Source organism: Pseudomonas sp. G1002, assembly GCF_013385455.1.
Classification (GTDB): Bacteria; Pseudomonadota; Gammaproteobacteria; order Pseudomonadales; family Pseudomonadaceae; genus Aquipseudomonas.
The window spans coordinates 1-56,248 of the sequence record NZ_JACAPY010000024.1; the positions used below are offsets into that span (position 1 = coordinate 1).

Sequence of the window (56,248 nt, forward strand, 5' to 3'; positions counted from 1 at the left end):
TGCTTTCGCTCTGGTTTTTGATGGGGCAGAGCGCTTTGGTTACTGTGCCGCTTTTGCAAAGTGACTCGCTGCAAGAGCGAAACCATAAGCCGCCGTTACCGAAGAAACCGATATACACACCAAAAGCGTCAGAGCTGAAACCGCCCCCGCTCATGCTCATACAACGGCCGCACCAGCGCGAATTCATGGTCAATCTCATCCACCAACTGCGCCAAATCCGCAACCACAGGCTTGGCGGACTTATCCTCGAGCAACTGACAAAGCTCAGCCAACCGCACCGCCCCAAGATTACCGCTACTCCCCTTGAAGCTATGCGCAATCCGCCCAAGCGCCTTGGCATCATCCCGAGCCCGGCGCAACGCCTCTACCCGCTTTTGCGAGTCATCGAGAAAAGTGTCGAGCAGCTTCGGATACTCGCCCTCCATGACCTCCTGCAAGCCAGTCAGCACATCGGGGTCCAGATGAATCTCTGCCACTTGTTCGCTCCTTGATCAAGAATCGGCGGATTATGCCAGAGCCTTCCATGAAAACTCCACGCACACACACCGCCCGCCGTCAGACCAGCCTACATCGCTGCTCAACTGGCGCACCAGGCTCAATCCCCTACCAGACAGACGGTCAACATCCAGCGGCCTGGCCAGCACCTTATCCACATCAAACCCAGCCCCACTGTCCTCGATCCGCAGCGTCAGACCCCCCCCCTCCCCGGTCGGCACCACATCCAGGTGCACCCGCACATACCCCCTATCCAACCGTGCCAGCCGCTCATTACGCTCGCGGTAATACGCAGCAAACCCCTGTGCATCCCGCTTGAGCCGCGAATCCAGCCCCAGCACACCATGTTCAAGCGCATTGGAATACAACTCTGCCATCACGCTGTACAACGCCCCGCTCTGCTCCCGCAGCCCATGAATCTCCAACAGCAACTGCAACAAATACGGCAAAGGGTTGTAGGACTTGAGCGTCTCGGCACGAAACTCAAAACTTACCGACCAATCCAGCGGCGACGACTGCCCACTGTCGGAATACACCACCGACGACGAACGCAACGGCTCATCCGCCTGCAGGCTGATCTCCACCATGCTGATGTCATCGCGCACCTCACCGCGAAAACCCGCCAGGGCCTGTTCGATCTCCTCGAACAACCGGTCCGGCTCGCGATTGGCCGCAAACACCTGCTGCAACCGCTCGGCGCCAAACAACTGTTCATGGGCATCGGCGGTATCCAGCACACCATCCGACAGCAAAAACACTCGGTCACCCAGCGCCATCGGCCAGACTTCAGTGCGGTCATCAAACGCCTCGGCCGCCAGCACGCCCAATGGCAAATGCCGCGACACCAGCGGCGTACGCTTGCCGGTGGTGACGTCATGCACGTAGCCGTCGGGCATGCCGCCATTCCACACTTCCACCACCCGTCGCTGGGCGCTGAGGCACAGCAAGGTGGCACAACAGAACATGTCCACCGGCAGGATGCGCTTGAGCTTGGCGTTCATCTCCCGCAGGGTTTGCGCCAATCCGTAGCCCTTGGCAGTCATGCCGTAGAACACTTCCGCCAGGGGCATGGCGCCGACCGCCGCCGGTAAACCGTGGCCGGTAAAGTCCCCCAGCAGCACATGCATATCGCCCGACGGCGTGTACGCGGCCAGCAGCAAATCGCCGTTGAACAGCGCGTAGGGCGACTGCACATAACGAATATTCGGCGCGGCGTTGATGCAGCCCGAGTGGGCCACCTTGTCGAACACCGCCTTGGCCACTCGCTGCTCCTGCAGCAGGTAGTCGTGGTGCCGGGCGATCAGGTCGCGTTGCTGCAACACCGTGGCCTGCAAGCGACGCAGGCGATCCATGGCATTGATCTTTGCCGCCAGGATCACCTGGTTATAGGGTTTGGCCAGGAAGTCGTCACCCCCGGCATCCAGGCACTGGGCCAGGGCTTCGCTCTCGCGCAGGGAGGTGAGGAAGATGATCGGCACCAGCGCCTCCCCCGCCCGCTGCTTGATCTGGCGGGCCGCCTCGAAGCCGTCCATCACCGGCATCAGGGCGTCCATCAACACCAACTGCGGCCGTTCACGGGTAAACACATCGACCGCTTCCTGGCCGTTACTGGCGGTCAGCACCTGGTGGCCCTGGCGGCGCACGATGGTTGACAGCAACAACAGGTCGGCGGCGCTGTCTTCGGCGATCAACACCGTCAGCGCCTCGAGGACCGGGGCCAGGACGCTCAAGTGAGGTCGAACAGTTTGTCGAAGTTGGAAATGGCCAGGATCTTGCGCACATCGGAGTTGGCGTTGACCACCTGCACTTCGGCATTGTCGCCTCCGGCATGGTCACGCAACAGCAGGAGCATGCCCAGGGCCGAGCTGTCCATGTAGGTGGTTTCCTTCAAGTCCACCACGTAGATCTCGGGCACCTTGTAGAACCGCTCGTAGGCATCACGAAAGGCCTGGTGGCTACCGAAATCGAATCGCCCCCTGACGGTGATCGTCAACTTCGTCCCGTCCAGGGACACTTCTGATTCGACTGACATACGACTGCTTCCTTGTCATTGGCAATGTGCAACAAGGTGTAGCAGGTGATAGGGAAGTGGGCAAATCCATGTAGGAGCGAGGGCGTGGTTAATAGGGGTTTTGGCGGGGAAGACGCTGGGACAATTCATCCAGCAGTTTCTGCTCGCGCTTGTCTTCCAGTGCACGGGCTTCGTCGATGTAGCGCTGCACCAGTTTGCGCAGGCCTTCGACCCGGGCATAGGCCTGTTGCCAGCTGTCGCGGGCCTTGTCGACGTTGGCCTGGTGCCAGGCCAGGCTCTGGCGCTGCTGGCCGACGGCGGTTTCCAACTGGTTGAGAAAGCCCTGGTAGCCCATCAGCCACTGCCCGGAGACGCCCTTGCTGCCACGCTCGATCCACTGCTGCTGATACTCGCCGCGAAAGCGCTCCAGATCCCCCAGCTTGCTTTCCGCCAGGCGAACCTGGCCCTGGAAGTACCCCAGGCGCTGGACGGCGGTCTTTTCAGCTTTTTCGGCCATGTCCACTACCGGGGCAAGGCGCGCGGCGCGAGTGTTGGCCATGGTTTATCCGCCCGGCGCCGGCGCGAAGATGGTGCCCAGGTGTGCCTCGCTTTCACCCATGCTGATCTTGTCGTTAAGGCCCTGGCGCAGGTACGTCACCAGTTGCGGTTGCAGGGCAATCGCCAGGTCGGTCTCGCGATCGCCGCCGGCCACATAGGCGCCGACGCTGATCAGGTCGCGGCTCTGTTGATAACGCGACCACAGTTGCTTGAACTGCTGCGCGCGCATCATGTGCTCCGGGGTGACCACCGACGGCATCACCCGGCTGATGGAGGCTTCGATGTCGATGGCCGGGTAGTGCCCTTCTTCGGCCAGGCGCCGGGACAGCACGATGTGCCCGTCGAGCACACCCCGCGCCGAGTCGGCAATCGGGTCCTGCTGGTCATCGCCCTCGGAGAGTACGGTGTAGAACGCAGTGATCGAACCACCACCGGCTTCGGCGTTACCGGCACGCTCCACCAGCTTGGGCAGCTTGGCGAACACTGACGGCGGATAGCCCTTGGTGGCCGGCGGCTCGCCGATGGCCAGCGCAATTTCCCGCTGGGCCTGGGCGAAACGGGTCAGGGAGTCCATCAGCAACAGGACGTTCTTGCCCTTGTCGCGAAAATATTCGGCGATGCGCGTGCAGTACATCGCGGCGCGCAGGCGCATCAGCGGCGCGTCATCCGCCGGTGAGGCCACCACGACCGAACGCTTGAGGCCTTCTTCGCCGAGGCTGTGCTCGATGAATTCCTTCACCTCCCGGCCCCGCTCGCCGATCAGCCCGACCACGATGATGTCGGCCTCGGTAAAGCGCGTCATCATCCCCAGCAGCACCGACTTACCCACGCCGGTACCGGCGAAGAGGCCCAGGCGCTGGCCGCGGCCCACCGTCAATAAACCGTTGATGCTGCGAATGCCCACGTCCAGCGGCACGCTGATGGGGTTGCGCTTGAGCGGGTTGATGGTCGGGCCGTCCATCGGCACCCAGTCTTCGGCCTTCATCCCACCCTTGCCGTCGAGGGCGCGCCCGGCGCCATCCAGCACGCGGCCGAGCATGCTCATGCCCATCGGCAGGCGGCCGGTGTCGGCCAGCGGCACCACGCGAGCGCCGGGGGCAATGCCGGCAACGCTGCCGACGGGCATCAGGAATACTTTGCTGCCGGAGAACCCCATCACTTCGGCTTCGACCTGCACCGGGTGGTAGCTGTCGTCGTTGATCACCATGCAGCGGCTGCCCATGGCGGCGCGCAGGCCTTCGGCTTCCAGGGTCAGGCCGACCATGCGCAGCAGGCGGCCCTCCAGGATCGGCTGGCCGGGCAACTCGGTGACTTCGGCATAGCCACCCAGGCGCTTGGCGAAGCTGGTGCGGTCAAGGCGCATCGGGGGTGTCCAGCTCTACGCTCAAGTCCGGCTCTGCCGGGTGCAGCGCCTGCTCGTGCAACTGATCGAACAGCTTGGCCATGATCTGCGTGATGCGCGTCTCCACCGTGGCATCGATGCGGCTGTGCTCGGTCTCGACCCGGCAACCACCGGGCAGCAGCGCAGCGTCTTCGACGATGCGCCAGGTTTCTTCATGGCGCTCGCGCAGGGCTTTGACCTGTTCGAAATCCTGCGGGTTGATGTACAGCCGCACGTTGCCGACGCCCAGGGGCAGCAGCTTGAGGGCTTCGCGCATCACGCTTTCGATTTGCGTGGAGTCCAGGGCCAATTCGCGCTGAATCACCTGGCGGGTGATGTGCTCCACCAGCCCGACCATGGCTTTTTCAATCTGCGAGTCCTGCTCGGCGATGGGCTCGAACAGGCTGCCCATCAGGGTTTCCAGGCTGGCCAGCTTGACGCTCAGCGCGGCCTCGGCTTCCTGGCGGACCTTGAGAGTGGTGCTGCGAAAGCCGTCCTTCTCGCCGGTGGAGAAACCTTCGTTGTAGGCTTCCTGGCGAATGCTTTCGAGCTCTTCCAGGGTCAGTGGCTGGACTTCCTCCAGCGGCACTTCTTCCATCTCGGCCGGGGGTTCTTCTACCGGCTCCGGCTCCGGCTCCGGGCGATGCGGGTCGAAACTGGGCAGCGACCAGACGTCGAACCCTCCGACGTCCCGTGCGCGAATCAGATCGCTGGGCGTCTCATCTTTGTTCGACATGCGCGGCGCCTTAAATCATTTCTTCGCCGCCCTTCCCACCGAGAACGATTTCTCCGGCTTCGGCCATACGGCGGGCAATGGTGAGGATTTCCTTCTGTGCAGTTTCCACGTCGCTGACGCGCACCGGGCCCTTGGCCTCGAGGTCGTCGCGCAACAGTTCGGAAGCTCGCTTGGACATGTTCTTGAAGATCTTTTCCTTGACGCCTTCGTCGGAGCCCTTGAGCGCCAGCACCAGCACGTCGGAGGAGACTTCCCGCAGCAACGCCTGGATGCCACGGTCGTCGACGTCGGAGAGGTTGTTGAACACGAACATGAGGTCTTCGATCTGCACCGACAGGCTGTCGTCGATCTCGCGGATCGAGTCCATCAACTGGCCTTCCACCGAGCTGTCGAGGAAGTTCATGATGTCGGCCGCACGCTTGATGCCGCCCAGGGTGGTGCGCGAAGCGTTGGAATTGCCCGAGAACTGCTTCTCGAGAATCGTGTTCAGTTCTTTCAGGGCCGCTGGCTGCACGGTGTTCAACGACGAGACGCGCAGGATGATATCCAGGCGCACCTTATGGTCGAAGTGGCCGAGCACTTCACCGGCCTGGTCGGGGTCGAGATACGCCACCACGATCGCCTGGATTTGCGGGTGTTCGTAGCGGATCACATCGGCCACGGCCCGCGGTTCCATCCACTTCAGGCTGTCGAGGCCGCTGGTGTTGCCACCCAGCAGGATACGGTCGATCAGGCCGTTGGCCTTGTCTTCGCCCAGGGCCGAGGTGAGCATCTTGCGAATGTAGCTGTCGGAGCCGACGCCCAGGCTGGTCTGGTCGCCGACGATCTCGACGAACTCGCTCATCACCTGCTCGACTTGCTCGCGGTGCACATTGCGCATTTGCGCCATGGCCACGCCGACACGCTGAACCTCTTTGGGCCCCATGTGGCGCAGCACTTGGGCGGCGTCGGTTTCTCCGAGGGACAGCAACAGCACGGCGGCTTTGTCGACCCGGGAGAGTTTGGCTACTGCAGCTCGGCTATCACTCATCTGCGTTAATCCACTCTTTCACGACCTGGGCCACACGACCCGGGTCTTCGGCCACCAGGCTCTTGATTGCGTTCAACTGAGCGTCATAACCCTCGCTCGGGCTCGGCAACAGAATGCTTTGCGGGCCACCGAGGCTCACGCGGTCGTTGGCCAGTTCGCCATCGAGGCCGCCCATGCCACCCAGTTCGACGTCGCCGCCGGCCAGGGCCAGTTGCTTCTTGCCGTGGCCGGTGATGTTGTTGAGCACCGGGCGCAGTACGCCGAACACCAGCAACAGGATGAACAACACCCCGAGCACTTGCTTGACGATGTCCCAGAACCACGGCTGAGTATAGAACGCTGCCTCGGCGATGACTTCGCCACGCTCGGCGGAGAACGGCATGTTGATCACGCTGACGCTGTCGCCACGGCTGGCATCGAAGCCCACCGCGTCCTGCACCAGGCGAGTGAAGCGCGCCAATTCATCGGCGCTCCATGGGGCGCGGGTGATGGCGCCGTCTGCGGCATTGACCTTGACCTGGTCATCCACCACCACCGACACCGACAGGCGATTGATCCGGCCCTGTTGCTGCTTGGTGTGGCTGATGGAACGATCAAGCTCGAAGTTCTTGGTGGACTGGTTGCGCTTGTCGGCCGGGTACGGCGCGAGCATGGGCTGGCCGGTGGCCGGGTCCATGATCTGCTGGCCGTTGGCGTCCAGCAGCGGCTGGCCAGGCTGCACCGCGCCTGCGGTAGCGGCAGCGCCACCGGTGGTTTGCGGGGCAGTGGCCGGGGTTGGTGGCTGGTTGCTCAGGGCACCCGGCACGCCTTGCGGGCCATTGCTGGCGGTACGTTGTTCGGTGGTCGATTGCTCGCTGCGCAGGGCCGGCTGGTCCGGGTTGAACTGCTCGGAGGTCGATTCGACGGCGCTGAAGTCGACGTCGGCCGACACTTCAGCCTTGTAGCGATCATTGCCCAACACCGGTTGCAGGATGTTGTGCACCCGCTGGGTCAGCATGCTTTCCATGCGACGGCTGTAGTCGAACTGCTTGCCGGCCATGGTCAGCGAAGAGTTTTCCGCGAGGTCCGACAGCAGGTTGCCCTTCTGGTCGACTACGGTGATCTGCGACTTGCTCAATTCAGGAACGCTGGTGGCCACCAGGTTGATGATCGCCAATACCTGGCCAGGCTCAAGGGAGCGGCCGGCAAAGAGTTCGACCAGGACCGAGGCGCTGGGCTTGCGTTCATCGCGCACAAACACCGAGCTTTTCGGAATCGCCAGGTGCACGCGGGCGCCCTTGACGTTGTTCAGGGCAGAGATGGTGCGCGCCAGTTCGCCTTCCAGGCCGCGACGGTAGCGGGTGGCTTCCATGAACTGGCTGGTCCCCAGGCCCTGGTCCTTGTCGAGGATTTCAAAGCCGATATTCGCGTCGGACGGGGTTACGCCGGCAGCCGCCAGCTTCATCCGCGCACGGGCCACATCGTCGGCCTTGACCAACAGGGCGCCGGAATTCGGTTCGACGGTGTAGCTGATGTCTGCCGCCGCCAGGGTTTCCATGATCTGCTTGGAATCCATGCCGGCCAGGCTGCCGTACAACGGACGGTAATCCGGTTGCTGGGACCACAGCACCACGGCAAAACCAATCGCCACGCTGGCAGCCAGGCCGACCATCAGGCCCACCTGACGCAACATGGTCATCTCGGAGAGGTTTTCCAGGAACGACAGGCCAAACAGCGGCGGCTTGCCGTCTGCCTTGGCGGGTGCGTTATCCACGAGTGCTTCTGCCATGACTCAAATCGTCCTTAAACCGGCATCTGCATGATGTCTTGATAGGCTTGAACCAGTTTGTTGCGCACCTGGGTCAAGGCCTGGAATGAAACGCTGGCTTTTTGCGAGGCGACCATCACGTCGGTGAGGTCCACGCCGCTCTTGCCGATCTCGAAGGCGGTCGCCAACTGATTGGATGCCTGCTGGGTGTCGCTGACTTTGTTGATGGCCTGGCCGAGCATGTCGGCAAAGCTGCTCTGGCCCAATTCCGGTACGGCTTGCGCGGCGGATTTCGGTTGAGCCATGGCATCCATTTGCATGGACCGCATATCCAACATCAACCGATTGAACTCAACACCTTGGCTCATGAACTTTCTCTCCGACGACCCGCAATTTTTTGACACTACACAGCGATTACAGGGGTGGTAGCAACAAGGGTGCCAGCTCCGTGGCATTCTGTAAGAAAAGGCGACTGGCCCTGTCGGCTTTGAGAATTTTCAGGTGGCGTAGAGATAGGCTTCCACGTCCATCCCGGCGTCACGCATCTGCGCCAGCTTGTAGCGCAGGGTGCGCGGGCTGATGCCCAGGCGCTCGGCGGCTTCTTTGCGGCGCCCGCGCTCGGAGCGCAGGGTGTCGATGATCATCTGGAATTCCCGGCGACGCAGGTCGTCACCCAGGGCGCCGGCGGATTCGGCAGGCACGGCTTCGACCTGTGGCGCGGCAGCCAGGCTCGGCTGCGGCGCTGCGCCCGCGCCCATGGCCAGGCAGAAATCCTGGGGCTGGATCAGGCCGCCCTGCTGCAAAATCAACGCACGCTGGATCGCATTGTCCAGTTCCCGCACGTTGCCGGGCCACGGGTAACTGATCAGACAGGCCTGGGCCTCGGCCGACAAGCGCGCCTGGGCATGCTTCATTTTATTGACGTGCTTGCCCAGCAGGCGCTCGGCCAGCGGGATGATGTCGGCCGGGCGCTCGCGCAACGGGCGCCAGGCCAACGGGAACACCGAGAGCCGGTAGAACAGGTCCTCACGGAAGCGCCCCGCCGCCACTTCGCCCGCCAGGTCGCGGTTGGTGGTGGCGACCACACGGATGTCCAGCTGGATCGGCTTGCGTGCGCCCACCCGCTCCACTTCGCGCTCCTGCAACACCCGCAGCAACTTCGCTTGCAGGCCCAGGGGCATTTCGGAGATTTCGTCGAGCAGGATGGTGCCGCCGTCGGCCTGTTCGAACTTGCCGGCCTGCGCCGCGATGGCGCCGGTGAACGAGCCCTTCTCATGGCCGAACAAGGTGGCTTCGAGCATGTTGTCGGGAATGGCCGCGCAGTTGATCGCAATGAACGGCTGGCTGGCACGATGGGATTGCTGGTGGATGTAGCGCGCCAGTACTTCCTTGCCGGTACCGGACTCGCCGGAGATCAGCACGGTGGAATCGCTGCGGGCAACACGGGCCGCCAGTTCCAGCAATTGCGCGCTGGCCGGCTCGAAGGCAATCGGGCCTTCACCCTCGGCAGCGCCCAGGGTGCCAAGGGCATGCCGGGCGACCAGTTCGATCAAGGCTTTGGGTTCGAAGGGTTTCACCAGGTAATCCGCAGCGCCCTGACGCATGGCGTCGACGGCACGCTCGACGGCGCCGTGGGCGGTCATCAGCAGCACCGGCAGTTGCGGCTGGCGCGCACGCAACAGGCCGAGCAACTGGTGTCCGTCCATACCCGGCATGTTGACGTCGCTGACCACCAGGCTGAAGGACTCCTGCTCCACCGCGTCCAGGGCTTCTTCGGCAGAACCGACCGCCCGATAGTCATGGCCCGCCAGCAACAGCGTGTCAGCCAATGCTTCACGCAGGGCGCGATCGTCTTCAACCAATAAAACCTTGATAGCCATGACCTTTTACTCCGCGCTGACGGCGCATGAAAACAGCGGCAGCGTGATCAACGCGCACGTGCCACGACCCAACCGGGAATGCAGCTGCAATTCTCCCTGATGTGCACGGGCGACTGCCTTGACCACGGTCAGGCCCAGGCCGGTCCCGTTGGTCTTGGTGGTAAAAAAAGGCTCGCCGAGGCGCTGCAGCACCACCGGGTCAATCCCGCTGCCGCTGTCGCTGATGCTCAGGCGCAGGGTCTCGCCACGGTTGTACAGGTGCACCTTGAGCCGCGCCCCGGGGCCGCTGGCCTGGGTCGCGTTTTCGATCAGGTTGAGCAGCGCGCCCACCAGGGTGTCGCGGTTGCACAGCAACTCGCCGTAATGGCTGTCGCACTGCCAACGGACTGACGCTTCCTGAATATGAGTGGCGGCCGCCGCTTGCAGGGACTGCATCAAGGCGGCCGGGGTGACGCGGTCGGTCAGCGGCAATTCGCCGCGGGCAAACACCAGCATGTCGCGCACCTGATGCTCCAGTTCGTGCAGGCGCTCCTTGAGGCGGCCGGCAAAACGCTGGTGGGTGGCGGCGGGCAATTGCTCATCAGTCAAATGACTGGCGTAAATCAGCGCGGCCGACAATGGCGTACGAATCTGGTGGGCCAGGGAAGCGACCATTCGCCCCAAAGACGACAGGCGCTCATGGCGGGCCAACTGGTCTTGCAGGTGCCGGGTTTCAGTCAGGTCGTTGAGCAACACCAACTGGCCGGGCTCGGCATCCAGGGAACGCGTGGCGATGGACAGGCGGCGCCCATCCTTGAGGGAAATTTCGTGGCCGTCGTCTTCCCGCGGGGCAAAGCAGCGGGTGATGACCTCACGCCACAGCTCGCCCTCCAGCGGCAGGCCAAGCATGTTGCAGGCCGCCGGGTTGGCTTCGCGCACACGGCCCTGCTCGTCGATGACGATCACGCCACCGGGCAACAGGTCGAGGAGGTTTTGCAGACGGTTGGCCAGTCGCTCTTTCTCGGCCAGCTCTTCCATGCGCTGGGCACTGACCACGGCCAACTCGCCCTTAAGCTCGGAAACCCGGGCTTCCAGCAGGCTGTAGGAGTCAGTCAACTGGCTCGACATCTGGTTGAACAGGGAAAAAGCCTGTTCAAGCCCGAGGCGGCTGATCTGCTCTACGGAGGGGGCCGGCCCCTGAGTGTCAGGGACCGAAGATAGTTGGGCGGCGTGGGGCATCATGCTCTCTCGCTTGGCTGACCGTCAGTTAAACGGAACGTTGCGAGTGCTGTAGCAATACCCGTGCCTAAAAAAATAGGCTTAGTTTTCAGTCAGTTGAAAAACAGGCGTCAATCATCCGCCTGTTCATCACCTTCCTTGCGGCTCATGCCGTACTTGCGCATCTTCTCCACCAGGGTGGTACGTCGGATGCGCAGGCGCTCGGCGGCACGGGCGACGATACCGTTGGCGTCGTCGAGTGCCTGCTGGATCAGGCCCTGTTCGAGGCTGCCGAGGTAGTCCTTCAAGTCCAGGCCTTCCGGCGGCAGCATGGCGGTGGAGCCGAAGTCCGGCGTGTGGCCGTTGATGGCCACGCGCTCTTCCAGGTCGCTGCGCAGGCTGTCCACCAATTGCTCGTCTTCGTCGTCGACGTAGCGGAATTTCTTCGGCAGCTCGACCACGCCGATCACCCCGTACGGGTGCATGATCGCCATGCGCTCCACCAGGTTGGCCAGCTCGCGGACGTTGCCCGGCCAGCCGTGGCGACACAGGGACATGATCGCCGCCGAGTTGAAGCGAATCGAACCGCGCTTTTCGTGTTCCATGCGCGAGATCAGTTCGTTCATCAGCAGCGGGATGTCTTCGACGCGCTCGCGCAGGGGCGCCATTTCGATCGGGAATACGTTGAGGCGGTAGTACAGGTCTTCGCGGAAGCTGCCGACCTCGATCATGCTTTCGAGGTTCTTGTGGGTGGCCGCGATGATGCGTACGTCGACGCTCTGGGTCTTGTTGCTGCCCACGCGCTCGAAGGTGCGCTCCTGCAATACCCGCAGCAGCTTGACCTGCATCGGCAGCGGCATGTCGCCGATTTCGTCGAGGAACAGGGTGCCACCGTTGGCCAGTTCAAAACGCCCGGCACGGCTGGTGATCGCCCCGGTAAAGGCGCCCTTCTCGTGGCCGAACAGTTCGCTTTCCAGCAGTTCTGCCGGGATCGCCCCGCAGTTGACCGGCACGAACGGCCCGTCACGACGCTTGGAATGGTAGTGCAGGTTGCGTGCGACCACTTCCTTGCCGGTGCCCGACTCGCCAAGGATCAGCACACTGGCGTCGGTGTCGGCCACTTGCTGCATCATCTGGCGCACGTGCTGGATCGCACGACTGGTGCCGACGAGGCTGCGGAACAGGTTGGGTTCGCGGTGACGGCCGCGCTCGCGGGCCTGGTCGTACATCTCGCGGTAGACCTGGGCACGGTGCAGGGAGTCGAGCAATTTGCTGTAGCTGGGGGGCATTTCGAGGGTGGAAAGCACGCGGCGGCGCTGGTCTTCCGGAAGGTCCACGGAAGAAATATCGCCCATCAGCAACACCGGAAGGAACTCATCCCAGGTCGACAGTGTCTTTAACAAGCCCAGTACTGCACCAGGAGCGTTTACCGTCCCGATCAGCACACAAATGACTTCGCGGCTCGACGACAAAGAGCTGACCGCCTGCTGCCAGTCGTGGCTGCCACAGGGTAGATTTTCTTCGCCAAGAAAATTCAGGATCACCGCCAGATCGCGGCGCCGAACGCTATCGTCATCGATCAGCAGAATTTTGGTTTCACGCCACATGCAATAGCAACTTCCCTAGTAAAACTCTAATGCCCTCGAGTTGGGGCAATCTAGATTGCTGTAGGCATTTTCTGCGCTACGGCTTTCTGACGTCTGAAAATAGCACTAGTTAAGTCAAAAAATCGTGCACAGTCAAATTTATGACGCGCGGTGTTCGGATTAACTGAGCCTTCAGCCGAACATATGGTAAACCTTTGACGCATGTTTAGCTCGGTTGAACTGCGACATCTCTTCGAAAATAGCCTGTCGCTCCCCTGTCGTCGCCTCAAGCAACTGCTGGTAGACCGAAAGCAAGTCTTCCAGTTTTGCCCGAATGGCTGCCTCATCCGCCGATTCCTCGTTGAGCGCAGCATCGATCAACGCGCGGCAGCCCAAATCCAGTTCGCCGATCGCCCCCCAGTTGCGTTCAGCCAACGCCTCGGACAGCGCCTCACGGGTCTCGTCGATTTTTTGCAATGCTTGGCTCATGACATCGTCCTCAGGCCTTACGGCCTACTGTACCTCTGTGGCAATACCGTCCCAGCCTTCCTTGAGCGTAATCATCAGACCTGCGACCTCATCGATCATCGCAGCGTCATTCTGACGGTTGGCTTCCAGCAGGCGCATGGTCATGAAGGCATACAGGTTATCCAACTGCTGCAGTGCAATCGGGTCCGGGGTCTTCTCGGGGTTCAGGCCGTCACGCAACCCGACGAGGATGTCCACCGCCTTGCCCAGCATCAACCCCTTCTGCGCGATATCACCGCGAGCCATCGCACCCTTGGCCTGCGCCATACGATCCAGTGCGCCTTCCATCAGCAACTGCACCAGGCGGTGCGGGCTGGCTTCGGAGATCTGGGCGTGGGTGTTGACCTTCTGGTATTGGCGAAGGGCTCTCATGGGATTCATGTTTCTACCTCGTGACAGGCGACAGCTAAAAGGGTGGACGCTGATTATTATGTCGACGGCGTTACACAAAACTTTAGCCCGCCTGGCGCTTTGACTCAGCGCCTTCGGCGGGCTTTATCCATCCGCCAATCAGGTGGACTTCGGATTGTTCAGCGAGTTGAGTGTGGTCATGACGCTGTCGCCCTGAGCCTTGAGCTGCGCAACCAGGGAGTCCATGGCGTTGTATTTCAGGGTCAGGGACGCCGTCAGGGCATCAGAACGCGTGTTCAGGGCGGTCTGCTGGTTGGTCAGGTCCTTGAGGTTGTCCTGCAGGGTCGTGGACTTTTGGGCGAACACCCCGGTCTTGCTCAGCGCAAAGTTGGCGGTGGCATTCGTCAGGCTTGCCAACAGTCCGCTGGGCCCGGTGAAGATGCTGTTGATGTCGGAGCCATTAGTGAGGACCGCCTTGTCAAACGCCACATCACTGACGCTCAGGGTGCCCGCTGTCTGGTCCGTGGTCACGCCAAACTGCGCCAGGGATGAAAACGAGCCGCTACCGGTCACCGAGTTCATCACGTTGCGGATCGACGCCATCATGCTGCGCACCGAACTGTCCCCGGTCAACGGGCCTGGCGTGACGGAACCGTCGGCATTGGTGGTGACCTGAGTCTCGGCATTCACAGCCTTGACCAACGCACTGTAGGTATCTGTGAAGCCCTTGACTGCCGACTTCAGGGTTGCGCTGTTCGCAGACACTTTGATCGTCGAAGGGGCATCGGTCCCCGAAACCCCCGTCAAGGTAATGCTCACACCACTGATTGCGTCGGGCAGGGTATTACTCTTGGACTCTTGAGGGCTGCCATCAAGGTTATATATGGCGTTCTGCGGCGCCGAGCCCACAACCGTCGCACCCGTATCCAGGCCCGAGGAACCCTTGAAGGTGATGTCGCTACCGACACCGGTCGTCGACGATGTGACCACCAACCGCGAACCGTTGGAGTCAGTCAGGATGTTGGCACTCAAGCCCGCGTTGCCGTACTGCGAGTTGAGCGAATCGCGCACCTGCTGCAGGGTTCCGCCCGGTGGCACACTGACGCTGTAATTCTTGCCGGACTGGGAGACCGTAAACACCGTCGCCGAGACCCCGGAATTGACAACGGCCGTCGGCCCGCCAGGAATTACTGCCGTGGAGACCTTTGACGCCGTGGCCAATTGGGTGACACCCAGCGTAAAGTTGCCGGCGGCGGCACCTGGGCCCAACGTGACCGTCGCGAGCTTGTCGTTCGACAGCGTCGAACTCAAGCCGCTGAAGTTAACAGTCTTGGTCATGGTGTCCAACGCGCCCCGGAACGCGTCCAGAGCCGCCTGGATCTTGCCGATCGAAGTCAGTTGCGCAGTGGATGTTTTGGTCTGGCTGTCGATCTGCGCTTGCTTGGGTGCGGTTTGCGACCCCACCAACGACTTAACAAGACCTTGAACGTCGATGCCCGTACCCGGGCCGTTGACCGTTAGACCTGCTACGACTGTCATCGTCTTTCTCCTAATCCGGGGCTGATGCTTTATTGACGAATCACGCTCTAGGCAGTTTTCGCAACAAAGTTCATGCCAGTTTAGACCTTGGCGTCAAACAGCAAGCTGCTGGCGTCATGAAGGCTCTGGGCGAGTTTCAGTGCCAATTCCGAAGGAATCTGGCGAATGACCTCACCGCTTTCGGTCGCAATGACCTTGACCACAACCTGGTGGGTGGAGTCATCAATGGAAAAATCCAGTTTGCGCTGGGCAGCCTGGATGAATTCGTTTATGTCGTTGACCGCTTTTTTCAAGTCGGTGTGGCTCGATGGCTGCTGGGCATCTTTCGCGCCAGCAACGGCGTCCACCTTGGGCTTCTGCGGATCGGCACTGACAGGAGCAGGTGCATTCTGTGGCGCTGCCGCAGGGTAAGACAGGTTCAGTTTGACGCTCATGTCCATGACCAATCACCTCATTAGACAAAAGACAAAAGGGCACGTAAACGCGCCCTTCCGTCAGTTACCAAGCGCCGTTATTACTGAAGCAGCTTCAGTACAGCGGATGGCAGTTGGTTCGCCTGGGACAGGATCGCAGTCGAAGCCTGTTGCAGGGTTTGTTGCTTGGTCAGCTGAGCGGTTTCAGCAGCGAAGTCAACGTCCTGGATCACGCCACGGGCAGAAGTGGAGTTGTCCGAGATGCTCTGCAGGTTGGCGATGGTGTTGTCGAAACGGTTTTGTACAGCACCGAGGTCAGCACGCTGGGAGTCGATGGTGGACAGTGCCTGGGTCAGCACGTCAACAGCGCTCTGTGCGTTGGCAGCGGTGGTCACGTCGGTGTTGCTGACAACAACTTTCGCCGAGTTGACAGCGTTGACGCCAGTTGCACCGAACAAGCCAGCAACACCACCACCGGTACCAGTCAGCGAGTAGCTGGAGCTGGAGTTCAACGAGATAGCGCCGGTAGCAATCAGCGGACCTGCGACCAGAGGGGTTGCGGTGGCGTTAAACTTGCCGTCGCCGCCTTTGGTAGCGATGCTCATCAGCTGACCGCCGGCGTCAGCGTTATTAAAGGTGAAGTTCTCACCCGAGTCGGATTTGATCGACAGAGAGCCGGTCGACTGGTCGAAGTTAACGCTGATGCCCAGCTTGGCAGCGTTGGAGTTCAGTTGGTCGGCCAGGTCAGCAGCGCTGGTGATACCGGTGAACGAAACAGTAGTGGCGCTAGGACCGCTACCGACTGTCAGGTCGAACTTACCGTTTGGAGTAGCAGCCGGGAAGCTGGCAGGTACAGTGAACTTAAGTTCAGTGCTGGCGGAGGCCTGCAGGCCGCCGACTGCGCCGTTCAGTTGGGCAGCGATATCCTTGGCCGAAGCACCATCTGCGATGGCCAGCGAAGCAGAGGTCTGGCCGCCACCGGTCACACTGATGGTACCGGCTGCAATACCGGTAGCCGTAGGTGTTTGGGCAGAAGACAGCAGCTGCTGCGAACCAATGTTGTTAGCCGCTACGTTGCCCAGGCTCATGTTGATGGTCTGGTTGGCGTTGGCGCCCACTTGGAAAGCGGTAGTACCGAAAGAACCGTCCAGCAGGTTACGACCACCGAAAGTGGTGGTAGAAGCGATACGGGTCAATTCAGAAGTCAGAGCCGCGTACTGAGCCTGGTTCGACTTACGGTCGTCAGCGCTGAGGGAGCCGTTAGCGGACGACAGAGCCAGGGAACGCATGGTCTGCAGGATGTTGGTGGATTGCTGCATCGCGCCTTCAGCAGTTTGCGCGATGGAGTTACCGTCACCGGCGTTCTTGATGGCAACGCCCAGGCCGTTGATCTGGCTGGTCAGACGACCAGCGATTTGCAGGCCGGCCGCATCGTCTTTGGCGCTGTTGATACGCAGGCCGGAGGACAGGCGCTGCATGGAAGTTTGCAGGGCGCTGGAAGCCTTGTTCAGGTTGTTCTGAACGGTCAACGAAGCAAGGTTGGTGTTTACTGTTAATGCCATGACGAAATCCTCGTGGGTGGTGTACTGCGGCTTCCGGCCCTGGCAACCGCCGGGTGTGGCCTAGAGAACCTTCGTAATAGTTATCGTCGTGAAAGCAGGTTGCTTGAGGACTTTTTTGATTTTTTTTACTGGCGCCGTGCCACCCCTTTTAATTCAAGCATTTACGATAGCCCAAACCCCAGCAATTGTTGGCTTTCTGGCGCCAAATAAAAAACGCCCATAATCTTTCGATCATGGGCGTTTTTTTGTGCAGCGCCTTTAAGTCGTCAAGGGCGGTGCAAAATCGCCGAGCCCCAGGACAGCCCCACACCAAAACCACTGATGGCGACGCGCTTCCAGGTGGAGTCGAGCATGTGCTTTTCCAGCAGCAGCGGAATGCTCGAGGACACGGTGTTGCCGGTCTCGACCATGTCCTTGATGAACTTGTCCACCGGCGCGTCTTCGAAACGCCGGGCCACGGCGTCGACAATCGCCGCACTGCCCTGGTGGATGCAGAACGCATCGATCTCGTCAGCCTTGAGGTCCGATTCGTTGAGCAGCTCGTGCAAATGCGCCGGCACCTTGAGCAAGGCGAAGTTGAACACCTGGCGGCCGTTCATGAAGAACACGCCATCGCTGACCTTCAAGTGCGGCGCACCGGAGCCGTCAGTGCCGAACTTGGACTTGCCCAACTGCCACGGCGCGTCTTCACCCATCCAGGTGGCGGTAGCGGCATCGCCGAACAGCATGGTGGTGTTGCGGTCTTCCGGGTCGACGATCTTCGAGTACGGATCGGCGGTCACCAGCAGGCCGTTCTTCAGGCCGGTGGCTTCCATGAAGCCCTTCATCGCATAGATGCCGTAGACGTAGCCCGAGCAGCCCAGGGAAATATCGAAGGCCGCCACGTGCGTCGGCAGGCCCAGCTTGTCCTGGACGATGGCGGCGGTGTGAGGCAAGCCCTCTTCGTCACCATTCTGGGTAACGACGATCAGCGCATCGATGGACTCGCGCTTCAAATCGGGGTTGTTGGCAAACAAGGCGTTGACCGCCTCGACGCACAGATCGGAGGTTTCCTGCGCGGCATCCTTGCGCGGCAGGAACGCCGAACCGATCTTGCCAATGATGAATTCTTCATCCTTGGCGAATTTGGCACCCTGGGCGTAGTTATCAATCCCGTCTGCCGGCACGTAACTGGCGATGCTTTTTATGCCAATCATTGTGGCTTCCCAATACTAAATAGCTGGAGAACACCCCGCGAGACACGTCGCCGGGTGCTGACAATAATGGGGATGACCCCGCAAAAAACTCGCCGAAAACCGCCTTTGTACCCTGGCGGCAGGCCCTCGCAGAGACCTGGCGACGACCTATCCTTTTCACACGATACAGTGAAGATGCGCTTTATGACTCACAGGTCACTCAATTTTCTGCGCTTTGTGCGAAACACGGGGACATACAAACGCCAAAAACCACAACGGCCCACCCCGTTTCCAGGGTGAGCCGCCGGTTTGCAGCCGCGGACATCACATTTTGTTGAACAGGCTCAACTGAGAGATTTTCACAAAGGCCAACTGAGAGGCCTGCAGCATGGTTTGCTGAAGCTGCAGGTTGATCGCCGCCTGACCCATGTCGACGTTGCCCAAGGAACTCATGGTGTTGGTATTGGCAGTCCCCAGGCTGGTGTTTTCATCCGTTTGAAGATCCAGGGCATTCTGGCGAGCACCGATGGAGCCGCGCACCTGGTCAATCTGTGAACTGGCGTTGTTGAGGTTGCCGATGGTTTTGGCCACCACATCCTTGAGGTTGTTCTGCGCGACCAGGTTGCCGTCAGCCGGCGTTTCCAGGGCTTTGCGCAATTGGCTCAACGTGTCCAGGGCGTTTTCGTTCTTGTTGCTGACGGCGCTGACCGCAAACTGGTCGCCCGCCCCTGGCGCACCACTGATGTCGAACGTCACGCCGGCCGCGTTGATCGAGGTGGCACCGGCAGCCATGGTGCCGGTCGCGATGGTCTTGCTGTTCGGACTGTAGGGCTGCGCATACACCTCATACGTGGTGCCGCTGGTGAATTTGATCACCGCACCGGTATCAGGGAAGGTGCTGGCGTAGGCCGCCTGATCCGTCACCTGGCCACCGGTCACTTGTGCAGTCGACGCGTTGCCTGGGGAACGCGAAGCACTGAAGGTGTCCGGCTTGGATTGCAGGGTGAACGCCTTGCCCGCCACCAGTGCGTCGGAGTCAGCGCCGGGCGCAACGTCCGCGCCGAGCGTCAGGCTGATATCGAACTTGACGCCGCGCAGGTTGACGCTGGATGCGCCCTCTTTGGTCGCGTCGAAAGTGCCGTTGCCGGGAATCTCCGAGGTAACGTCGTTGCCGTCCTTGTCGGTCACGGAATACTGCGTGCTGCTGCTGAAGGTCAGCTTGTAGGGCTGGCCGTCGGTAAAACTCTTGGTGTAGGTGACACCGGAGGTCACCGTGCCCGCCGATACCGCGACCTTGCCGTCATTGACCGCAGGCGGCAACAACGTAGCCTGGGTGCGACCGGTGTTGGTCGAACTTTCCATCATCGACTTACCGGTGTCGCCCCCCGCCATCGACAGATTGTCCGAGATCTGCAAGCTCAGCGGCGTCTCGTCACCCTGATACGTGTAGGTGCCGTCGTTATTGCGGATGTAAGGCGGCGTGTCGGTTTTCGACCCGGAAAACATGTAGTTGCCGTTGGCATCCTTGGAGTTGAGCAAGCCCAGCACCTGGTCCTCAAGCGCGCCCACTTCGCTGGCGATGGATTTACGATCGTCATCGCTCAGGGACTGGTTGGCCGCACGCAGCGCCAGTTCATTACCGCGCTGCAAGGCGGTGTTGATGCTCTTTAACACCGATTCTTCGTTGGTCAGCGAGTTCTGCAGGGTGTTGATGTTGCCGTTGAACTGGCCAAGCATGTCTTTCTGTTGCTGCAATTGCAGCAAGCGCGCGGCGGCGACCGGGTCATCGGAGGCGGTTTGCACCCGGATACCGCTGCTCGCCTGGTCCTGGGCTTTCACCACACCGGAATAGTTCGTCTGGTACTTGCTGGCGCTGGTGTCGAAATACTGCTGTGTAGAAATACGCATCGTCCCAGACTCCTTTAAAGGGCATTAATCAGTGTGCTGAAAGTTTCTTGCGCAGCCTTGATGATCTGCGACGACGCGGTGTAGTACTGCTGGAACTTGATCATGTCACCCGCCTCTTCATCCAGGTTGACCTGGGACACCGAGTTGCTGGCCGCCTTGTTCGCTGCCAACAGCGCACCCGTCGCGGTGGAGTCGGTAGCGGCCTGGCTGGCTTTTGAGCCCACCTGCGACACGAGTCGGGCGTTGGCGCTGACCAGGCTCACACCCGGGCTGCCGTCGCTGGCGCCCACGGTGGCCTTGGTCTGCAAGTCCAGCAATTGCTGGGCGTTGCGGTTGTCGGAGGTGCCCGAAGCGTTGAACGAGAAAGTCGTGCTGTCACCATTGGCAGGCGAGCCGCCGACCGTGGTGTCGAAGTTGAAGCTTTTGCCCGGGATCAACGCACCGGAGGCATCGCGCATCGGTACGTTGATGCTGATCTTGTTGCCCTGGCCCGGGATGATGGTGCCACTGCCGATCGGATTGCCTTGCGCGTCGCTCACCGTATACGACTGGGTGCCGTCGGCGGCCGGCTTGCCAAAGAGCATTTTTACCGGCATGGAGTTTTCGATGCCGGCGCGCAACTGGGCGGTATCAGCGCCGCCATGAATATCCAGCGGCACAGTCAGCTGAGGCGGTGTGAACGTACCGGTGCCGGTGTTGGTCTTGCTTGCGTTCCCCGCCAAGGGGCCCGCGAAGGCGAGCTTGTTGACGTCCTTCAGGTCGACACCGATGCCCGTGGCCCCGTTGGCCGTGGGGCTGACCTTGAAGCTGTCACCGGCAGCCATGGGCCCTTTGCCGTCCAGTGCCAGGGTAAAGCCATCAATCACCGGCGGCGGCGTGGTGGTAGTGTCGAACGAACCCATGGCCTTGCCGTCGGAGCGGACGACGCTGTACTGGTTACCACTGGTAAACGTGACTTTGTAGTCGTAGGTCGTCAGCTGGCTGCTGTCCTTGATCGTGACATTCAGGTTGCCAGACCCCGCGCTGTTGCCGGCGGCCCCTTGGCTGCGCTGGGAAATCGCCGCCGCGCTGTTGATATCGGTGAACAGCGACGAACCGAATTCGCCGTTGAGGTCCAGGCCCTGGCCCAACTGGTTGTTGATCGTGTCTGCCGTGGCAATCGCGATGCGCCCCAGATCATTGATGGCCGGCATCAGCACGTCACTGCGATAGCGCAGCAAGCCACCGATACTGCCGCCGGTGACCACATTGCCAAGGTCAATGGACGAGTCGCCCATCGAGAGCTGGATGGTGTACTGGCTATTGTCGGTGCTACTCGGTACCGCAGAGATATTATTGGATATCCCGCCTTCCACCAGCGACTGCCCCGTACCGGTCGTAATACTGAACTGTCCGTTTTTTTCCGTGGCCGTAACGCCGATCAGCTCGTTGAGCGAGCGCACCGCTTCGTCACGCGAGTCCAGCAGGTTGGCCGGCGCACTGCTGGAAGTCCCCTGGGCCTGGGCAATCTGCTTGTTGAGCGAGGCGATCGAGGACGTCAGCTTGTTGACCTGATCCGTCATGGTGCTCAACTGACTGTTGATCGTTTGTTTCTGCTGGTTCAACTGGCCGGAAATGGAGTTGAAGCGGTTGCTCAGGGTCTGGGCGCTGGTCAGCAGCAATTGGCGCGCGGACACGTCGCCCGGGGTGGCAGAAGCCGTCTGCGCCGCCGCGAAGAAGGCACTGAGCACCGAAGACATGCCGGTGTTGGAATCCGACAAGGTCTTGTCGATGGCACTGGCCTGGTCCAGGTAGGCGTTGGCATCGCTGTCGAGTGCCGTGCTGTTCTGGTAAGCCGTGGTGAGAAACTGGTTGTACACCCGACGCACGTCCGCCAGGGTCGTACCGGTGCCGATAAATACGCCGCCGTAGGCGTTCGACGCATTCGCGGTCTGAGCGCTCTGTTGACGCGAGTATCCCGGGGTGTTGACGTTGGCGATGTTGTTACTTAAGACCGACAACGATCCCTGGGCGGCATTGAGCCCCGACATCCCGATATTGAGCAAACTCATGATTCAGACCTTATAAATGAGTGGAAGCGCCCGCGGCAGCGTAGTTCTGGTAGCTGTTCATCGTTTTTGCGATCTGCGAAATCTTGCTGGCGTAATCCGGGTCGGTTGCATATCCGGCTTTTTGCAACTCGCGCACAAACTGTTCCGGGTTGTCGGCTGATTTCACAACTTCTTTATAGCGATCATTGCTTTGCAGCAACGTCACCAGGTCATGGAAGCTGTCCTGGTAGGAATTGTAGGAACGAAACTGCGCCGTCTCCTTGACCATCGCGCCATTGCGAAACTCGCTGGTGATCGCCCGGGCCTGTTCGCCCTGCCAACTCTGGCCGGCCTTGATACCGAACAGGTTGTGGCTGCTGGTGCCATCCTCGGCACGCATCACCGATTTACCCCAACCGGTTTCCAGGGCGGCCTGGGCCACCAGGTAGCGTGGGTCGACGCCAATCCGCGCGGCGGCCTGCTTGGCCATCGGCAACATGGTGGCGACAAATTCATCCTGCGAGCTGAAGGCTTTCTTCGCCGGTGCCAGCGGTGGCTGGGCGACGGCGCGGCCGTAAACCTGCATCTGTCCGTGAGGCGGTATGGCGGCAAGGCTGCGGGCGGTGCTGTTGACCACGCCATCATCGGCAGCGCTGTTACGCAGCGGCGCGGCCTTGGCGGCAGTGGTAGCCTCGGCACCCGGCACGATGCCGGCCAGCAGGCGATCCGTCAGCTTGCTCGGCAACGAGATGCGTCGCTGGTTCATCAGCGCCATGTCGTTGGCGTGGGAGTTGGTGCCTTCAGGCACCGCCACGCGGTACGCCCACAATGGCCGCTGACCATTGCTGCGGCCCAGCGGGCCATCGGCCTTGGTACCGGCGGCAATTTCAGTCGGTACATCCACCTTCTTCGCGGGCGCAGCCGGGCCTTGCAAGGTGGCCGCCTGGGCGTCCACCGGTTTGTTCTTTTGCATCTGGCGCAGCAGCACGTCCGCCAGGCCGATACCGCCGCCCTCGCGGGACAGGGAAACCGCCAACTGCTGGTCGTACATTTCCTGGTACTGCTTGGCCGCCGGGGTATTCAGCGGGTTGTCCTTGCCCAGGGCTTCGGTAGCCGAACGCATGGACTTGAGCATCTCGCCGAGAAACAGCGACTCAAATTCCTGCGCGACCTTGCGCATGTTGCCGTCGCTGTTCTTGTCGCCGACCTTCAACTGGTTAAGCCGGTTGAGGTCGGAATAGGAACCCGAATCCGCCGTGCTGGTCAGGCCGCTCTTGCGCATGTCCATGGCCATGGCGTCAGATCACTATCAGGTCGGCTTGCAAGGCGCCGGCCTGTTTCAATGCTTCGAGGATCGCCATCAAGTCGCCGGGCGCTGCGCCCACCTGGTTCACCGCACGGACAATCTCGTCCAGGGTGGTGCCGGGGCCGAACTTGAACATCGGCTTGGCTTCTTGCTGGGCATTCACCCGCGAACGGGGTACCACGGCAGTCTGGCCGTTGGACAACGGGCCAGGCTGGCTGACGATCGGGTCTTCGGTGATGGTCACGGTCAGGCTGCCGTGGGTCACGGCCGCTGGCGAAACCTTGACGTTCTGGCCGATCACGATGGTGCCGGTCCGCGAGTTGATGATGACTTTCGCCACCGCCTGGCCTGGGTCAACCTCAAGGTTTTCCAGCAGAGACAGGTAGTCCACACGCTGGCTTGGGTCCAGCGGTGCCGTCACACGAACCGAGCCGCCATCGATGGCCTGGGCCACGCCCGGGCCGAGCAACTCATTGATCTTGTCGACCACGCGCTTGGCGGTGGTGAAGTCAGAGCGGTTGAGGTTCAGGGTCAGGCTGTTGCCCTGGTTGAAGCCGCTGGGCACGGTGCGCTCCACCGAGGCACCACCGGGAATCCGCCCGGCCGACGGCACGTTGACGGTGATCTTCGAACCGTCGCGGCCTTCGGCATCAAAGCCACCCACCACCAGGTTGCCCTGGGCAATGGCGTAGACGTTGCCGTCGATACCTTTTAGCGGCGTCATCAGCAAGGTGCCGCCGCGCAGGCTTTTCGAGTTACCCATGGACGAGACGGTGATATCGACCACCTGCCCCGGCTTGGCGAACGGCGGCAAGTCAGCGCTGATGGACACCGCCGCGACGTTCTTCAACTGCACGTTGCCCGAGCCCGGCGGTACCTTGATGCCGAACTGCGAGAGCATGTTGTTGAAGGTCTGCAGGGTGAACGGGGTCTGGGTGGTCTGGTCACCGGTGCCGTTAAGCCCCACCACCAGGCCGTAGCCGATCAGCTGGTTGGACCGCACGCCGGAAATGCTCGCGATGTCTTTCAAGCGCTCGGCCTGGGCGCCTGCGCTCAGGGCCAGCAGCAACATCGCAGCCATCAGCTGTTTGAAGTTCAAAGTGATCACCTAGAAAGGGAACAGCGGGCTAAGGAAGAAACGGTCAAACCAGCCCGGCTGACTGGCGTCAGCAAACGAACCCGTACCCGAGTAGGTGATGCGTGCATCGGCAATCCGTGTCGACGGCACGGTGTTGTCGGTGGAGATATCGTCGGCGCGAACCATGCCCGCAATGCGCACCAGTTCGTCACCGGTGTTGAGGGTCATCCACTTTTCGCCGCGTACGGCGATGATGCCGTTGGGCAGCACGTCGGCCACGGTCACGGTGATCGAACCGGTCAGGCTGTTGCCCTGCCCTGCCGCACTCTTGCCGTTGGTGGCGCGGTCGCCGCTGTAGCCGGCGTCCAGGCTCAGGTCACCGCTGCCCAGCGGGTTGTTGGTGTTCGGTACACCGCCAAACAATGAAGTCAGGCCGATGCTGGTCTTGCTGGTCTTGCCGATCTGCGAGTTGGCGTTCTTGCTCGCCTGGGTCTTCTCGTTCAGCGTGATGGTGATGATGTCACCGACCCGGAAGGCCTTGCGGTCGCTGTACAGGTTCTGTTCGAACCCGGCCTGGTAGATCGAGCCATTGTTGGCGGCCGCCGGCAACGGCGTGCGCGGCAACACCGGCGCATAGTACGGGTCATTGGGCTTAGGCGTCGGGGCGACACAGCCCGCGAGCACAGCAATCCCACTCAATGCCAGAACAGAAACATAGCGATTCATGACCCATACCTCACGGTGTTGCAGGCGCCTTCAAGGGCGCCCCATAGACTTGATTACAGATTCTGCGTTACGAACGAAAGCATCTGGTCGGCGGTGGAAATCACCTTGGAGTTCATCTCGTAGGCGCGCTGAGTGGTGATCATGTTGACCATCTCTTCAACGGTGCTGACGTTGGACGTTTCCAGGGTGCTTTGCAGGGTGGTACCAAAACCGTTGAGGCCCGGGGTGCCGATTTGCGGCGCGCCGCTGGACGCGGTTTCCAGGAACAGGTTGTTACCGATCGCCTGCAGGCCGGCCGGGTTGATGAAGTCGGCGGTTTGCAGGTTGCCGATCACCTGGGACGCCGGGTTGCCGGCCACGGTGATCGACACGGTGCCGTCGTTGCCGACGGTGAAGGTCTGGGCGTTGTTCGGCACGACAATCGCCGGCTCCAGCGCGAAGCCATTGGCGGTCACGACCTGGCCGTTGGAGTCCAGGTGGAACGTACCGTCACGGGTGTAGGTGGTGGTGCCGTCCGGCTGCAGGATCTGGAAGAAACCCTTGCCGTTGACTGCCAGGTCCAGCGGTTGGCCGGTCTGCTGCAGGTTACCGGCGCTGAAGTTCTTCTGGGTGCCAACGATTGCCACACCGGTACCCAGTTGCAGGCCCGACGGCAATTCGCTGTCCTGGGTCGACTGGGCGCCAGGCTGCTTCTTGATCTGATAGAGCAAGTCCTGGAACTCGGCGCGGTCACGTTTGAAACCCGTGGTCGACACGTTGGCCAGGTTGTTGGAAATGGTGGTCAGGTTGGTGTCCTGGGCGGACAGGCCTGTCTTGGCAACGTATAGAGCCGGAAGCATGTTCTTCTCCTTCGTGCGCCTGTTTTATGGCGCCGCGCTACAAAAATTAGTGTGTGGCTGCTATCAGCTCATCGCCAGGACGCGGGTCATGGCCTGGTCGTCTTCTTTGGCGCTGTTCATCATCTTGATGTGCAATTCGAACTGCTTGGACAGGGCCAGGACTGCCGTCATTTCTTCGACGGCGTTCACGTTGCTCGCCTGCAGGAAGCCCGACGTCAGCTTGACGTTGGCATCGGCCTGGGCCGGCTGGCCATCCTTGGTGTGGATGGTGCCGTCGAGGCCCTTGGTCATGTTCTTGAGGTCGGGCTGCACCAGCTTGATCCGGTCCACTTCAGCCATCACCCGCGGGCCTTCGCCCATGGCGCGGATGCTGATGGTGCCGTCCTGGCCGACTTCGATCTGCTGCTGGGGCGGCACGGCAATCGGGCCGCCGTTGCCCATGATCGGCATACCGTTGCCGGCCCGCAGCACGCCCAGCGCATCGACGTTCATGCTGGCGCTGCGCACGTAGGACTCGCCGCCATCCGGGTTTTGCACGGCCATCCAGCCGTCACCGCTGACGGCCACATCGAGGTCACGGCCGGTTTCAATCATCGCGCCAGGGGAAAAGTCCGTGCCTGGACGCTCGGTCAAGGCAAAGGCCCGCGCCGGAAAGCTGTCACCGAACACCGGCATCGAGCGCGCCTGTTCCAGGTCACGCTGGAAACCATTGGTGGAAACGTTCGCCAAGTTGTTGGCGTGGGCCTTCTGCGCCAGTGCATTCTGGCTGGCGCCGGTCATTGCCACGTAAAGGTACTTATCCACGCTCTTTCCTCTTTCTGACGGACGCTTGCCGCCCACCGCTGTACTGATGAGGCTTAAGCAATTTGCGAACCAACTTTTTGAAATGAGGAAAAGTCCAGGCGGGGCGGGGGTTTGCCGGCAGGTGGCAGCTGAGGGCAGCAGGAAGAGAGTCGAAAAAACGGCGGACTTATGCCGCTAACGGCAAGTGCAGGTATCAAGACCGACAAAGATCAACTGTAGGAGCTGGCTTGCCTGCGATGGCGGTGTATCAGCTACCACTTGTTTTGCTGACCCGCCGCTATCGCAGGCAAGCCAGCTCCCACAGGTTTAACCGCGTTCGGCTTTGACGACTTCGTAGTCGCGCAACTTGTTGGCAATAGTGGTGTGGGACACGCCCAGCCGCTTGCCCAACAGACGGCTGCTGGGATGTTCGGCATACAACTGCGCCAGCACGGCCTTTTCAAAGCGCCCGACGATCTCCTCCAACCCGCCTTCCAGGGAAAAATCCCCCAGCGGCTGGCGCACGCCATAGTCCGGCAGGCGAATGTGCTCGGCCTTGACGGTGCCGCCCTCACACAGCGAAACCGCCTGGAACAGCACGTTCTCCAACTGCCGCACATTCCCCGGCCAGTGGTAATGGCTGAGGCGTTCCATCGCCGCCGGTGCGAGCTTGGGCAGCGGGCAGCCGATCTGCCGGCTGGCCTGATCCAGGAAGTGCTCCACCAGCGGCGGCAAACCGTCGAGGCACTCGCGTAGCGGCGGGATATGCAGCGAGAGCACATTGAGACGATGGTAAAGGTCCTGGCGGAATTCGCCCCGGGCGCACAGTTCGGAAAGGTCCACCTGGGTCGCGCAGATCACCCGCACATCCAGGTACACCTCTTCATCACTGCCTACACGGCGAAAGCAGCCGTCCTGCAGAAAGCGCAGCAACTTCACCTGCAACCGCGCGCTCATTTCGCCGACGCCGTCGAGAAACAACGTACCGCCCGCCGTCAGCTCCAGCAGTCCCAACTTGCCCTCCGCCCTCGCCCCTTCAAAGGCGCCGGGACCATAGCCGAACAACTCGGTCTCGGCCATGGACTCGGGCAAACCGGCGCAGTTGAGCGCCATCAACGGCGACTGGCCGCGCGGGCTGGCCAGGTGACAAGCGCGGGCCAGCAACTCTTTGCCGGTGCCGGTTTCGCCTTCTATTAATAGAGGCGCATCCAACGGCGCCATGCGCCGAGCCTCACGCACCACGGCGGCCATGACCCTGGAGCTTTGGAAAATGCTGTCGAAGCCGCGCAGTTCCTGCTTGCGCACATTGTAGATACGCTCACCCACCCGGTCGGCGCGGTGCAGGGTCAGTACGGCGCCGGCCATGGCTTCGCTGTCGTCATGCTCGGAGGATTGCAGCGGCGCAATATCGGCCAGGAATACATCGCCCTTGACCTTGACCCGCAGGCCGTTGATTCGCGATTTGCTGGCCCGTACCAGTTCCGGCAAATCGAAATCTTCGGCGTAGCGCGACAACGGAATGCCCGGCACCTCATCCACCCGTACTCCGAGCAACTGCGCCGCCGCGCGGTTGGCCGCGACGATGGAGCCGCCCATGTCGATGGACAGCACCGGAAACTCCAGCGCCCCCAGCAGCGCGTTGAGCTCCATATGCCGACGCTCGCTGGGCATCAGCCCTACCCGCTTGACGCCAAATACCCCGGCAATCGCCTCGAACTGCGGGCGCAATGCCTGGAACTGCAGGTTCACCAGGTTCGGGCAATAGAGGTAGATGGCGTTGCCGTGCTCGCCACCGACCTCGCCCTTGGCAACGTTCACGCCGTACTCCACCAGCAGGTTGAGGATGTCCCGCAGGATGCCGATGCGGTTCTGGCAATGCACTTTGATACGCATGAGAAGGCCCGAAGAGGTGGAGTCGCTGCGTCTTTTTGCCGCCGGCCGCAGATAATCGTCAAGATTATGTGACAGCTGCGAGGCGATTCACACCCAAAATACGCCACAGGGAGAACGAATCGCCTCAGCCGTAACGAAAACTTTACGAATACCGGTAACTTTTCCTACAAAAGCGTGGCGCAGGAGGATGGCTTCCTGGCCCAGGCGGCGTATCAATAGGCTCATCCCAGGACATAACAAGAACGAATGCCTAGCAGGAGAGCAGTATGAAGCAGACGCAGTACGTGGCCCGCGAGCCCGACGCGAACGGTTTTATCGACTACCCGCCCGAAGAACACGCGGTGTGGAACACCCTGATCACGCGCCAACTGAAAGTGATCGAGGGCCGCGCCTGCCAGGAATACCTGGACGGCATCGACAAGCTCGGCCTGCCCCACTACCGCATTCCACAGCTGGCGGAAGTCAACAAAGTGCTGGCCGAGACCACGGGCTGGCAAGTCGCCCGGGTGCCGGCGCTGATCCCCTTCCAGACTTTTTTCGAATTGCTCGCCAACAAGCAGTTTCCGGTGGCGACGTTTATTCGTACCCGTGAAGAGCTGGATTACCTGCAGGAACCGGACATTTTTCACGAGATCTTCGGCCATTGCCCACTGCTGACCAACCCCTGGTTCGCGGAATTCACCCACACCTACGGCAAGCTCGGCCTGGCCGCCACCAAGGAACAGCGCGTGTACCTGGCGCGCCTGTACTGGATGACCATCGAGTTCGGCCTGGTGGACACGCCCGAAGGCCGGCGCATCTACGGTGGCGGCATCCTGTCTTCGCCCAAGGAGACCGTGTACTGCCTCTCGGACGTGCCCGAGCATCAAGCCTTCGACCCGCTCGAAGCGATGCGCACGCCGTATCGCATCGACATTCTGCAACCCGTGTACTTCGCCCTGCCCAACCTCAAGCGCCTGTTCGAAGTGGCGCAGGAAGACATCATGGGTATGGTCGAACGCGGGATGCAGCTGGGGCTGCACGCACCGAAGTTCCCGCCCAAGCCAAAAGCGGCTTGAACTGCGGCTTTTAGGGCCAGGTGAGTCTGTTCCCTGGCCCCGCGTTGCTTTAGGGTGACGCTACTGACGACCGTTTCCAAATACTCGATTTCAGGAATACCCACATGACCACGTTGAACCAAGCCCACTGCGAAGCCTGCCGCGCCGACGCCCCGCAAGTCAGCGACGAAGAGTTGCCGGTGCTGATCAAGCAGATCCCCGACTGGAACATCGAAGTACGCGATGGCGTGATGCAGCTGGAAAGGGTCTTCCTGTTCAAGAATTTCAAATTCGCCCTGGCCTTCACCAACGCCGTGGGCGTGATCTCCGAAGCTGAAGGCCATCACCCGGGCCTGCTCACCGAATGGGGCAAAGTCACCGTGACCTGGTGGAGCCACTCCATCAAGGGCCTGCACCGCAACGACTTCATCATGGCCGCGCGCACCGACGAAGTGGCCAAGGATGCCGAGGGCCGCAAGTAATGCATTTCGACGCAATTGGCCGGGTGCCCGGAGACCCGATCCTCGGGCTGATGGAGCTGTATGCCCAGGACCCGAACCCGCTCAAGTTCGACCTCGGCGTGGGCGTGTACAAGGACGACCAGGGCCTGACGCCGATCCCGCATTCGGTGAAACTGGCCGAGCAGCGCCTGGTGGAGCAACAAACCACCAAGACCTACATCGGCGGCCATGGCAATGCCGCGTTCGGCAAGCTGATCAGCGAGCTGGTGCTGGGCGCTGGTTCGCCGCTGCTGAGTGAACGCCGCGCTGGCGCCACCCAGACGCCTGGCGGCACCGGCGCGCTGCGCCTGAGCGCCGACTTTATCGCCCACAGCCTGCCCGGCCGTGGCGTATGGCTGAGCAACCCGACCTGGCCGATCCACGAAACCATCTTCGCCAAGGCCGGGCTCAAGGTCAGCCATTACCCGTACGTGGGCAGCGACAATCGCCTGGACGTAGCGGCGATGCTGGCCACCCTGTCGACGGTGCCTGAGGGCGATGTGGTGCTGCTGCACGCCTGCTGCCACAACCCGACCGGTTTCGACCTGTCCCACGATGACTGGCGCCAGGTGCTGAAGATCGTCCAGGAACGTCAGTTGCTGCCGCTGATCGACTTTGCGTATCAGGGTTTTGGCGATGGCCTGGAACAGGATGCATGGGCGGTGCGGCTGTTCGCGGCTGAGCTGCCTGAAGTGCTGATCACCAGTTCCTGCTCGAAGAACTTCGGCTTGTACAGCGACCGTGTCGGCGCGTTGATTGTGTGCGCGGCGGACGCCGAGAAACTGACGGATGTGCGCAGCCAGCTGGCGTTTATTGCGCGTAACTTGTGGTCGACGCCGCCGGACCATGGTGCTGCTGTGGTGGCGACGATTCTCGGTGACGCCGGGCTGAAAAAGCAGTGGGCCGAGGAAGTGGAAGCGATGCGGGCGCGGATTGCGCAGCTGCGTTCCGGGCTGGTGGAGGCGTTGGCGCCCCATGGGTTGTCGGAGCGGTTTGCGCACATCGCGGCGCAACGCGGGATGTTTTCCTATACCGGGTTGAGTGCGGAACAGGTGAAGCAACTGCGGGACAAGCACAGCGTGTATATGGTCAATTCCGGGCGCGCGAACGTGGCGGGGATTGATGCGACGCGGTTGACGTTGTTGGCAGAAGCGATCGCAGATGTTTCCCACACCTGACTGAAGAAACCGGCTCCAAATGTGGGAGCGGGCTTGCTCGCGAATGCGGTGGGTCAGTCGAATTATCTGGTGACTGACCCACCGCATTCGCGAGCAAGCCCGCTCCCACATTTAGACCGAGTGAGTCTGTGGGTTTGAGGCTTAGCCCGCGACCATCTCGGCCTTTAGCTGTGCCTCTTTCGCCTGGGCATCCGCCAATCGATACAGCTCGATATGCCCGTCCCAGTGCTCGATCAGCGCTGTGCACGACTCCACCCAATCCCCGCAATTGAGGTAGTCCACCTCGCCCACCTTGCGAATCTCCGCATGGTGGATGTGCCCGCACACCACGCCGTGCAATTCGCGCTTGGTCACTTCATGGGCGATCGCTTCTTCAAAATCACTGATAAAGCTCACCGCCGTCTTGACCTTGTGCTTGAGGTACGCCGACAACGACCAATAGCCGTAGCCATAGCGCGCCCGCCAGTGGTTCAGCCAGCGGTTGAGTGTGAGGGTGAATTCGTAGGCCGAATCGCCGAGGAACGCCAGCCAGCGGTGGTACCGGGTGATCACGTCGAACTGGTCGCCATGGATCACCAGCAAATGCCGGCCATCGGCAGTCACGTGCACCGCCTCGTCCACCAACTGGATATTGCCAAGGATCAGCTTCGAATAACGCCGCAGGAATTCATCGTGGTTGCCGGTGACGTAGATCACCTCGGTGCCGCGCTTGCTCATGGTCAGCAGGCGGCGGATCACGTTGGTGTGGGCCTGGGGCCAATACATGCCGCTGCGCAGCTTCCAGCCGTCGATGATGTCGCCCACCAGGTAGACCTTGTCGGCGTGGTAGCCCTTGAGGAAATGCGAGAGGTGTTCGGCCTGGCAATCCCGGGTGCCCAAATGCACGTCGGAAATCCACAGGGTACGCACGCGCTGCTTGCGGCTGGGTTTGGCGAGTTCGGCGCTGGTCATGGGCATGCCTCACGGTGTTTTCGCGAGCTTGCGCCCACGGGATTAATAGCCCATGACAGTGTTGCGTCAGTCTGATGACAGCGCCCGCAGGCGGCGAAGCGATGTAAACTGCGGGCCTGCCCAGGAGACTGCGATGAGACCCAACCTCACGCTACGCCACTACCCCGATGCGCCTATCGCCCATAGCCACGACCATGCACAGCTGGTGTTTGGCCTGTCCGGGCACCTGGACTTCGAGGTGGATGGCCGGGGCGGCCAGGTGCAGCACAGCAGCGTGATGGTGCTGCCCTACTCCGCCCATCACGCGTGCCGCAGTCGCGATGGCAGCCGCTGCCTGGTGCTGGACGTGCCCGATGAGCACTGGCTGGCGCAGTCCCTGGGCGAGCATGCCGACGCCAGCCGCCGCTTGCTCGACCGGTGCGCACACCTGACCCTCGACAATCGCCAAAGCCAACTGGTGCAATGGCTGGCAAGCAGCCCGGTGGACGACCCGCTGATCGCCCAGCAAGGCGCCGTATTGCTGCTGGCCAGCCTCAACCTTGCGCAGCCGCCGGTGGGCAAGCGCCTGCCCTATGCCGCGTTCGATGCGCATATCCAGCGGCACGCCGCGCACCCACTGCAAGTGGCGGACCTGGCGAAGCTCGCCGACCTGTCCGTCGCCCGCCTGCATGCACGGTTTATCGCGGAAAGCGGGCAGACGCCGATGGACTACATACGCACCCGGCGCTTGCAGATGGCCCGCGGCCTGTTGCGCGACAGCCAGCTGCCGATCGGCGAGATTGCCGCGCGGGTGGGCTATGGTTCGCAAAGTGCATTTGCTGCGGCGATGTTGCGCGAGTTTGGCCTCTCGCCCCGAGCCTTCAGACGAGCACCGCCCGGTGCAGGAGCTGGCTTGCCTGCGATAGCATCACCGCGCGCTATCTGAACGACCGAGTTGTCTGCATCGCAGGCAAGCCAGCTCCCACAGGGATCTTCACCAAGCAAGAGTCCTGCGACAAAAGCCGCGAGCCCAACGACAGACGCGAATGCCTGCAACCCTCTAGACTGCGATCCTGTAAACCCGTCGTTTAAGGATCGCAATGACTCCCCGCACAGCCCTCGGCGCCCTGCATATCGGCGCATTGATGTTTGGCCTCACTGGTGTGTTCGGCAAACTGGCGGCCGCTTCGCCGGCGATTATCGTGTTCGGCCGCGCCGCGTTCGCGGTCATTGCCCTGGCAATCTTTGCGCGCTTTGCCAGCAACACGCCCTGGCAGAAGCTGCAAGCCCGCGACTGGCGCCGCCTGCTGGTCAGCGGCCTGCTGCTGGCCGGGCATTGGGTAAGTTTCTTTATTGCGGTAAAGGTCGCCGGTGTGGCCATCGCCACCCTGGGCTTCGCCACCTTCCCGGCGTTCACGGTGATTCTCGAAGGCTTGATTTTCCGCGAGCGGATTCGCGCCAACGAGATCCTGCTGGTGGTGCTGGTGAGCATCGGCCTGGTGCTGGTCACGCCGGATTTCAATCTCGCCAGCCAGGCCACCAGCGGCTTGTTGTGGGCGGTCGGCTCCGGGTTGTTGTTCTCGCTGCTGTCGCTGAACAACCGCGCCAGTGGGCGCATCCCGCCGGTGCAGGCCGCCTTGTGCCAGAACGTGGTGGTAGCGCTGTGCCTGTTGCCCGTCGCCGCGCCCGGGCTGGCCGAAGTGCGACCAGTGGACTGGCTGTGGATCGGTCTGCTCGGGGTGTTCTGCACCGGCCTGGCCCATAGCCTGTTTGTCGCCAGCCTCGCGGTGCTCAAGGCGCGCACGGCGGCGGTGGTGTTTGCCATGGAGCCGGTGTACGGCATCACCGCGGCCTGGCTGCTGTTTGCTGAAACGCCGACCCTGCGCATGCTGATGGGCGGCGCGCTGATCATCGTGGCCATCGTGGTGTCCGGGCTGATGGGCGGCGCCAAACCGGCCAAGCAGCCGGCCACCACGGCCGAGGTTCATTGAGTACGGTCGTTATGCCCCAGGTCCCGTTGCGGGTCGATCTGGTCACGTACCCGTTGCTTGAGCACCTTGGCTTCCGGGAAGCCCCCGTCGGCCTTGCGTTCCCAGATCTGCACACCGTCGCAGGTAATCCGAAACGCACCGCCGGTGGCCGGCTCCAGGGCCACTTTGCCGAGGTCATCGGCGAACGTGCTCAGCAGTTCCTGGGCCAGCCAGGCGGCGCGCAGCAGCCACTGACACTGGGTGCAATAGGTGATGACAATCTCGGGCTTGGCCGCTGACATGAATTGACTGGCTCCTGCTTGGCGGGTTGAAAGGATCGAGTGGCTATAATACCGGCCTTTATCGTCCTGCCTTGAGATTGATGATGCGCCGCCTGTTGTCCTGCCTGTTGCTGTGCCTGTTCCCTGTCCTCGTCCAAGCCGTCGAAAATCCGCGCCCGAAGATCGGCCTGGTCCTCTCCGGCGGTGCCGCCCGTGGCCTGGCGCACATTGGCGTGCTCAAGGCCCTGGAAGAACAGGGCATCCACATCGATGCGATTGCCGGCACCAGCATGGGTGCGGTGATCGGCGGGCTGTACGCCTCGGGCTACAAGATCGACGAGCTGGAAAAACTCGCGCTGAACATCGACTGGAAGCTCGCCCTGTCTGACGCGCCACCGCGGGAAGACGTGCCATTCCGGCGCAAGCAGGATGACCGGGATTTCCTGGTCAAACAGAAACTCAGCTTCCGCGACGACGGCAGCCTCGGCCTGCCACTGGGGGTGATCCAGGGTCAGAACCTGGCCTTGCTGCTGGAAAGCATGTTCGCCCACACCAGTAACGTGCGGGATTTCGACAAGCTGCCGATCCCCTTCCGCGCCGTGGCCACCGACATCACCAGTGGTGAAAAAGTGGTGTTCCGCAAAGGCCACCTGCCCCAGGTGATCCGCGCCAGCATGTCGATCCCGGCGGTGTTTGCCCCGGTGGAACTGGATGGCCGGCTGCTGGTGGACGGCGGCATGACCGATAACATCCCGCTGGATGTGGCGCGGGAAATGGGGGTCGACATCGCCATCGTCGTCGACATCGGCACCCCGCTGCGCTCACGCAAGCAACTCAACACCGTGGTGGACGTGCTCAACCAGTCCATCACCCTGATGACCCGGCGCAATTCCGAAGAACAACTCAAGGCCCTGGCGCCCCGCGACGTGCTGATCCAGCCGCCCCTGGCCGCCTACGGGGTGACGGATTTCGGGCGCGCCAAGGACATGATCGACGCGGGCTACCGCGCCACCCGCGCACTCGACGTGCGCCTGGCGCACCTGCGCCCGGCCGAACCGGTGGACCCGTCGCTGGTGGCCGCGCGAACGCCCGGCGAGCGCAACCCGGTGATCACCGCAATCAAGGTAGAGAACGACTCCAAGGTGGGCGACGAGGTGATCCGCTACTACATCCGCCAGAACCTCGGCGAGCCCCTGGACCTGGCCCGCCTGCAAACCGACATGGGCACTCTGTACGGCCTGGATTACTTCGAACAGGTGCAGTACCGCGTGGTGAAAAAGGGCAAGGACAACACCCTGGTCATCAGCGCCCGGGGCAAACGCAGCGGCACCGACTACCTGCGCCTGGGCCTGAACCTGTCGGATGACATGCGCGGCGACAGCGCCTTCAACCTCGGCGCCAGCTACCGCATGAACGGCATCAACCGCCTCGGCGCCGAATGGCTGACGCGGGTGCAGATCGGTGACAAGCAGGAGCTGTACAGCGAGTTCTATCAGCCGATGGACACCGGTTCACGCTACTTCGTCGCGCCCTATATCAGTGCCCAGGCGCAGAACGTCGAACTGATTGAAGACAATAACCCGATCTCCGAATACCGCCTGGAACGCTACGGTTTCGGCCTGAACGTGGGCCGGCAGATCGGCAACAGCGGCGAGATTCGTTTCGGCGTCGGCGAGGCCTGGGGCAAGGCGGATGTGCGCATTGGCGACCGGAATTCACCGAGCATCAACTTCAGCGAGGGTTTCTATGAGCTGAAGTACTCCTTCGACTCGTTCGACAACGTGTACTTCCCCCATACCGGCGAAGACATTGGCCTGGCCTTCCGGGAGTTCGAACCGGGGCTGGGTTCGGACCAGCGCTATCGCCAGTGGGAGTTCAAGCTGGACAAGGCCATGAGCAGCGGGCCGGACACACTGATCCTCGGCGGGCGCTATGGGCGCACCCTGGATAAGTCGGACGTGGTGATTTCCAGCTTCCTGCTGGGGGGCGCGCGGCAGTTGTCGGGCTTTCGCGAGGATGCGATTGCCGGGCAAAACATCAGCCTGATGCGCGCGGTCTACTATCGCCGGCTGACGCCGCGGTCTTATCTGCCGCTGGATTTCCCGTTGTACCTGGGCGCATCACTGGAACGTGGGCGAGCGTGGAACAACGACAATGAATACGACAGCGGGTACATCAACGCCGCCAGTATTTTCCTGGGGTTTGATACGCCGCTGGGGCCGTTGAATTTCAGTTATGGGTTTAACGATGACAGTCAGCAGGCGGTGTACCTGAACCTGGGGCAAACCTTCTAACTACGCCGCAAAACCCATGTGGGAGCGGGCTTGCTCGCGAAGGCGGTGTGTCAGTCAGCACATGTATTCACTGACACTCCGCCTTCGCGAGCAAGCCCGCTCCCACATTTTTGATCTTCTGTGTACTTGGGGTCAGGACTTCTCGAGATTTCCGAGTATGTGTTCATGCACCCGCATGCACACCCGCAGATCCTCTTCATCAACACCCACAAACAGCTCATGGCGCAAGGCCGTGGCGATGGTCTCGATCTGCTCGATCAGCGGCTTCGCGGTGTCGCACAGCACGATGCGCTTGGCGCGGCGGTCTTCCACCACGGCCTGGCGTTGCACCAGGCCCTGGCTTTCCAGGCTGTCGAGCAAACGGGCCAAGGTGGGCCCCTCTACCCCGACACTCTGCGCCAGCTCACGCTGGGTAGGCGGTTCGGTAAAACGGGCCAGGTGCAGCAGCACCAGCCAGCGTGCCTGGGACAGTCCCAAACCTGCCAAGCGGCGATCCAGCTCGGCACGCCATCCTCGGGACATATGCGCCAACTGCATGCCAAAACGGTGTTGATCGGTTAACGGCATAAAAAACTCATGGATTAGACTGAAAATAAAGTGTGGCTAATTATTAGTCAGCTAAGCATGACCCATGCCAGTAGGCAAGACCCGGTATGTACTGATTCGTTACATTGTCGTAATTGGCACATCAAATCTCGAATTCCGACTGCAAAGCGGCCCTTACGCAGTACAAAACGCCCTCGGGAACGCGGCCGGTAAACAGCGGCGCAATCTCGGAAACGGGTGGCAATTCGCCTTCTCCATCCAGGAATGCATCCTGGATTTCACCGAGCAAATCTTCCGGCAGATCAAGGGCCTGCTCCAACGACAACTGCTGCTTGCCAATGGACTCGGCGAGCAAGGTGTAGACGTTCTTTTCCGAGCACTGCAGCTGCCCGGCAATCTGGATCGGGGTCATGCCGGCACGGGCGAGGCTGATCAACTCGTGGCGGATGTCGGCGACCTCTTTCGGCGCCTCGACCTGGCCGCCGAGCACTTCGAGGAAGGCCTGGCCATAACGCTCCAGCTTGCGCGCACCGACGCCGCTGACCCTGGCCATCTCGCCCAGGGTAGTGGGATGGTCGCGGAGCATTTCCAGCAAGGTGGAGTCCGGGAAGATGACGTAAGGCGGCACGCTGTGTTCCTGCGCCAACTTCTTACGCAGCGCGCGCAGGGCTTCCCATTGTTCGCGCTCTTCGAAACGCACCAGTTGGCTGGCCTGGCTGGTGCTGCTCTTGGCGGTGGTTTGCGGCTTGAGGTCGCGGCGCAGCTCCAGGCTGACTTCGCCCTTGAGCAGCGGCCGGCAACTGTCGTTCAGGCGCAGGCCGCCGTAGCCTTCCAGGTCGATGTCCACCAGGCCACGGGCGACCATCTGCCGGAACAGCGAGCGCCACTCGCCTTCGGCGCGGGCCTTGCCCACACCGTAGACCGAGAGTTTTTCGTGGCCGAAGCTGCGAATCTTTTCATTGTCCTTGCCCAGCAACACGTCCACCAGGTGGCCGACGCCATAGCGCTGACCGGTGCGGTAGATCGCCGACAACGCCTGGCGCGCCGGCTCGGTGGCGTCCCAGGTCTGCACGCCGTCCACGCAGTTGTCGCAGTGGCCGCAGGGCTTGGGCATGTCTTCGTCGAAGTAGGCGAGCAAGGTCTGGCGACGGCAGCGGGTTTCTTCACACAGCGACAGCATCGCGTCGAGCTTGTGCTGTTCCAGGCGCTTGTGGCGCTCGTCGCCTTCGGAGTTCTGCAGCATCTGCTTGAGCATCACCACGTCTTGCAGGCCGTAGACCATCCACGCATCCGCCGGCAGGCCGTCACGGCCGGCACGCCCGGTTTCCTGGTAGTACGCCTCAAGGGATTTGGGCAAATCCATGTGGGCCACGAAGCGCACGTTGGATTTGTCGATGCCCATGCCGAACGCGATGGTGGCGACCATGATCAGGCCTTCCTCGTTGAGGAAGCGCTTCTGGTGGTAGGCCCGCAGTTCGTTGGGCAAACCCGCGTGATACGGCAGTGCCGGGTAGCCTTGTTCACTGAGGAATGCGGCGACCTCATCGACCTTCTTGCGCGACAGGCAATAGACAATGCCGGCGTCGCTGCGCCGATCGGAGAGGAACGCCAGCAGCTGCTTGCGCGGCTGTTCCTTGGGCACAATGCGGTAAAAGATATTCGGCCGGTCGAAGCTCGAGAGGAAGCGCTCGGCGTTCTGCAGGTGCAGGCGCTCGACGATTTCTTCGCGGGTCCGCTTGTCGGCGGTGGCGGTCAGGGCGATGCGCGGGACGTTGGGGAACAGTTCCGCCAGTTGGCCCAGCTGCAGGTATTCACGACGGAAATCGTGGCCCCATTGGGACACACAGTGGGCTTCGTCGATGGCGAACAGGGCGATTTCCAGGCTCTGCAGGAACGCCAGCATCCGTGGCTGCACCAGGCGCTCGGGGGCGAGGTAAAGCATCTTCACTTCGCCGCGCTTGATCCGGGCGGCGAGGTCACGCTGCTGTTCGGCGCTGAGGGTGGAGTTCAGCGAAGCAGCCGCCACGCCGAGCTCTTCAAGGGTGGCCACCTGGTCGTCCATCAGGGCGATCAACGGCGACACCACCACCGCAAGCCCTTCCCGCAGGAGTGCCGGTACCTGGAAGCACAGCGACTTGCCGCCACCGGTAGGCATCAGCACCAGGGCGTCACCGCCGTTGGCCACGCGCTCAATGATCGCACCCTGGCGGCCACGAAAACTGTCGTAGCCGAAGATGTCCTTGAGGACGCGTTGAGCCTGCTCGAGCATGAAAAACTCCAAATATCGCCGAAATCCCTCTGTACAGGCTGGTCGAAAAAGCACGCTTGAGCGGGAAATAATCCGTAAGCGAACTTTTCCCGCGACTGGCGCTTGGCCTGCAGGGGCATCACAAAACGCGGCAGTATACCCGAGCGTTACCCGGCAAAGGGTGCCGTTGGTGAATTGCCGCCGGGCTCAAATACCTCTCAAATCTGTGCTGCGGCTGGCCTGGCAGCTCAAGAAAGCCTAGAATTGCCCATCGTTTATTCCCAAGGTAGTCCGTCAATGTCCTTCGCTGAGCAACTAACCCGCCTGCAAGCCTTCCTCGATGCCGATGAGCTGCACGACGAGGCGCTGGACTACGTGGCCGCCCACGGCTATCTGACCGCGCTGTCGATATGCTCCGATGTCGTTCCCGACCGTGAATGGATCGACGCCCTGTTCTCCGAAGAGCCTCACTACAGTGATGCCGCCCAGCGCGAAGAAATCGAATCGACCCTGCTGGCCCTCAAGGCTCACATTGGCCGCCAACTGGCTTCCGATGAAGAGTTCGAACTGCCTTGCGACCTGGACCTGGGCGAAGACCCGGACGACTCCGAACTGCGCGGCTGGTGCATCGGTTTCATGGAAGGCGTGTTCCTGCGTGAAGAGGCCTGGTTCGAAACGGCTGAAGAAGAAGTCAGCGAAATGCTGCTGCCGATCATGGTCGGTTCCGGCCTGTTCGACGAGCAACCTGAGTTCTCCGACATCGCCGCCGACGCCAACCTGATGGACGACATGATCGTTCAGATCCCGGAAGCGCTGACCGCCCTGTACCTGCTGTGCAACGCACCTGACGAAAAGCCGGCGATCCTCAAGCCTCGCCACCACTAAGACCGTTGCCCGTGGCGCCCATGGGCAACCGTTCCGCGATCCTGCGTTACGTTCTGCTGGCCATCGGCTGGTTGAGCGTGGCGCTCGGGGTAATCGGCATCTTCCTGCCGGTGCTGCCCACTACCCCCTTCCTTCTGCTGGCTGCCGCCTGCTTTGCCCGTAGCTCCCCGCGCTTCTACCGCTGGCTGGTGGAACACCCGCGCCTGGGGCCGTGGATTCGTGACTATCTGGATGGCAACGGGATTCCGCTCAAGGGCAAGGTGTATGCCATTGGGTTGATGTGGGTGAGTATCGGGTTTTCCTGCTACCTGGTGCCGCTGATCTGGGCGCGAGGGTTCATGCTGACCAGTGCGGTGTTGGTGACGGTTTATATTTTGCGGCAGAAGACCTTGCCCAAGGCACCGCAGGACTGAATGTGGGAGCGGGCTTGCTCGCGAATACGGTGGATCAGTCAGCACATGTATCGGCTGACACACCGTATTCGCGAGCAAGCCCGCTCCCACATTTTTAATCCAGTCGCTTCAGAGGGATCAACGCATCGGCGGCAAGCCATACGCCGCCAAATCAAAGTCAGCCAACTTGCGAATAATCTGGTCAGCATGGTGATACTTGCTGTCCGCCATCGCCTCATCCGGCACCGCAATCGCGGTCATGTGCGCAGCCTTCGCCGCTGTCACGCCAAACGGCGAATCCTCAAACACCAGGCAATCCTCCGGTGCCACACCCAAGCGGCGCGCCGCCGTCAGGAAGATATCCGGCGCCGGCTTGGCCGCCCCGACCTCCGGATCATCCGCCGTGACGATAGTGTCGAACAGCCCAAACCACTCACGGTGCAACGTAGTCTTGTGGCCAAACGAGTTGCGCGACGAACTGGTGCCCACGGCAATCGGAATGTTATGCGCCTTCAAGTGCCGCACCAGCGCCTCAGCACCCGGCATGCCCAAGGCCTTGGGGAAACGCTCGCTCATCAGCGGCTCGCGGATCACCAGGAATTCTGCGGGGGTAATCGGCAGGTCCAGCGCCTTGACCACGTAATCCGCCAGGTCCTGGGCGCCGCGACCAATGATGTGCTGCTTGATCCCCCAGTCATAGGTACGGCCATAGCGTTCGGCGATGATCTGTGTGACTTCGGTGTAGATGCCTTCTGTGTCCAGCAACAACCCGTCCATATCGAAAATGACAGCCTTGATCGGGACAGCGGTACGCGGTGCATTCATCACTACAGATCCGTGGGCAAAAGGACTAAAAGGATTCAGCACAATAACGGCCAGCGTTACCTGCAAGCAACCGTTACGGCCTTGTGCCGAATCCAGTCAGTGCTTCACTCGGGAAAATCCGCCCCCTCAGTTACCTCAGCCCACGCATCAAAATCCGCACTCAGCGCCTTCACCTTGGTCCGCGCAAAGGTCAACGCAGCCTTGCCCAGCAACAGGCGCAATGGCGGTTGCTCAGCCTCCACCGCCTTGACGATGGCAATCGCCGCGCGCACCGGATCACCCGGCTGCTTGCCGCTGTAGTTGCGAACCATATTGGCCCGTGCCACCGCCGTTTCCTTGTAGTCGGCAATCCCGTGAGCCGCCTCGTTGGCCGAACGCCCGGCCCAGTCGGTGCGGAACGGGCCCGGCTCGACCAGCAACACCTTGATCCCCAACGGCGCGACTTCCTGGGACAGCGCCTCGGAAAGGCCCTCCACCGCAAACTTGGTCGCATTGTAGAAACTCAGCGACGGGAACGCCGCCACACCGCCCACCGAGGAAATGTTCACGATGCTGCCAGAGCGCCGGGCGCGCATGCCGGGCAAGGCCGCGCGGGTCATGGCGCTCAAGCCCCACACGTTGATTTCGAACATGTTGCGCACGTCATCCAGGTCGCTTTCTTCGAAGGAGCCGAAGTAGCCGACACCGGCGTTGTTGACCAGTACGTCGATATGGCCGAAACGTTCTTCAGCCGCTTTGACAGCCGCCTCGACCTGGGCCTGGTCGGTAACGTCCAGCGTCAGGACCAGGGCGTTTTCTTCGTGACCGGCAACGATGTCTTGCACCTGCTGCGGATTACGCGCGGTGACCACGGTCGGGTAGCCGAGGCTCAGGGTGTGCAACGCCAGCTGGCGGCCGAAACCGGTGGAGCAGCCAGTGATGAACCAGACGGGTTTTGCGGTGGAAGTCGTCATAAAGGGCCAATCCTCGTGTGTGTAGGAAAAGTATGCGCGCCGCTGTTCTTGCTAAAAAGATGCATAATCTGCAAGGCCCTTTCGGAAATACCACACAATGGACACGCCCGATTTTCAGCAGTTGCGACTGTTCCTGCAGGTCGCCCGCTCGAAAAGCTTCACCCAGGCGGCCGACGCCAGCAGCCTGTCGGTGTCGACCGTCAGCCATCGCGTGCGCGCCCTCGAGAAACAGTTGGGTGTGCAACTGCTCAACCGCACCACCCGCAGCGTCAGCGTGACCGAGGCCGGCGAGCAGTTGATCCAGAAGATCACGCCGCTGCTGGAAGAACTGCAAACCAGCCTGCACAGCGTAGCAGCGGCGACGGTCGACGCCGCCGGCACCTTGCGCCTGAACATTCCCTCCACCGCCAGCCGAATGGTCCTGCAACCGTTGCTCCAGCGCTTCCTGCGCAAATACCCGGGCATCAACCTGGAAGTGGCGGTGGATAACAGCCTGGTGGACATCGTCGCCCAGGGTTTTGACGCGGGCATCCGCTACGACCATGTGCTGGCCGAAGACATGGTGGTGGTGCCGGTGGCGACGCAGTTGCGATTCGTCATCGTCGCCACGCCGCAGTATTTGCAGGGGCGCAAACTGCCCACTCATCCCCACGACTTGCTCGAGCATGAGTGCGTCAACTACCGCAGTGCGCAGACCGGCTCGCTGCACCGCTGGGACTTTGAAAAAGCCGGCAAGCAGATGCGGGTTACGGTAAAAGGCCGGCTGGCGACCAACGATGTTGAATTGATGGTGCGCGGTGCGCTGGACGGGTTTGGCTTTGCCTACGTGGCGCGCTCCAGCGTCGAGCAGTACCTGCAACGCGGTGAGTTGGTGGAGGTGCTGGACGACTGGATTGCCCACAGCGCGCTGTATTTGTATTACTTCAACCGTACGAACACGCCGAAGAAATTGCGGGTGTTTATCGAGTTCCTGAAGGAAGAATTCGGGACCTGATCCATTCAAAAAGCGAACCCCATCATGCTCTACCGCTTCGCCGCCGACGGCCTGGTGCTGTTTCATTTGTCGTTCATTCTGTTCGTGCTGTTTGGCGGTTTGCTCGCCCTGAGATGGCGGCCCGTGATGTGGCTGCACTTGCCCGCTGCTGCCTGGGGCGTTGCGGTGGAAGTGTTCCACCTGCCCTGCCCGCTGACACGCTGGGAAAACCTGTTTCGCCACCTGGCCGGGCAGGACGGTTATGGCGGCGGGTTTATCGAGCATTACATCCTGGCCCTGATCTACCCGGCCGGGCTGACGCCGCAGATTCAATTGGGGCTGGGCGCGCTGGTGCTGTTGATCAACATCGCGGTGTATGTGCGATTGATCAGGCGCGCTTAGGCAAGCAGCCGATACCCACCAATGTCGCCTCAACCGCCTCGTCCAAAGGCGTGTGCGGTTCGCTGCCCAATATCTGTACGAGGCGGCGGTTGTCCATCCGCACCTCGGTTTGCCACAGGTAACGCATTTCCTGCATCTCGCGGAAGGTGGTGACAAAGGGCGCGGCCAGTTTCAGCAGCCACCACGGGAAAGCACGTACAGAAGGCTGTTGGCCGGTCCTGCGTGACACCACCCGCTGAATCGCCTGGCTCATCTGCCGACCATCGGCATCTATGTGCCCCGCCATATGAAAACGGGCGAAGGCATCAAGGCTGTCGCGGCGGGCAATCAACTCGACCATGGTCCTCGCCACATCAGGCAGGTAAGCCCACTGATGCCCCACGCCCGGCGCCCCTGGATAGCTCACGTTGGCCACCGGTTTTGCGGGCTTGACCAGGCCTTGGGAAAACCAGCTGCTGCCGGCCTTGGCGCCGAAAAAATCGCCTGCCCGCACGATCAGCGCTCGTGCGCCCTGCTGGGTCGCCTCAAGCAAACGCTGCTCCAGCTCTACCCGGATCGCGCCCTTGCGGGTAAGTGGATGCTGCGGCGAATCTTCCTCCAACCGCGCGAAGGCATCAGGCCCGAAGTTGTACACCGTGCCCGGCAAGACAATCGTCGCCCCTTCCGCGACTGCCGCCGCGATGCTGTTGTCGATCATCGGCAGCACCAGCTCCGCCCAGCGCTGGTAACCGGGCGGATTCACCGCATGCACGATCACCGAACAACCCCGGGCCGCTGCGACGACTTCCCCACGGTTCAGCGCATCACCTTTTATCCAGGTGAAATCGGCGTTCTGTTTGTGGGCCTTATCCACATCTCTAGTCAGGGCACATACCTGCCAGCCGGCAGCGAACAACTGCCGCGCCACCTCGCCACCAATCCCGCCTGTCGCGCCCAATACCAGAACCTTGTTCATGCTTTTTCCCCTGAGGGTTGTGTGATGGGGCGATTCTGTTCGCCGGCGAGCTATAGAGGAATTGCCGAAGATCATCCAGACGCTATACATTTATGCATGGCATCAAATATTGGTTGGGAGCTTTACCGGTCATTCCTCGGGGTACTCAAGGAAGGATCGTTGTCGGGGGCCGCACGGCAGCTCGGCATCACGCAGCCCACGGTCGGGCGGCACATCGCTGCGCTGGAAAAATCCCTCAACGTGGTGCTGTTCACCCGCTCCGCCAGCGGCCTGTTGCCCACGGCGGTCGCCCTCACCCTGCGCCCCCATGCCGAAACCATGGAAACCACGGCTGCCGCCCTCGAGCGCGCCGCCTCTCCACAAGGCCCGGAAGTACGCGGCGTGGTACGGGTATCTGCCAGCGAAGTGATCGGCGTGGAAGTCCTCCCGCCGATCATCACCCGCCTGCGCCAACAGCACCCGCACCTCAGGGTCGAACTGGTGCTGAGCAATCGCCTGCTGGACCTGCTGCAACTGGAGGCCGACATCGCTGTGCGAATGGTCCGACCCAGCCAGGAACAACTTCTGGCGAAAAGGATCGGCGTTATCGAAGTCGGCCTGCATGCGCGCAACGACTACCTGCAACAACATGGCACACCCCAGAGCCTGAATGATCTCTCAGCTCATTCAGTCATCGGCTACGACCAGGAAAGCGCCTTCATCCGCAGCCTGGCCGTCAAAGGCTTCGACCGCAGCGCCTTTTCCCTCAGCAGCGACAGCGACCTCGCACAACTGGCCCTGATCCGCGCCGGCGCCGGCATCGGTGGCTGCCAGGTCAAACTGGCCCGGCAAGACGCCCGCCTGAGCCGAGTGCTGCCGGACGCATTTGCCCTGCAACTGGACACCTGGGTCACCATGCACGAAGACCTGCGCAACAGCCCGCGCTGCCGCGTCACCTTTGACGCCCTGGTGGCCGGTTTGCAGCATTACGTACAGGATTGAGACAGCTTCGCTGGTGAAGAATCAGAGTCCCTCAAACCCTTCATAGACGCCCCCATGTCCGAAGCCTTCGAAGTCCCCAGCCCCCACGAAAAACACGTCGAACACGCCACCGAACATGCCCACCGCAGCGGGGACAATTTCGCCAGCCGCATCGCCGTGATGACCGCCATCATGGCCACCGTCGGCGCCATGCTCAGCTACCAGGCCGGCTCCACCGAAAGCGAAGCGGCGATGGACAAAAACAACGCCGCCATCTTCAAGACCGAAGCCGCCAACCAGTGGAACTACTACCAGGCCAAATCCAGCCGGCAGAACCTTGCGGAGCTGGCGACGCATATTCCGGGGGTTGATGCCAAGCACTACACCGACGAGATCGAGCGTTATAAAACCCAGAAGGAAGACGTGCGCAAACAGGCCGAAAAGCTTGAAGCCACGTCGAAGGAATGGGATGAAAAGTCAGAGCAAGCATTGCATCAACATCACCGCTGGGCACAGGCAATGACCGCGATTCAGATCGCGATTTCGTTGGCTGCGATCACATTGCTGACAAGGAAGGAATGGTTGAAGCGCATGGCGTATACCGCCGGTGGTGTGAGTGTGGTGTTGGGTGGGATGGCGTGGTTGCATATTTAGGTTCCATCCTGCCATCGCTATATAGTAAAACGCATAACGCCTGACACTATAAAGCCGAGGAAAAGCCGGTGACCGCACAATCATCCAAGGAAGCTGTGGGCGTCGCCTACAGCATCGACTCAATGCGCTACGCCCAGGCCATGACTTGGCGCGCGATCGAAGCACTGTCCAAACTCATCCGCCCCGGCATGCTCGAATCCGAAGCCCGCGAGCTCGGCAAAAAAGTCCTCGCCGACCTCGACATGCAGCGCATCTGGCACCCGCTGCTGGTGCGCTTTGGCGCCAACACCCTCAGGACCTTCAAGGAACGCTCCGACGGCGACCCGGTGCTGGGGGAAAACGACATCTACTTCATCGACATGGGCGCCGTTTGGCAAGGCCATGAAGGTGATGCGGGGGCGACCTTCAGCACTGGCAACAACCCGGAGATGGCCGCGTGTGCGCGCGCAGCGAAAGAGTTGTTTGACCGGGTGGAACAGCGCTGGAGGAACGATAAAGTCGTCGGCCTGGAGCTGTATCGTTTTGCCGAAGAGCAAGCGAAGGAAATGGGTTGGGTGCTGAACCTCGACATCAAAGGGCACCGTGTCAGCGACTTTCCCCATGCGATTTACCGTGGCGGTGACCTTGGGGATTTTGACCAGTATCCCAATGAAGGGCTGTGGATTCTGGAGATACAGATCGCGCACCCGAGCGGGGCTTATGGTGCGTTTTACGAAGATTTGCTGGCTTAACTTTTTCAAGGAATAAAGATGGAACGCTCGACCGAATTTCCCGTGCTGTTGTTTTCCTACGGCACGTTGCAGGACAAGGCAGTGCAGCTGGCCAACTTTGGGCGGGAGTTGGTGGGTCAGCAGGATGCGATGCTGGGGTATTCGACAAGCTGGGTGGAGATTACCGATCCTGAGGTGTTGGCGGCCAGTGGCAAGACCCATCATCCGATTGTTTCGCCGAGCGGGCGGAATGAGGACAGTGTTGAAGGGATGGTGTTTCAGATTACCGAGCAGGAACTGGCGGCGGCGGATGCGTATGAAGTGTCGGACTATAAGCGGGTTTCGGTGGGGTTGGCTTCGGGGTTGACGGCTTGGGTGTATGTGCAGGCTTGAGGGCGTGCAGTTGGTCAGTCGGAGTGATTTCCTACAGATCAATCGGAAGGCATGCCCTGCCCGCTTCGTAATGCTAGGTCTATAGTTCCTCGGTCGCCGTCATGGCGACCGAGTTTGGCGACTCGAAGACAAATCTGAAAACTAAAACTCTGCGAACCAGTTTTTCAGGCGGCGGCTGTTTTATGAAGGTCTAACTTGAAAAAAGGTTAGCTATTTTTCTATTTGTCTCAGATGGACTCCCGTATGAATCAATATATGGCACTCACCAGCAACGACTGCACCACACCCGCCCTTTTCGTAGACACAACAGCACCGCTGGATGTCCTGCTTGATGCTGCAAACTATCGGATTCGCGCCGTAACCCAAGTTCTAGAAAACCTGGCGCTGCGTGCAGAAATCAGTAGTGATACGGTCGTGCTGGGCGACTTTTCCTTGCTCTGCGCAATTCCGTTACGCGATGGATGCGATCTGCTGGATGTCATAGGTCGGAGGATGGCAGCGCAGTATTCCTGAACCCATTGGCTTGACCCCGCAAAAACGAAAAAGGGACGACCTCTCAGTCATCCCTTTTTGCGAACATTACCCAACCTAAACGCAACGTGTGCCACGAGCCTTATGCTCGTACTCCCACCCCTTACACGCCAACCCTACATGCTTGGGAATCAGAGCGGCCCCGCTGCTGTAGGAAGTAATGGTCCTACGAGTGAAGCCTAGTTCCACAGCCGCAGCGGAGAGCGACAGATTGTTGCTGAGCATCCACTTTCTGAAGTCCTGCGTCAGCATGACCTCGCCGGACTGTTCCAGCGCCAAACGATGCAAGGTGACGGAGGACAACTCCAGGTCATTGCCCCAAGTCACGTCAAAGCCCCACTCACCGACTTCAACCCGACCAAATAGAGCCAAGTCCTGAAGGGGTTTTAGAATCGGGAAGGTATTTATGTGATCAGTGAGATCAACGGTATGCCGCTTGCCGTTATTCCACTCAATTTCGATGGCATGCTTGCCGGCAACTGGTTGCACAGCAGAGATGCGAAGCTTGCTGGTCATAAGTCAGTTCCTCCGGTTTTGTTCATTCCATACCCGTCTAGAGAAGGAGCTGAAGCTAGAGAAAATTTTTTCCTAGCACAACCACCTATTCAAACCCCAGAAACCACAAAACCCCTGGCTTCTCTCGAAACCAGGGGTTTTGTTTACATCGAATTTGGCGGTGAAGGAGAGATTCGAACTCTCGATACAATTTCTTGTATACACACTTTCCAGGCGTGCTCCTTAAGCCACTCGGACACTTCACCGTATCTCGTCAAACTGATTCAGTCTGTCGAGGCGCGCTAATGTAGTCGAAAGCTTTTCCGATGGCAAAGGTTTTTTTCAGAATTTTCATGCGCTTAGGCGGTTATGCCGTTCCAGCCCTCTGTGGCGCCATGCGCACCACGGCGATTCTGCCATTCTCGGGCACTCACGGCGCTTGTCTATAGTAGCTGCTGCGCCTTGCCGAAGGCCGCCTGCGGGCGGGCATGGGCGAAAAGTCTGACTGGGTAGTCAGTCATGGCGCTTTACCAGGGCGGGCGCGGTGGGTAACGTCTGCCGTCTGTCCTTCTATTACAAGCATTACAAGGAATCGCGTCATGAGTGAGTTGATTGCCTACCACCTCGAAGACGGTATCGCGACCCTGACCCTGAGCAACGGCAAGGTGAATGCCATTTCGCCGGCAGTGGTCAGTGCGTTTAATCAAGCGCTGGATCAGGCCGAGAAGGATCGAGCGGTGGTGATCATCACGGGCACGCCGGGGATTTTGTCCGGTGGCTATGATTTGAAGGTGATGACCGCAGGCCCTAAAGAAGCCGTGAGCCTGGTGACGTCGGGTTCCACCCTCGCCCGCCGCCTGTTGTCGCACCCGTTCCCGGTGATCGTGGCGTGCCCCGGGCACGCGGTGGCCAAGGGCGCATTCCTGTTGCTGTCGGCGGATTACCGGATCGGTGTGGACGGGCCTTTCAGCATTGGCCTGAATGAAGTGATGATCGGCATGACCATGCACCACGCCGGGATCGAACTGGCGCGGGATCGTCTGCGCAAGTCGGCGTTCCACCGATCGGTGATCAATGCCGAGATGTTTAACCCGCAGGACGCGTTGAGCGCCGGGTTCCTGGATAAGGTGGTCGCACCGGAAGAGTTGCAGGCCGCCGCACTGGAAGCCGCTCGCCAATTGAAGAAGATCAATATGAACGCCCACAAGCACACCAAGCTGAAGGTGCGTAAGGCGCTGCTGGAAGCCCTGGATGACGCGATCATTCAGGACCAAGGGCACTTGGGTTAATCAAACCTACGCCTGCTGAATCGAAGCCCGACCTTGAGTCGGGCTTTTTCTTACAAAGAATTCCGGTTTGCCTACAACCGCTCTAGACAGTGTCTGTCACAGCATGTTGAAACATGCGCTTAAACATCGCCTATCTTCTGACTCTATAGGGGCAATTGCCGAATACAGTGCACATCCGTACACTGCGCCACCTTTTGTCCCGATGGGCTGTGTCGATGCTTTTTTTGTTACGCATGTTGTTGATGGGCCTGCATTTTATGATTGCGGGCGTACTGGGCGTGCTGCTGGGGATCTGTCGGCCGTTCAATCCGGACAACAGCCGTTACTGCGCGCGCCTGTATGCGGTGCCGGCGATGTGGCTATTGCGCCTGCGAGTGAAGGCCGATGTCGACTCGCTGCGTAACAAGCCCAGCAGTTGCGTGATCATCGCCAACCATCAATCCAACTACGACCTGTTTGTGTTCGGCACCGTAGTGCCGTACCGCACGGTGTGTATCGGCAAGAAGAGCCTGAAGTGGGTGCCGTTGTTCGGACAGTTGTTCTGGCTGGCGGGCAATGTGTTGATCGACCGGGGCAATGCGCACAAGGCGCGGCGTTCGATGCTGACCACCACCCACACCTTGGCGCATGCCGACACCTCGATCTGGGTGTTCCCGGAAGGCACGCGCAACTTCGGTGAAACCCTGCTGCCGTTCAAGAAAGGCGCGTTCCAGATGGCGATCGCCGCAGGCGTGCCGATTGTGCAGGTGTGTGTCAGCACCTATGTGAAGCAGATGAAGCTCAATAGCAGGAACAGTGGCGATATTCTGATTCGCTCGTTGCCGCCGATTCCTACGAAGGGGCTGACGATGGATGACATGCCGCTGTTAATGCAGACCTGTCGCGAGCAAATGCGCGACTGCATCGAGGCGATGGACCGCGAGCTGCAAACCACGCCTGCAATCACGGCTGAACCCCGCCGAATTTGCTGACTCTGATTGGGCAGGGCAGCTAAGCTGCCTGACAGTTGTCATCTGCCATTCAAGAAGAAGCGATCAGCACTATGGGTAGAGTTGTTGCGGCCGCCGTCTATAGCGCCGGAAAGAAAGTCACTGATATCACCCTCGACGAAGGCGCCGCGTGGGCCGCCAAGCCTGACCACTTTGTGTGGATCGGCCTGGAGGAGCCCAGCGCGCTGGAACTTGCCAACCTGCAGCGCCAGTTCAACCTGCACGAACTGGCCATCGAAGACGCCCTGGAAAAACACAGCCGGCCCAAGCTTGAAACCTTCGGCGACGCGCTGTTTATCGTGACCTACTCACCGGTGCGCGATAACGGCAAGCTGGAGTTTATCGAAACCCATATCTTTGCCGGCAACGGCTACATAATCACCGCCCGCAACGGCCATTCGGCGTCCTACGGCTATGTGCGCCAGCGCTGTGAGGCGCGGCCGCTGTTGCTGGAGCATGGGGAAGATTTCGTACTCTATGCGCTGCTGGATTTTGTTACCGAGAACTACCAGCCAGTGAGCGAGGCGATTCATGCCGAGGTCGATGAGCTGGAGCGCAACGTGTTGTGCAACTCCCTGAGTGAAGCGGATATCCAGAAGCTCCACGGCCTGCGCCGCGATGTGCTGCGACTGAAGCGCTATGTGGCACCGATGGTGGAGATCAGTCAGGAATTGCAGAAACTGAGCTTCCCGTTTATCGACAAGAACATGCGTCCGTACTTTCGCGATGTGCAGATTCACGTCACCCGGCAGATGGAAGACCTGACCACCTTGCGGGATATCGCCAGCCAGACCATCGAGATTGGGGTGTTGCTGGAAGCCTCGCGCCAAAGCGTGGTGCAACGCAAGTTTGCCGCGTGGGCAGCGATTCTGGCGTTCCCGACGGCGGTGGCCGGGATTTACGGGATGAACTTCCAGAACATGCCGGAGCTGCAATGGCACTACGGCTATTTTGCGGTGCTGGGGTTTATTGCGGTGGGGTGTACAAGTTTGTGGGCCAGCTTCAAGCGTTCAGGCTGGCTGTAACAAACCCAGCTCAATTTGCTGAAGATCAAAAGTGTGGGAGCTGGCTTGCCTGCGATGCAGGCACCTCGGTTTGTCAGTTACACCAAGGTGATGCTATCGCAGGCAAGCCAGCTCCTACATTAATCTGCTTTGCCTTGAAGAGCGTGCTTCTTGCCCTGGACGGTTTCAGGCCGCTCCTGCTTTTGGTTTGTGCGCCACAAACCGCATCATCCATTCCGCCACGGTGACGCCGTGGTGGTCTCGTTCCAGGCTGGCCACACCGTTGGTGTAGACCTTCTCCCCCAGCGTTGTCTGAAGAATCTCCAGCAACTCGCGGGAATAGTCGTGGATAAATTCCGGGTGGCCCTGGAAACACAGCACCTGGTCTTCAATGTGGTACGCCGCAAACGGGCAGAACTCGCTGGAGGCGATCACTGTGGCGTTTTCCGGCAAGGTGGTGACCTGGTCCTGGTGGCTGATCAACAGCGTCAGTTCTTCCACCACCGGGCTCATCCACGGTGCCTTGGCGTTCAGTTTGTAGTCATGGATGCCCATGCCCCAGCCCTTGGTCGCCCGCTCGGTCTTGCCACCCAACAGCAGCGCCAGCAACTGGTGGCCGAAGCAGATGCCGATCAGCTTGTCGCCGCGGGCATGGCGGTCCAGCAGGTAGGTCTTGAGGGTCTGGATCCACGGATCGGTGCCAAAGGAGTCGGCCTTGCTGCCCGTCACCAGGTACGCGTCGAACACTTCTTCATCCGCCGGGTATTCACCCTGCACCACGTTATAGATGACGAACTCGGCGGCAATCGGCTGTTTGGAGAACAGGCGCTTGAACATCTGCCCGTACCCTTGGTACTGATCGATCAGCCCAGGACGCAGGATATCGGTTTCCAGGATGCACACGCGTAACGACATAAAAAATACCTGACACGGCGATGGGAATAATGAACACCCCCAGAGCCTGCCTTGAAATACCCTTCCAAGGCAAGCCCCATCGCCGCTCCCACATTTTGATCACCGAAACGCTTCACCCTGTGCAGCTTTCTCCAACAGCAGCGCCGGCGGCGTGAAGCGCTCACCATATTGCTCGGCCAGGTAGCGGGCGCGGGCGACGAAATCGTTCAGGCCGTACTGGTTGATGAATTGCAGCGCTCCGCCGCTCCAGGCGGCAAAGCCGATACCGAAGATCGAGCCGACGTTGGCATCAGCCGTCGACATCAACACGCCCTCCTCCTCACAGCGCACGGTTTCGATGGCCTGGATGAACAGCAAACGGTCACGCACGTCTTGCGGCGAGATCTGTTGGCCAGGCTTTTCGAAGCGGTTTTTCAGCTCCGACCACAGGTGTTTCTGCCCGCCCGCCGGGTACTCGTAGAAACCGCCACCCGCCGCCTTGCCCGGGCGCTTGTATTCATTGAGCAACAGGTCGATCACGGCAAACGCCGGGTGCTGCGGTAACGGCTTGCCTTCGGCCTGTAAGTCCTTGGCCGTCTGTTGACGGATATGGCTCATCAGGCTGAGGGAAACTTCGTCAGAGACCGCCAGCGGCCCCACCGGCATGCCGGCCTTGCGTGCCTCGGTCTCGATCATCGGCGCCGCCACGCCTTCGCCGAGCATGGCGATGCCTTCGTTGGTGAAGGTGCCGAACACCCGCGAGGTGAAGAAGCCGCGACTGTCGTTGACCACAATCGGGGTTTTCTTGATTTGCAGTACGAAGTCGAACCCCCGCGCCAGGGTTTCGTCGCTGGTGCGGGCGCCCTTGATGATTTCCACCAGGGGCATTTTGTCCACCGGGCTGAAGAAGTGCAGGCCGATAAACTTGCCCTGGTCTGGAACGGCGGTGGCTAACCCGCTGATGGGCAAGGTGGAGGTGTTGGAGGCGATCACCGCTTCGGCACCCACCACGTTTTGCGCGGCCGCCGAGACCTTGGCCTTGAGTTCCCGATCCTCGAAGACGGCTTCGATGATCAGGTCGCAGCCGGCAAGATCAGCATCGGATTCGGTAGGAACAATCCGCGCGAGGATGGTTTCCCGCTGTTCGGCGGTCAATTGCCCACGCCCGACCTTCTTGTCCAGCAACGTGGCCGAGTGGGCCTTGCCCTTCTCTGCCGCCGCCTGGCTGACGTCCTTGAGCACCACCTCAATGCCCGCCGAGGCGCTGACGTAGGCAATGCCCGCGCCCATCATCCCGGCGCCGAGCACGCCGACCTTGCGTGTCACATACGGCGCAAAGCCCTTGGGCCGCGAACTGCCGGCATTGATTTCATTGAGCTGGAACCAGAAGGTGCCAATCATGTTTTTCGCCACTTGCCCGGTGACCAGCTCGGTGAAGTAGCGGGTCTCGATCAAGTGCGCGGTGTCGAAATCCACCTGGGCACCTTCCACGGCGGCGCAGAGGATTTTCTCCGGGGCCGGGAAGCAGCCGTTGGTTTTGGCGCGCAGGATCGATGGCGCAATGGCAAGCATTTGCGCGACTTTCGGGTTGGACGGCGTACCACCCGGGATCTGGTAGCCCTTGATGTCCCAACGCTGTTTCGCCTCGGGGTTGGCCAGAATCCACGCCCGGGACTTGGCCAGCAGCTCGTCACGGTCTGCCGCCAGCTCATCAATCAACCCGGCTTGCAGCGCCTGCTGCGGCGTAATCTTTTTGCCTTCCAGCAAGTAGGGCAAGGCTTTTTCCAGGCCCAGCATCCGCACCATGCGCACCACACCGCCGCCACCCGGCAAAAGCCCGAGGGTGACTTCCGGCAGGCCAATCTGTACCGACTTGTGGTCCAGCGCCACACGGTGCTGGCACGCCAGGCAGATCTCCCAGCCACCGCCCAGCGCTGCGCCGTTGATCGCGGCCACTACCGGTTTGCCGAGGGTTTCCAGGGTGCGCAGTTGCGCCTTCAGCACCAGCACGCTGTCGTAGAAATCCTTGGCGTGGGGCTTGTCGACCTTGATCAGTTCATTAAGGTCGCCGCCGGCAAAGAAGGTCTTCTTCGCCGAGGTGATGATCACGCCCGCAATCGAATCCTTCTCGGCGTCCAGGCGGGCGACGGTGGCCGCCATGGCCTCGCGGTACACCCCGTTCATGGTGTTGGCGCTCTGGCCGGGCATGTCGATGGTCAGCACCACAATCTGGTCCTGGCCCTTTTCGTAACGAATGGCATCGGTCATGACTGATTCCTTAGGCTCAGAGGCGTTCGATGATAGTGGCGATACCCATGCCGCCGCCGACACACAGGGTGGCCAGGCCATAACGCTGCTGGCGCACCTCCAGCTCATCGAGCAAGGTGCCGAGAATCGCGCAGCCCGTGGCGCCCAGCGGGTGGCCCATGGCGATGGAGCCACCGTTGACGTTGACCCGGGCGGCGTCGATGCCCATGTCCTTGATGAACTTGAGCACCACCGACGCAAACGCTTCGTTGACCTCGAACAGGTCGATGTCTTCAACCCGCAAACCCGCCTTGGCCAGTGCCTTGCGGGTTGCCGGTGCCGGGCCGGTCAACATGATGGTGGGGTCGGTACTGGTGACAGCGGTGGCGACGATCCGCGCCCGGGGTTGCAGGCCGAGTTCGCGACCTTTGGCTTCAGAACCGATCAGCATCAGCGCCGCGCCATCGACGATCCCGGAACTGTTGCCCGGTGTGTGCACGTGGTTGATGCGCTCGACGTGGCTATAGACTCGCAACGCCGTGGCGTCGAAGCCCATCTGGCCCATCATTTCGAAGCTGGGCTTGAGTTTGCCCAGGCCTTCGAGGGTGGAGTCGGCACGGATGAATTCGTCCTGATCCAGCAGCACAATGCCATTTTGGTCCTGCACGGCGATCAGCGACTTGTTGAAGGAACCGTCTGATCTGGCCCGCGCCGCTTTCTGCTGTGAATGCAGGGCAAAGGCGTCGACGTCCTGGCGGGTGAAGCCTTCCAGGGTGGCGATCAGGTCGGCACCGATGCCTTGCGGGGTGAAGTGGCTGTGCATATTGGTTTGCGGGTCGAGCACCCAGGCGCCGCCGTCACTGCCCATGGGCACTCGGGACATGGACTCGACGCCGCCCACCACCACGAGGTCTTCAAAGCCGGAGCGCACTTTCATCGCGCCGAGGTTCACGGCTTCCAG

Annotated in this window: 55 protein-coding genes and 1 tRNA gene (1 of these 56 cut by a window edge); 18 read left to right on the forward strand and 38 right to left on the reverse strand. The window is 61.0% G+C overall.

Annotation, left to right across the window (positions count from 1 at the left end; translation table 11 throughout):
* Positions 1-128: 128 nt before the first annotated feature.
* From HX801_RS12280 to HX801_RS12405, 26 genes are all read right to left on the reverse strand, one after another.
* On the reverse strand, positions 129-476 hold the full coding sequence (locus HX801_RS12280; RefSeq protein ID WP_003214564.1) for an Hpt domain-containing protein: 348 nt from the start codon (positions 474-476) through the stop codon (positions 129-131).
* Positions 477-506: 30 nt separating this feature from the next.
* On the reverse strand, positions 507-2,225 hold the full coding sequence (locus HX801_RS12285) for a fused response regulator/phosphatase (protein WP_177022171.1): 1,719 nt from the start codon (positions 2,223-2,225) through the stop codon (positions 507-509).
* Entirely contained in the window at positions 2,222-2,527 is a 306-nt protein-coding gene (locus tag HX801_RS12290) for an STAS domain-containing protein (RefSeq protein WP_003214569.1), read from the reverse strand. The genes HX801_RS12285 and HX801_RS12290 overlap by 4 nt, the downstream gene beginning before the upstream one ends.
* A gap of 88 nt (positions 2,528-2,615) precedes the next feature.
* Positions 2,616-3,065, reverse strand: coding sequence for a flagellar export protein FliJ (gene fliJ / locus HX801_RS12295; protein ID WP_008434833.1), 450 nt, complete (start codon positions 3,063-3,065; stop codon positions 2,616-2,618).
* 3 nt (positions 3,066-3,068) lie between these two features.
* Positions 3,069-4,427 (reverse strand): flagellar protein export ATPase FliI, encoded by a 1,359-nt coding sequence (fliI, locus tag HX801_RS12300; protein ID WP_087694334.1) that lies wholly within the window; start codon positions 4,425-4,427, stop codon positions 3,069-3,071.
* On the reverse strand, positions 4,417-5,181 hold the full coding sequence (gene fliH / locus HX801_RS12305; RefSeq protein WP_008434837.1) for a flagellar assembly protein FliH: 765 nt from the start codon (positions 5,179-5,181) through the stop codon (positions 4,417-4,419). Before fliH ends, fliI begins: the two co-directional genes overlap by 11 nt.
* Positions 5,182-5,191: 10 nt before the next feature.
* The gene (gene fliG, locus HX801_RS12310; RefSeq protein WP_003214577.1) at positions 5,192-6,211 is read right to left on the reverse strand and encodes a flagellar motor switch protein FliG; all 1,020 of its coding nucleotides are present in this window, start codon (positions 6,209-6,211) and stop codon (positions 5,192-5,194) included.
* Entirely contained in the window at positions 6,204-7,979 is a 1,776-nt protein-coding gene (gene fliF / locus HX801_RS12315; protein WP_008434839.1) for a flagellar basal-body MS-ring/collar protein FliF, read from the reverse strand. The genes fliG and fliF overlap by 8 nt, the downstream gene beginning before the upstream one ends.
* Positions 7,980-7,993: 14 nt before the next feature.
* Positions 7,994-8,326 carry a flagellar hook-basal body complex protein FliE gene (gene fliE / locus HX801_RS12320; RefSeq protein ID WP_003214581.1) on the reverse strand — a complete coding sequence of 111 codons (333 nt, stop codon included), beginning with the start codon at positions 8,324-8,326 and terminating at the stop codon, positions 7,994-7,996.
* Positions 8,327-8,455: 129 nt separating this feature from the next.
* Positions 8,456-9,838 (reverse strand): sigma-54 dependent transcriptional regulator, encoded by a 1,383-nt coding sequence (locus tag HX801_RS12325; RefSeq protein WP_087694335.1) that lies wholly within the window; start codon positions 9,836-9,838, stop codon positions 8,456-8,458.
* A 6-nt stretch (positions 9,839-9,844) separates the two neighbouring features.
* Complete coding sequence (locus tag HX801_RS12330; RefSeq protein WP_032899354.1) at positions 9,845-11,056, reverse strand: PAS domain-containing sensor histidine kinase; 1,212 nt, start codon at positions 11,054-11,056, stop codon at positions 9,845-9,847.
* A 110-nt stretch (positions 11,057-11,166) separates the two neighbouring features.
* On the reverse strand, positions 11,167-12,642 hold the full coding sequence (locus HX801_RS12335) for a sigma-54 dependent transcriptional regulator (RefSeq protein ID WP_003214588.1): 1,476 nt from the start codon (positions 12,640-12,642) through the stop codon (positions 11,167-11,169).
* Between the two features lie 171 nt (positions 12,643-12,813).
* Complete coding sequence (locus tag HX801_RS12340) at positions 12,814-13,110, reverse strand: hypothetical protein (RefSeq protein WP_003214590.1); 297 nt, start codon at positions 13,108-13,110, stop codon at positions 12,814-12,816.
* A gap of 24 nt (positions 13,111-13,134) precedes the next feature.
* Positions 13,135-13,530, reverse strand: coding sequence for a flagellar export chaperone FliS (fliS, locus tag HX801_RS12345; RefSeq protein WP_003214591.1), 396 nt, complete (start codon positions 13,528-13,530; stop codon positions 13,135-13,137).
* Positions 13,531-13,659: 129 nt separating this feature from the next.
* On the reverse strand, positions 13,660-15,039 hold the full coding sequence (gene fliD / locus HX801_RS12350) for a flagellar filament capping protein FliD (protein ID WP_177022172.1): 1,380 nt from the start codon (positions 15,037-15,039) through the stop codon (positions 13,660-13,662).
* An 80-nt stretch (positions 15,040-15,119) separates the two neighbouring features.
* Positions 15,120-15,479, reverse strand: a complete 360-nt coding sequence (locus HX801_RS12355) for a flagellar protein FlaG (protein ID WP_102369676.1) — start codon at positions 15,477-15,479, stop codon at positions 15,120-15,122.
* A 74-nt stretch (positions 15,480-15,553) separates the two neighbouring features.
* Entirely contained in the window at positions 15,554-17,014 is a 1,461-nt protein-coding gene (locus HX801_RS12360) for a flagellin (protein ID WP_177022173.1), read from the reverse strand.
* Between the two features lie 266 nt (positions 17,015-17,280).
* Positions 17,281-18,210: a ketoacyl-ACP synthase III gene (locus tag HX801_RS12365; protein ID WP_003214601.1), complete on the reverse strand. Its 930-nt coding sequence runs from the start codon at positions 18,208-18,210 to the stop codon at positions 17,281-17,283.
* Between the two features lie 303 nt (positions 18,211-18,513).
* Complete coding sequence (locus tag HX801_RS12370) at positions 18,514-20,097, reverse strand: flagellar hook-associated protein 3 (protein ID WP_003214602.1); 1,584 nt, start codon at positions 20,095-20,097, stop codon at positions 18,514-18,516.
* 14 nt (positions 20,098-20,111) lie between these two features.
* Positions 20,112-22,148: a flagellar hook-associated protein FlgK gene (flgK, locus tag HX801_RS12375; protein ID WP_177022174.1), complete on the reverse strand. Its 2,037-nt coding sequence runs from the start codon at positions 22,146-22,148 to the stop codon at positions 20,112-20,114.
* Positions 22,149-22,158: 10 nt separating this feature from the next.
* Positions 22,159-23,421, reverse strand: a complete 1,263-nt coding sequence (gene flgJ, locus HX801_RS12380; RefSeq protein ID WP_177022175.1) for a flagellar assembly peptidoglycan hydrolase FlgJ — start codon at positions 23,419-23,421, stop codon at positions 22,159-22,161.
* A gap of 4 nt (positions 23,422-23,425) precedes the next feature.
* Positions 23,426-24,514, reverse strand: a complete 1,089-nt coding sequence (locus HX801_RS12385; RefSeq protein WP_032899355.1) for a flagellar basal body P-ring protein FlgI — start codon at positions 24,512-24,514, stop codon at positions 23,426-23,428.
* Between the two features lie 27 nt (positions 24,515-24,541).
* On the reverse strand, positions 24,542-25,237 hold the full coding sequence (gene flgH / locus HX801_RS12390) for a flagellar basal body L-ring protein FlgH (protein ID WP_003214607.1): 696 nt from the start codon (positions 25,235-25,237) through the stop codon (positions 24,542-24,544).
* A gap of 53 nt (positions 25,238-25,290) precedes the next feature.
* On the reverse strand, positions 25,291-26,076 hold the full coding sequence (flgG, locus tag HX801_RS12395; RefSeq protein ID WP_003214609.1) for a flagellar basal-body rod protein FlgG: 786 nt from the start codon (positions 26,074-26,076) through the stop codon (positions 25,291-25,293).
* A 63-nt stretch (positions 26,077-26,139) separates the two neighbouring features.
* Entirely contained in the window at positions 26,140-26,880 is a 741-nt protein-coding gene (locus tag HX801_RS12400) for a flagellar basal body rod protein FlgF (RefSeq protein WP_003214611.1), read from the reverse strand.
* Positions 26,881-27,186: 306 nt separating this feature from the next.
* On the reverse strand, positions 27,187-28,752 hold the full coding sequence (locus HX801_RS12405) for a sigma-54-dependent phenylalanine hydroxylase transcriptional regulator PhhR (RefSeq protein WP_003214613.1): 1,566 nt from the start codon (positions 28,750-28,752) through the stop codon (positions 27,187-27,189).
* A 266-nt stretch (positions 28,753-29,018) separates the two neighbouring features.
* On the opposite strand from HX801_RS12405, the gene phhA reads away from it, so the two are divergent.
* From phhA to HX801_RS12420, 3 genes are all read left to right on the forward strand, one after another.
* Complete coding sequence (gene phhA, locus HX801_RS12410; protein WP_177022176.1) at positions 29,019-29,810, forward strand: phenylalanine 4-monooxygenase; 792 nt, start codon at positions 29,019-29,021, stop codon at positions 29,808-29,810.
* A gap of 104 nt (positions 29,811-29,914) precedes the next feature.
* Complete coding sequence (locus HX801_RS12415; protein ID WP_177022177.1) at positions 29,915-30,271, forward strand: 4a-hydroxytetrahydrobiopterin dehydratase; 357 nt, start codon at positions 29,915-29,917, stop codon at positions 30,269-30,271.
* Positions 30,271-31,467, forward strand: coding sequence for an amino acid aminotransferase (locus HX801_RS12420; RefSeq protein ID WP_177022178.1), 1,197 nt, complete (start codon positions 30,271-30,273; stop codon positions 31,465-31,467). Before HX801_RS12415 ends, HX801_RS12420 begins: the two co-directional genes overlap by 1 nt.
* Positions 31,468-31,608: 141 nt before the next feature.
* On the opposite strand, the gene HX801_RS12425 is transcribed toward HX801_RS12420, so the two are convergent.
* Positions 31,609-32,418 (reverse strand): UDP-2,3-diacylglucosamine diphosphatase, encoded by an 810-nt coding sequence (locus HX801_RS12425; protein WP_003214618.1) that lies wholly within the window; start codon positions 32,416-32,418, stop codon positions 31,609-31,611.
* Positions 32,419-32,551: 133 nt separating this feature from the next.
* Here HX801_RS12425 and HX801_RS12430 point away from each other — a divergent pair, with 133 nt between their 5' ends.
* Together HX801_RS12430 and HX801_RS12435 are read left to right on the forward strand one after the other, a co-directional pair.
* Positions 32,552-33,343 (forward strand): AraC family transcriptional regulator, encoded by a 792-nt coding sequence (locus HX801_RS12430; protein WP_087692744.1) that lies wholly within the window; start codon positions 32,552-32,554, stop codon positions 33,341-33,343.
* Between the two features lie 154 nt (positions 33,344-33,497).
* Entirely contained in the window at positions 33,498-34,388 is an 891-nt protein-coding gene (locus tag HX801_RS12435; protein WP_102369680.1) for a DMT family transporter, read from the forward strand.
* Here the strand turns inward: HX801_RS12435 and HX801_RS12440 are convergent.
* Complete coding sequence (locus tag HX801_RS12440) at positions 34,382-34,669, reverse strand: SelT/SelW/SelH family protein (protein WP_003214624.1); 288 nt, start codon at positions 34,667-34,669, stop codon at positions 34,382-34,384. The two genes, HX801_RS12435 and HX801_RS12440, sit on opposite strands and share 7 nt — an antisense overlap.
* An 83-nt stretch (positions 34,670-34,752) precedes the next feature.
* Here HX801_RS12440 and HX801_RS12445 point away from each other — a divergent pair, with 83 nt between their 5' ends.
* Positions 34,753-36,942: a patatin-like phospholipase family protein gene (locus HX801_RS12445; protein ID WP_003214625.1), complete on the forward strand. Its 2,190-nt coding sequence runs from the start codon at positions 34,753-34,755 to the stop codon at positions 36,940-36,942.
* Between the two features lie 132 nt (positions 36,943-37,074).
* Here the strand turns inward: HX801_RS12445 and HX801_RS12450 are convergent, their stop codons facing one another.
* Positions 37,075-37,509, reverse strand: a complete 435-nt coding sequence (locus HX801_RS12450) for a MarR family transcriptional regulator (protein ID WP_004371158.1) — start codon at positions 37,507-37,509, stop codon at positions 37,075-37,077.
* A 121-nt stretch (positions 37,510-37,630) separates the two neighbouring features.
* Entirely contained in the window at positions 37,631-39,757 is a 2,127-nt protein-coding gene (gene recQ / locus HX801_RS12455; protein ID WP_004371161.1) for a DNA helicase RecQ, read from the reverse strand.
* Between the two features lie 276 nt (positions 39,758-40,033).
* On the opposite strand from recQ, the gene HX801_RS12460 reads away from it, so the two are divergent.
* On the forward strand, positions 40,034-40,621 hold the full coding sequence (locus HX801_RS12460) for a YecA family protein (protein ID WP_004371163.1): 588 nt from the start codon (positions 40,034-40,036) through the stop codon (positions 40,619-40,621).
* A 20-nt stretch (positions 40,622-40,641) separates the two neighbouring features.
* Entirely contained in the window at positions 40,642-41,034 is a 393-nt protein-coding gene (locus HX801_RS12465) for a YbaN family protein (RefSeq protein WP_102606413.1), read from the forward strand.
* 117 nt (positions 41,035-41,151) lie between these two features.
* Here HX801_RS12465 and HX801_RS12470 read toward each other — a convergent pair whose 3' ends face one another.
* The gene (locus tag HX801_RS12470; protein ID WP_004371166.1) at positions 41,152-41,838 is read right to left on the reverse strand and encodes an HAD-IA family hydrolase; all 687 of its coding nucleotides are present in this window, start codon (positions 41,836-41,838) and stop codon (positions 41,152-41,154) included.
* Positions 41,839-41,942: 104 nt separating this feature from the next.
* A complete protein-coding gene (locus HX801_RS12475; protein WP_087692746.1) occupies positions 41,943-42,791 on the reverse strand; it encodes an oxidoreductase in 849 nt (282 codons plus the stop codon).
* Between the two features lie 97 nt (positions 42,792-42,888).
* Here HX801_RS12475 and HX801_RS12480 point away from each other — a divergent pair, with 97 nt between their 5' ends.
* Entirely contained in the window at positions 42,889-43,785 is an 897-nt protein-coding gene (locus tag HX801_RS12480) for a LysR family transcriptional regulator (RefSeq protein WP_004371170.1), read from the forward strand.
* A 24-nt stretch (positions 43,786-43,809) separates the two neighbouring features.
* Positions 43,810-44,166, forward strand: coding sequence for a DUF2784 domain-containing protein (locus HX801_RS12485; protein ID WP_087692747.1), 357 nt, complete (start codon positions 43,810-43,812; stop codon positions 44,164-44,166).
* Here the strand turns inward: HX801_RS12485 and HX801_RS12490 are convergent.
* Positions 44,153-45,121 (reverse strand): SDR family oxidoreductase, encoded by a 969-nt coding sequence (locus HX801_RS12490; protein WP_177022179.1) that lies wholly within the window; start codon positions 45,119-45,121, stop codon positions 44,153-44,155. The two genes, HX801_RS12485 and HX801_RS12490, sit on opposite strands and share 14 nt — an antisense overlap.
* Positions 45,122-45,217: 96 nt before the next feature.
* Between HX801_RS12490 and HX801_RS12495 the strand changes: the two genes are divergently transcribed.
* From HX801_RS12495 to HX801_RS12515, 5 genes are all read left to right on the forward strand, one after another.
* On the forward strand, positions 45,218-46,102 hold the full coding sequence (locus HX801_RS12495) for a LysR family transcriptional regulator (protein WP_177022180.1): 885 nt from the start codon (positions 45,218-45,220) through the stop codon (positions 46,100-46,102).
* Between the two features lie 54 nt (positions 46,103-46,156).
* The gene (locus HX801_RS12500) at positions 46,157-46,735 is read left to right on the forward strand and encodes a DUF4337 domain-containing protein (RefSeq protein ID WP_008434886.1); all 579 of its coding nucleotides are present in this window, start codon (positions 46,157-46,159) and stop codon (positions 46,733-46,735) included.
* A gap of 68 nt (positions 46,736-46,803) precedes the next feature.
* A complete protein-coding gene (locus HX801_RS12505; protein WP_177022181.1) occupies positions 46,804-47,466 on the forward strand; it encodes a M24 family metallopeptidase in 663 nt (220 codons plus the stop codon).
* Positions 47,467-47,484: 18 nt separating this feature from the next.
* A complete protein-coding gene (locus HX801_RS12510; RefSeq protein WP_008434891.1) occupies positions 47,485-47,838 on the forward strand; it encodes a gamma-glutamylcyclotransferase family protein in 354 nt (117 codons plus the stop codon).
* 243 nt (positions 47,839-48,081) lie between these two features.
* Positions 48,082-48,351 carry a short-chain dehydrogenase gene (locus HX801_RS12515; protein ID WP_087692753.1) on the forward strand — a complete coding sequence of 90 codons (270 nt, stop codon included), beginning with the start codon at positions 48,082-48,084 and terminating at the stop codon, positions 48,349-48,351.
* 75 nt (positions 48,352-48,426) lie between these two features.
* Here the strand turns inward: HX801_RS12515 and HX801_RS12520 are convergent, their stop codons facing one another.
* Positions 48,427-48,885: a DUF2442 domain-containing protein gene (locus HX801_RS12520; RefSeq protein WP_087692754.1), complete on the reverse strand. Its 459-nt coding sequence runs from the start codon at positions 48,883-48,885 to the stop codon at positions 48,427-48,429.
* A gap of 155 nt (positions 48,886-49,040) precedes the next feature.
* Positions 49,041-49,130 (reverse strand) — tRNA-Ser (locus HX801_RS12525).
* Positions 49,131-49,463: 333 nt separating this feature from the next.
* On the opposite strand from HX801_RS12525, the gene HX801_RS12530 reads away from it, so the two are divergent.
* The 3 genes from HX801_RS12530 (at position 49,464) to HX801_RS12540 (ending at position 52,167) form a co-directional block, all read left to right on the forward strand.
* Positions 49,464-50,153 carry a crotonase/enoyl-CoA hydratase family protein gene (locus HX801_RS12530; RefSeq protein ID WP_004371187.1) on the forward strand — a complete coding sequence of 230 codons (690 nt, stop codon included), beginning with the start codon at positions 49,464-49,466 and terminating at the stop codon, positions 50,151-50,153.
* Positions 50,154-50,368: 215 nt separating this feature from the next.
* Positions 50,369-51,124, forward strand: a complete 756-nt coding sequence (locus HX801_RS12535; protein ID WP_177022182.1) for a 1-acyl-sn-glycerol-3-phosphate acyltransferase — start codon at positions 50,369-50,371, stop codon at positions 51,122-51,124.
* Positions 51,125-51,195: 71 nt separating this feature from the next.
* The gene (locus tag HX801_RS12540) at positions 51,196-52,167 is read left to right on the forward strand and encodes a magnesium and cobalt transport protein CorA (protein ID WP_004371189.1); all 972 of its coding nucleotides are present in this window, start codon (positions 51,196-51,198) and stop codon (positions 52,165-52,167) included.
* 165 nt (positions 52,168-52,332) lie between these two features.
* Here HX801_RS12540 and HX801_RS12545 read toward each other — a convergent pair whose 3' ends face one another.
* The 3 genes from HX801_RS12545 to HX801_RS12555 all read right to left on the reverse strand — a co-directional run.
* The gene (locus tag HX801_RS12545; protein WP_087692757.1) at positions 52,333-53,061 is read right to left on the reverse strand and encodes an amidotransferase; all 729 of its coding nucleotides are present in this window, start codon (positions 53,059-53,061) and stop codon (positions 52,333-52,335) included.
* A gap of 99 nt (positions 53,062-53,160) precedes the next feature.
* Positions 53,161-55,308: a 3-hydroxyacyl-CoA dehydrogenase NAD-binding domain-containing protein gene (locus HX801_RS12550; RefSeq protein WP_177022183.1), complete on the reverse strand. Its 2,148-nt coding sequence runs from the start codon at positions 55,306-55,308 to the stop codon at positions 53,161-53,163.
* A gap of 16 nt (positions 55,309-55,324) precedes the next feature.
* Positions 55,325-56,248: the 3' portion of an acetyl-CoA C-acetyltransferase gene (locus tag HX801_RS12555; RefSeq protein WP_008434901.1), read on the reverse strand. The gene runs 282 nt beyond the window's last position; 924 of the gene's 1,206 nt are visible here — the last part of the coding sequence; the start codon falls outside the window, past its right edge; it ends in the stop codon at positions 55,325-55,327.

Coding starts and splice junctions, on each gene's coding strand:
- HX801_RS12290 (WP_003214569.1), bottom strand. CDS start 2,527: ATGTCAGTCGAATCAGAAGTGTCCCTGGACGGGACGAAGTTGACGATC.
- fliJ (WP_008434833.1), bottom strand. CDS start 3,065: ATGGCCAACACTCGCGCCGCGCGCCTTGCCCCGGTAGTGGACATGGCC.
- fliI (WP_087694334.1), bottom strand. CDS start 4,427: ATGCGCCTTGACCGCACCAGCTTCGCCAAGCGCCTGGGTGGCTATGCC.
- fliH (WP_008434837.1), bottom strand. CDS start 5,181: ATGTCGAACAAAGATGAGACGCCCAGCGATCTGATTCGCGCACGGGAC.
- fliG (WP_003214577.1), bottom strand. CDS start 6,211: ATGAGTGATAGCCGAGCTGCAGTAGCCAAACTCTCCCGGGTCGACAAA.
- fliF (WP_008434839.1), bottom strand. CDS start 7,979: ATGGCAGAAGCACTCGTGGATAACGCACCCGCCAAGGCAGACGGCAAG.
- fliE (WP_003214581.1), bottom strand. CDS start 8,326: ATGAGCCAAGGTGTTGAGTTCAATCGGTTGATGTTGGATATGCGGTCC.
- HX801_RS12325 (WP_087694335.1), bottom strand. CDS start 9,838: ATGGCTATCAAGGTTTTATTGGTTGAAGACGATCGCGCCCTGCGTGAA.
- HX801_RS12330 (WP_032899354.1), bottom strand. CDS start 11,056: ATGCCCCACGCCGCCCAACTATCTTCGGTCCCTGACACTCAGGGGCCG.
- HX801_RS12335 (WP_003214588.1), bottom strand. CDS start 12,642: ATGTGGCGTGAAACCAAAATTCTGCTGATCGATGACGATAGCGTTCGG.
- HX801_RS12340 (WP_003214590.1), bottom strand. CDS start 13,110: ATGAGCCAAGCATTGCAAAAAATCGACGAGACCCGTGAGGCGCTGTCC.
- fliS (WP_003214591.1), bottom strand. CDS start 13,530: ATGAATCCCATGAGAGCCCTTCGCCAATACCAGAAGGTCAACACCCAC.
- fliD (WP_177022172.1), bottom strand. CDS start 15,039: ATGACAGTCGTAGCAGGTCTAACGGTCAACGGCCCGGGTACGGGCATC.
- HX801_RS12355 (WP_102369676.1), bottom strand. CDS start 15,479: ATGGACATGAGCGTCAAACTGAACCTGTCTTACCCTGCGGCAGCGCCA.
- HX801_RS12360 (WP_177022173.1), bottom strand. CDS start 17,014: ATGGCATTAACAGTAAACACCAACCTTGCTTCGTTGACCGTTCAGAAC.
- HX801_RS12365 (WP_003214601.1), bottom strand. CDS start 18,210: ATGATTGGCATAAAAAGCATCGCCAGTTACGTGCCGGCAGACGGGATT.
- HX801_RS12370 (WP_003214602.1), bottom strand. CDS start 20,097: ATGCGTATTTCTACACAGCAGTATTTCGACACCAGCGCCAGCAAGTAC.
- flgK (WP_177022174.1), bottom strand. CDS start 22,148: ATGAGTTTGCTCAATATCGGGATGTCGGGGCTCAATGCCGCCCAGGGA.
- flgJ (WP_177022175.1), bottom strand. CDS start 23,421: ATGGCCATGGACATGCGCAAGAGCGGCCTGACCAGCACGGCGGATTCG.
- HX801_RS12385 (WP_032899355.1), bottom strand. CDS start 24,514: ATGGCTGCGATGTTGCTGCTGGCCCTGAGCGCAGGCGCCCAGGCCGAG.
- flgH (WP_003214607.1), bottom strand. CDS start 25,237: ATGAATCGCTATGTTTCTGTTCTGGCATTGAGTGGGATTGCTGTGCTC.
- flgG (WP_003214609.1), bottom strand. CDS start 26,076: ATGCTTCCGGCTCTATACGTTGCCAAGACAGGCCTGTCCGCCCAGGAC.
- HX801_RS12405 (WP_003214613.1), bottom strand. CDS start 28,752: ATGCGTATCAAAGTGCATTGCCAGAACCGCATCGGCATCCTGCGGGAC.
- phhA (WP_177022176.1), top strand. CDS start 29,019: ATGAAGCAGACGCAGTACGTGGCCCGCGAGCCCGACGCGAACGGTTTT.
- HX801_RS12415 (WP_177022177.1), top strand. CDS start 29,915: ATGACCACGTTGAACCAAGCCCACTGCGAAGCCTGCCGCGCCGACGCC.
- HX801_RS12420 (WP_177022178.1), top strand. CDS start 30,271: ATGCATTTCGACGCAATTGGCCGGGTGCCCGGAGACCCGATCCTCGGG.
- HX801_RS12425 (WP_003214618.1), bottom strand. CDS start 32,418: ATGACCAGCGCCGAACTCGCCAAACCCAGCCGCAAGCAGCGCGTGCGT.
- HX801_RS12430 (WP_087692744.1), top strand. CDS start 32,552: ATGAGACCCAACCTCACGCTACGCCACTACCCCGATGCGCCTATCGCC.
- HX801_RS12435 (WP_102369680.1), top strand. CDS start 33,498: ATGACTCCCCGCACAGCCCTCGGCGCCCTGCATATCGGCGCATTGATG.
- HX801_RS12440 (WP_003214624.1), bottom strand. CDS start 34,669: ATGTCAGCGGCCAAGCCCGAGATTGTCATCACCTATTGCACCCAGTGT.
- HX801_RS12445 (WP_003214625.1), top strand. CDS start 34,753: ATGCGCCGCCTGTTGTCCTGCCTGTTGCTGTGCCTGTTCCCTGTCCTC.
- HX801_RS12450 (WP_004371158.1), bottom strand. CDS start 37,509: ATGCCGTTAACCGATCAACACCGTTTTGGCATGCAGTTGGCGCATATG.
- recQ (WP_004371161.1), bottom strand. CDS start 39,757: ATGCTCGAGCAGGCTCAACGCGTCCTCAAGGACATCTTCGGCTACGAC.
- HX801_RS12460 (WP_004371163.1), top strand. CDS start 40,034: ATGTCCTTCGCTGAGCAACTAACCCGCCTGCAAGCCTTCCTCGATGCC.
- HX801_RS12465 (WP_102606413.1), top strand. CDS start 40,642: ATGGGCAACCGTTCCGCGATCCTGCGTTACGTTCTGCTGGCCATCGGC.
- HX801_RS12470 (WP_004371166.1), bottom strand. CDS start 41,838: ATGAATGCACCGCGTACCGCTGTCCCGATCAAGGCTGTCATTTTCGAT.
- HX801_RS12475 (WP_087692746.1), bottom strand. CDS start 42,791: ATGACGACTTCCACCGCAAAACCCGTCTGGTTCATCACTGGCTGCTCC.
- HX801_RS12480 (WP_004371170.1), top strand. CDS start 42,889: ATGGACACGCCCGATTTTCAGCAGTTGCGACTGTTCCTGCAGGTCGCC.
- HX801_RS12485 (WP_087692747.1), top strand. CDS start 43,810: ATGCTCTACCGCTTCGCCGCCGACGGCCTGGTGCTGTTTCATTTGTCG.
- HX801_RS12490 (WP_177022179.1), bottom strand. CDS start 45,121: ATGAACAAGGTTCTGGTATTGGGCGCGACAGGCGGGATTGGTGGCGAG.
- HX801_RS12495 (WP_177022180.1), top strand. CDS start 45,218: ATGGCATCAAATATTGGTTGGGAGCTTTACCGGTCATTCCTCGGGGTA.
- HX801_RS12500 (WP_008434886.1), top strand. CDS start 46,157: ATGTCCGAAGCCTTCGAAGTCCCCAGCCCCCACGAAAAACACGTCGAA.
- HX801_RS12510 (WP_008434891.1), top strand. CDS start 47,485: ATGGAACGCTCGACCGAATTTCCCGTGCTGTTGTTTTCCTACGGCACG.
- HX801_RS12515 (WP_087692753.1), top strand. CDS start 48,082: ATGAATCAATATATGGCACTCACCAGCAACGACTGCACCACACCCGCC.
- HX801_RS12520 (WP_087692754.1), bottom strand. CDS start 48,885: ATGACCAGCAAGCTTCGCATCTCTGCTGTGCAACCAGTTGCCGGCAAG.
- HX801_RS12530 (WP_004371187.1), top strand. CDS start 49,464: ATGAGTGAGTTGATTGCCTACCACCTCGAAGACGGTATCGCGACCCTG.
- HX801_RS12535 (WP_177022182.1), top strand. CDS start 50,369: ATGCTTTTTTTGTTACGCATGTTGTTGATGGGCCTGCATTTTATGATT.
- HX801_RS12540 (WP_004371189.1), top strand. CDS start 51,196: ATGGGTAGAGTTGTTGCGGCCGCCGTCTATAGCGCCGGAAAGAAAGTC.
- HX801_RS12545 (WP_087692757.1), bottom strand. CDS start 53,061: ATGTCGTTACGCGTGTGCATCCTGGAAACCGATATCCTGCGTCCTGGG.
- HX801_RS12550 (WP_177022183.1), bottom strand. CDS start 55,308: ATGACCGATGCCATTCGTTACGAAAAGGGCCAGGACCAGATTGTGGTG.